This window comes from Pseudochelatococcus sp. (assembly GCF_050946405.1).
In the GTDB taxonomy this organism is placed as follows: domain Bacteria; phylum Pseudomonadota; class Alphaproteobacteria; order Rhizobiales; family Beijerinckiaceae; genus Pseudochelatococcus.
The window spans coordinates 1-57,316 of the sequence record NZ_JBMNUS010000014.1; the positions used below are offsets into that span (position 1 = coordinate 1).

Genomic DNA, 57,316 nt, shown 5'->3' on the forward strand with positions numbered 1-57,316 from the left:
CGGAACGTGTCGACGCCGGCGAGGAACAGCTCCCTCAGCATCTCCGGCGAGGCGCTGGCCGGCCCCACGGTGGCGACGATCTTGGCGCGGCGTTGACGGTGCATGATGCGGGCGACCCCTGCTGGACTGGTTCAGAAGATGAAGCGGGTGGAGATGAAGTTCGACTGGTGGCCCTGCACGATGGCGTCGAGAAGTTTCTCGCTCGCCGGAGTATGCTTTGCCGCTACCATGGAGCGGATGGAGAAGGAGCGCAACGCGTCGCTCACCGACAGCGTGCCCTCGGCCGAATCCTTGCGCCCCGTGAAGGGGAACACGTCCGGCCCGCGCTGGCACTGGCAGTTGATGTTGACGCGGCACACCTGATTGACCAGCGGATCGACGAGCCGGCCGATCTCCGCCGGATCGTTGCCGAAGACCGATACCTGCTGGCCGTGATCGGAGGTGATGACATAATCGAGCGCGGTCTCGATGTCGTCGTAGGCCATCACCGGCACCACCGGCCCGAACTGCTCCTCGCGGTAGAGGCGCATGCCCTCCGCCACCGGATAGACCAGCGCCGGACGGAACAGCGTGCCGCCGAGGTCCGCCGTGTGGGCGCCGCCGCCGGCGTTGACCACGCGCGCGCCCTTCGCCACCGCATCCGCGACATAGGCCGCCATTTCCCGCACCTTGTCGACGTTCGGCAGCGGCGTGACGGCGACGTCCGGCTCCCACGGCATGCCGACCTTGAGCCTGTCGAGTTCCGCGCTGAAGCGGTCGAGGAACGGCGCGGCGATCGAGCGGTGGACGATCAGCATCTTGAGCGCCGTGCAGCGCTGGCCGTTGAACGAGAGCGCCCCGGCGAGGCATTCCTTCACGGCGAGGTCGAGGTCGGCGTCGGGCAGCACGATGGCGGCGTTCTTGGCGTCGAGCCCCAGGATGGCGCGCAGGCGGTTGACCTTGGGATGCAGTTTCTTGAGGTGATCGGCGACCTTGCTGGAGCCGATCAGCGTCAGCACGTTGATGCGGCCGGTATCGAGCAGGTGCGGCACGACTTCGGCGCCGGCGCCGTAGACGGTGTTGATGACGCCCTTCGGAAAGGCGTCGCGGAAGGCTTCGAGCAGCGGCGCGAACAGCAGCAGCCCGAACGTCGGCGGCTTGAACACCACGGTGTTGCCCATGATGAGGGCGGGGATGAGCGTGGCGAAGGTCTCGTTCAGGGGGTAGTTGTAGGGCCCCATGCAGAGCACCACGCCGAGCGGCGTGCGGCGGACCTGGCCGATGGTGCCCTCGACGATCTGGAAGCGGGAGCTGGCGTTGTCGAGGTCGCGCAGGGCGTCGACGGTGGCCTTGATATAGGCGACCGTGCGGTCGAACTCCTTGCGGGAATCGCTGATGCTCTTGCCGATCTCCCACATGATGAGGCGCACGATCTCGTCGCGGCGCGCCACCATCCGGCGGGTGAAGTCCCGCATGCAGGCGATGCGGGCGGCGACCGTCATGGTGGGCCATTCGCCGCGCCCGTCATCCCACGCCGCCACGGCGGCCGCGAGCGCCCGCCCGGCCTCCGCCACGCCGGCGCGCGGATAACTGCCGATCACCGCCGGCGCCACTCCGCCCTGCGCGTCGCGGATGCAGATCGCCGACAGCACCTCCCGTACCGGCCCCTCCCAGGGCTCCAGCACGCCGTCGATCAGGATCACGCGCTGATCGACCGGCCCGGGCAGGCGGTGCTCGGCGGGAATATCCGCAGGAGATGGAAACGCATGCGATAGTGTTTCTCTCATCGTCGGCATCACCCGGCTTCCCTCCGTCACGCTCGCGGGAACATGTCCCGAGCACACACGTTATATTACGAATCGCGCAGATATCATATTACGATTTTCATATGACGCGCATCTGTCACCATACGCTTTCCGCCCCTGAAATAGCGCTCCCGAGGCAAGCGGATGAACCGGTTCGTGTTTGCGCGCTTGTATGGACGGATCATGCTCTTCATATAAGTATGACAAGTTGTCGGTTCATTGTTCCTGCCAGATGAGTTGGCGCCAGATCCGGGCGTAGGCGCATAAAGCTTCGTGGTTTCCGGTCTTGCGCATCGGCGGCGGAGCGGCGGGCGAGGGAATGTTCGCCCCGCTCACGGCCAGAAGCGCCGCGCCGAGCGCCGTGCCGGTGGAGCCGTGCGCGGCCGCCTCGACCGCGCGGCCGGTCGCGGCGTGCAGCATGTCGATGTATTCCGGGTTGGAGGCGAACGGCCCCTCGACGATGGTCGGCCCGTCCGCGCCGATCATGAACAGGCATTCCGCCGTCATCAGCGCGAGATAGAACGAGAGCGCGGCCGCCTCCCGCCGTGCGTCGGCGGGCGGGCCGACCCAGCGCGCGGTCATGCCGCGAAACGGTCCCGACGCGGATTCCACCGCCGGAAGCAGCATGATGCGCCGGTTCAGCACATCCTCGATTGCGGCCGCATCGGTGGCAAGCGTCCGGCCCCGGCGAATGCGTTCGTATTCCCGCCCGCCCATGAACCGGGCGGATGGAACGGGATGGCCGAATGCGTCGACGTTGATCAGCACGTCGCGCGCCGGGTCGAGCGCGGCGGGCCGCGCGCCGGCGGCCATGCAGACGACCCAGGTGCCCGTCGAAACGACGGTGAAGGGCGAGGGGCGTGTCGCCAGATAGGGATAGAGCGAGGCGTTGCTGTCGTGGATGCCGCAGGTCACGGGCGTGCCGGGAGGGAGCCCGAGTTGCGCGGCGATCTCCGGCAGGACCGGGCCGAGCCTGTCGGCGGCGTGGCGCACGGGCGGCATGAGGCGCCGCCAGCCCATGCGGTCGACGAGCGCGGAAAAATCGCCGGTTGCGGGCCGCCAGAGGTCCGTGTGGCAGCCGAGCGACGTCGGCTCCGCGGCCCGGATGCCGGTAAGCCGCATCGCCCAGTATTGCGGATAGGTGAGGATGTGCGCGACGCGCGCCGCTTCGGGGAAGGTGCGGAACTGCCAGTACAATTGCGCGCCGAGGTTCAGCCCCATGCCGAGCCGCGGCGATCCGGTCTCCGCGAACGCCGGCCGGTGCGTATCGTAGTCGCCCGGATCGAAGGCGTGTTCGTAGTCGAGGATCGGCAGCACCGGATCGCCGGCCGCGTCCACCAGCGCCGCCGTTGCGCCGTGCGTCGTGATCGACAGGGCGTCGATGGTATGGGTGAGGGCGAGTTCGGCGAGGGCGCCGGTGATGAAATCCCAATGCTCGCCGGTGCGGTAATGTGGATAAGGCCCCGAGGGATCGACCGCGTTCGCGATCCGATGGACGGCGATTTCGGCCATGGACGGGATGTCGACCAGCGCGACTTTCACATTGGTCTTGCCGAAATCGATGACGGCGACATGCTGCATGATGCTCAGACCAGATGAAAGACGGTTTCGAGCGGGACGGATACCGGCGAACGGTCGGCGTTCGTCTCCATGATGTCGGCCATGTGGTTCCACCAGCGTTTCATGACGGGGTGGGAGGGCAGCGCATCCATGCCGTGGCAGTTAGTGCGCCAGAGAACGGCGAACAGCGCGCCGGTCTCGCGGTCGAGATGGATCGAATAATCCGCCACGCCCGCCTGGCGGAGCAGGGCCGACAATTCCGGCCAGATCTCGTCGTGGCGGCGGCGGTATTCGGCTTCGAAACCGGGCTTGAGCCGCATCCTGAAGGCGATCTTCTCCATCAGCGCCTCGCCTTCGCGATCATCCTCGGGACGGCGATGACCGCGATCAGCAGCAGCCCGACGAACACCGACATGACCACGCCCGGCACATTCAGCAGCCCGAGGCCGAAGGTGACGAGGCCCATGATCAGCGCCGCCAGCACGACGCCCGGAATGGTGCCCGCGCCGCCGGTGATCGCGACCCCGCCCAGCACGACCATCGTCACCACCTCGAGTTCCATTCCCGTGCCGATGGAGGGGCGGGTGGAGCCGAGCCGCGAGGTCAGGCATACCGAGGCAATCCCGGCCATCAGCCCGGTGAGCAGGAAGAGCGTCATGCGGATGCGCTCCACGCGGATGCCGGAAAAGGCGGCCGCGGTGGCGTTGTTGCCCACGGCATAGATCCGGCGGCCGAAGACCGTGCAGTGCAGCGCCACGCCGTAGATCAGGGCGAGCGCCGCGAACAATGCCAGCTCGAAGGTGAACACCCACCAGACATAGCCCTGCCCGAACCAGGCGAAGGACGGCGGATAGCCGTTGAAGGCCGTGTCGCCCAGCACGATGTAGGCGATGCCCCGGAAAAGGCTCATCGTGCCGATCGTCACGACGATGGACGGCAGGCCGAACCGTGTGACGAGCAGCCCGTTGAACGCCCCGCAGGCGAGCCCCGCGCCGATGCCGATGGCGACGAGCCCCGGCGTATCCACGCCGAATTGCAGCGCGTAGCCCATGGCGGTGGAGGAAAGCGCGATGATCGCGCCGACGGAAAGATCGATCTCGCCGGCGATGATCAGCAGCGCCATGGCGAGCGCGATCATCGCCTTCTCCGTGAAGTTGAAACTGGCGTCCGACAGGTTCCACGGATCGAGAAAATAGGGCGAGGCGAAGGAGTTGAAGGTGAAGATCGCCACCGCCACCACGACGAGCAGCGCCTCCCAACTGCGCAGCAGGCGCGCGGCGGGCGTGGTCAGCCGGTCGGGAATGTGCCGGGAAGCGGTATCGACTGCGGTCATGCCTGTGCTCCCGCCGGGGCGGTGTGTTCCGCCGATTTCAGGATGATGCGGCCCTGGCGGCGTTCGGACCGCGCGTTGAAGGCGACGGCGAGCAGAATGGCGGCGCCGGAAATCGCCATCTGCCAGAAGGGCGATACGCCGGCGACCGGCAAGGCGTTCTTGATCACGCCGAGGAATAGCGCGCCGAGGATGGCCCCGCCCACAGTGCCGATGCCGCCGGCGATGGAGATGCCGCCGATCACGCAGGCCGCGATCACGTCGAGTTCGAAGCCCTGCGCAACCTCGGTATAGGCGACGGCGTAGCGGCTTACCCACAGATAACCGCACAGCCCCGCGAGCGCGCCGTTCAGCGTGAAAGCCAGAAACCGCGTGCGGCCCGCCGAAATCCCGGTGTAGACGGCGGCGTGTTCGTTGCCGCCCACGGCGTAGAAGGCACGCCCGAGCGCCGTGCGCCCGATCAGGATGACGAAGGCCGCGATCACGGCCAGCGCGATCCACGACAGGACCGGCAGGCCGAACAACACCGCGCGCGGCAACGCCTTGAATGCGTCGCTCATCTGATGGGCGTTGATCCACGCGCCGCCCGAGAGCAGGAAGATCGCGCCGCGATAGATGGTCATCGTCCCCAGCGTCACGACGATGGGCGGCAGGTCGAGCCGCCAGACCAGGAGCCCGTTAACGGCGCCGAGAAGCGCCCCGAGGGTGATCGCGACGAGGATGAGCGCCGCCACCGGCACGTCCGGCGCGGCGGCGTTCAGCATCGCGACGATCATGCCGGTCAAGGCGAGGTTCGCGGCCACCGACAGATCGATGCAGCGGGTCAGGATCACCGTCATCTGGCCCAATGCCAGAATGATCAGGATCGCGCTGTCGTTGAAGATCGCGGCGAGATTGTCCGGGCGAACGAAGCCGGAAAACCGCGTCTGCACCAGCGCGATCAGGGCCAGAACGGCCAACGCCAGCAGGGCCTCGCGGCGTTTGAGACAATGCGCGATCATTCCTGTTCCTCTCCGATTCCCGCCGCCGCGCGCACCAGCATTTCGGGCGTCAGCCCGTCGCGCGCGTATTCGCCGGCGATCCGTCCTTCCCGCATCACGATCACCCTGTCGGACATGCCCAGAATTTCCGGGATTTCGGATGAGACCATGATGACCGCGAGCCCTTCTGCCGCGAGTTCGGCCATGAAGGTGTGCACGGCCGCCTTCGATCCCACGTCGATGCCCTTGGTGGGCTCGTCGAGGATGATGATCCTCGGTTGCATGGCGAGCCACTTGCCGATGACGACTTTTTGCTGGTTGCCGCCCGACAGGAGGCCGAGCCGCTGGTCGAGGCTCGCCGCGCGCAGGTCGAGCCGCTCGGCGTAGCGGCGCGCCAGCGCGAATTCCTCGGCCGCGCGCAGGAAGCCGGCGCGCGACGTGCGGTGCAGCGAGGGCAGGGAGATGTTCTGGAAGATCGGCATCGCCCGTATCGCCCCTTGCAGGCCGCGGTCCTCCGGGACGTAGACGATGCCCGCCCTGACCGCATCGGCCGGCGAGCGGATGATGGACAACTCGCCATCGATCCGGCAGACGCCTTTGGAAGGGCGCGTCACGCCGAACAGCGCCTGCATGAACTCCGACCTGCCGGCGCCGACGAGGCCGTAGAAACCGAGAATTTCGCCGCGCCGCAGGCTGAAGCCGATGCCGTCGAACTCCGTCGGGTGGCTGTAGCCCGCAACCCGCAGGATCTCCTCGCCGATGCGAGGGGTGCGGGCGGGAAAGATGGCGTCCATGGCGCGGCCGACCATCATCTCGACAAGCCGCCTTTCCGTCACCTGCGCCATCAGTCCCGCATCGACGAGCCGGCCGTCGCGGAACACCGTGTATCGGTCCGCGATGCGGAAAATCTCGTCGAACTTGTGGCTGATGAAGAGGATTGCCTTGCCGTCGGCCTTCAGGCGGTCGACCAGCGCGTATAGCTCCTCGATCTCCTTCTGGGAGAGCGCGGCGGTCGGCTCGTCCATGATCACCACGCGCGCATCGATGGACAGCGCGCGGGCGATCGCCACGAGATGCTTGTTCGCGATGCCGAGGTCGCGCAGCACCGTATTCGGGTCGATGTCCGCATCGAGCCGGGCGAGGAGCGCCGCCGCGTCGCGCCGCATCCGGCCCCGGTCGATCAGCCCGAGGCGCGTGTGCGGAGCGTGGCCGAGGAAGATGTTTTCGGCCACGGTGAGGTCGTCGAACAGCACGGTTTCCTGATGGATCGCGGTCACGCCGGCGTCCGCCGCGTCCGCGGCGGCCGAAAAGCGGACCGGCTCTCCATCGATGGTGATCGTGCCGGCATCCGGCTGATAGATGCCGGTCAGCACTTTCACGATGGTGGATTTTCCGGCGCCGTTCTCGCCGATCAGGGCGGTGACCTGTCCGGCGTAAAGGTCGAGGTCGACGCCTTGCAGCGCCTTCACGCCCGGAAAGGACTTGGCGATGCCGCGAAGCGACAGAACGGGCCCGGACATGACGGGTCCGGGTGTGGAACGGGTGGCCACTGCCGCGGCAGTGACAGGAGCGGCGCGGAGCATGGGAACACCGGAAACGGGGGTCGGGCGGCCCGCCGGGACAAGCCGGCGGGCGTCGGCGTCAGAACACGGACTTGAATTCGGCGATGTTCGACTTGTCGTACTTGAACGGTGTCGACATCGCCGCCTCGTTGTTCTCGTCGAGCTTCGCCGCGCCCATGCGGCCCATCGAAATCTCCGCGCCGGGCTTTGCCTGCGCCTTGCCGGTCGCGAGCTGGTGGGCGAGGTAGGTCGCCGAATAGCCGAGATCGACCGGGTTCCAGATCGCGAAGGACTTCGACGCGCCGCTCTCCACGGCGCCCGCCATCTCCGACGGCAGGCCGAGGCCGGTGACGTTCACCTGGCCGATCTTGCCCGCATCGGCCACCGCCTGCGCGGCCGCGACGATCCCGACGGAGGTCGGCGCGATGATCGCGTCGAGGCCGGGGTAGGTTTGCAGCAGCCCTTGCGTCTCGCGGTAGGACTTGTCGGCAAGGTCGTCGCCGTAGACGGTCGCGACGACCTTGATGGTCGGATACTTGTCGAGAACCTTGTTCATTTCGGCGATCCAGACGTTCTGGTTCGTCGATGTCGACGTCGCGGACAGCACGGCGACCTCGCCGCCGTCAGGCAGCTCATCCGCCGCGAGCTTGATGATCGTCTGCCCGATCAGTGCGCTGGACGAGGGCGACAGATGCAGTTCCCTGCCTTCCCGCGCGACGCCCGAATCCCAAGAAAGGACCGTGATGCCGCGCTGCCTCGCCCGCTTCAGGGCGGGGACCACGGCGTCGGGGTCGTTGGCGGAGATGGCGATCGCATCCACCTTTTGCGCGATCAGCGTGTTGATGACCTCGATCTGGCCTTCCGCCGTGGTCGCGGTCGGGCCGGTGTAGATGATCTCGACATTGCCGAGTTCCTTCGCCGCTTCCTGCGCGCCGCGATGCGCGGCCTCGAAAAAGCCGTTGCCGAGCGATTTCGCCACCAGCGCGATGCGCACCGGGCCGTCCGCCCATGCGGGCGATCCCGTCAGGCCGGCGGCGACAGCCGCGCCCGCAAGCAGTCTCTTCACTGTCCTCATTGTCATTTCCTCCCATAATATATTATATTTCAGCAGGTTATCCCTCGGCGGCGTCCACCTCCCCGGCCTCGTCGTCCTGCGCCGCGCTCGACGGCGCGACGATCAGCGTCACGCCCGCGTCGGCGAGCATGTTGGCGTGGCGATCCTCGATGCCTTCGTCGGTGATCACGGTGTGGATGCGCGTCAGGGGGCACAGGATGAGCGCCGAGCGCCGCGTGAACTTGGCGCTGTCCACCAGCACGACGAGCTCGTCGGCCTGTCCGATCAGCTTCTCCTCCGCCTGGATGATGAGCGGGTCCTGCTCCATCACGCCGAGCGGACCCACGCCCTGCGCGCCCATGAACATGCGCCGGGCGTAGAAATTGCGCGTCACATCGTTCTCGAAAGGCGACAGCACGATGTTCTGCTCGCGGTAGATCGTGCCGCCCGGCAGCATGACCGTGTTCTTCGAGTGATGCAGCAGGTGCTCCGCGATCGGAAACGAGTTCGTCAGGATCTGGAGGCGGCGCAGCGCCAGCGGATGAACCATCTGGAACGTGGTGGTGCCGCCGTTGATGATGATCGTATCCCCGTCCTCGCAGAGATCCGCGGCGGCTTTGGCGATCGCGCGTTTTTGAGCGATGTTGATTGAAGCATTGACCGAGAAGGGGCGGCCGTTCAGCACGGTGACATAGGCCGGAGTCACGGCCTCGGCGCCGCCGCGCACGCGGCGCAGCTTCTTCTGCAAGTGAAGCTGGGCGATATCGCGCCGGATGGTGGCTTCCGAACTTTCGGTCAACTCCACCAGTTCAGCCACCGAAGCGAAGGGCTTGGCCTGGACGGCAGACAGAATGACCCGATGGCGCTCAGTCTCGTGCATGGATTTCCTCCCGTGTGTCAGAATTGCGAAGTTTCACGCCCGTGTCAATCATATTCAATCATTAAATGACTGTTCGCAGGTGCAATATGATGGATAGTGACTGTTTTTGATTGACTTGCTCTCCCCGATGGTGAAGTCTCCTGCGCGAAGACAGGCCCGCCGTCCGGGAAAAAGGGAGGATATCCGATGTCGCAAACCACGCCGTCAAACCGGCTCGAAAACCTGTGGGACGATGCCGTAGCCGCCGGCATGTCCGAGGCGGAGAAGCTGCTTTACCGTTCCAATCTTCTGGGATCGGACAAGCGCGTGACCAATTACGGCGGCGGCAACACCTCGGCCAAGGCGACGGAAACCGATCCGCTGACCGGCGAGCCGGTCGAGGTGCTCTGGGTCAAGGGGTCGGGCGGCGACATCGGCTCGATGAAGATGGACGGCTTCGCCACGCTTTACATGGACAAGCTGCGGGCGCTCAAGGAAAAATACCGCGGCGTCGCGTTCGAGGACGAGATGGTGGGCTATCTGCCCCATTGCACCTTCAATCTCAATCCGCGCGCGGCATCCATCGACACGCCGCTGCATGCCTATGTGCCGGGGAAGCATGTCGACCACGTTCACTCGGATGCGATCATCGCCATCGCGGCTTCGATCAATTCCCGGGAACTGACGGCGGAAATCTTCGGAGACGCGATCGGCTGGCTGCCGTGGAAGAAGCCGGGCTACGAACTCGGCCTGTGGCTTGAGAAATTCGCGACCGAAAACCCGCATGCGCGCGGCTGCGTGCTTGAATCGCACGGCCTGTTCACCTGGGCCGACGACGCGAAAGACTGTTATCTCACCACGCTCGACATCATCAACCGGGCCTATGCGTGGCTGGAGAGCCGCACGGCCGGCGTGGCGCCTTTCGGCGGCGCGAAGACGCCGGCGCTTCCGGCCGATGAGCGCCGGCGCATCGCGGCGAAACTCATGCCGGTGATCCGCGGCCTGATCTCGAAGGAACGCCACAAGGTCGGCCATTTCGACGATCAGGAAGCGGTGCTGCAATTCGTCGGCTCGCACAGGTTCGAGGAACTCGCCTCCCTCGGCACATCCTGCCCCGACCACTTCCTGCGCACCAAGATCCGGCCGCTCGTGGTGGATTTCGACCCCGCCGCGCCCGATCTCGACAGGACCGTCGCCGGGCTCGAAGCGGCCGTGGCCTCCTACCGCGACGACTACGCCGCCTATTACGCGCGTTGCCGCAAACCCGATTCGCCGGCGATCCGCGACCCGAACGCCGTGGTCTATCTGGTGCCCGGAGTGGGCATGATCACCTTCGCGCTCGACAAGGCGACCGCGCGCATCTCGGGCGAGTTTTATGTCAATGCCATCAACGTGATGCGTGAAAGCTCGGCCGTCAGCGCCTATCGGGGCCTGCCGGAGCAGGAGGCGTTCGACATCGAATACTGGCTGCTGGAGGAGGCGAAGCTCCAGCGTCTGCCGAAGCCGAAATCGCTTGCCGGCCGCGTGGCGCTGATCACCGGCGGCGCGGGCGGCATCGGCGCGGCGACCGCGCAGCGCTATCTGGCGGAGGGCGCCTGCGTCGCGCTCGCGGATATCGACGAAGCCGCGCTGGACGAGGTGCGGGAGGGCTTCGCGACCCGCTTCGGCAAGGATGTGGTGCGCAGCGTGCGGATGGACGTGACCGACGAGGCCGCGGTCGCCGCCGCCTACGACGAGATCGCTGTCGCCTTCGGCGGCGTGGACATCGTCGTTTCCAACGCGGGCATCGCGTCTTCCGCGCCGGTCGAGGAAACCTCGCTCGACCTGTGGAACAGGAACATGTCGATCCTCTCGACGGGTTATTTCCTCGTCAGCCGCGAGGCGTTCAAGCTCCTGAAACGGCAGAAGATCGGCGGTTCCATTATCTTCGTCGCGTCGAAGAACGGGCTTGCGGCCTCGCCCGGCGCCTCGGCCTATTGCACGGCGAAGGCGTCGGAAATCCATCTGGCCCGCTGCCTCGCGCTGGAGGGCGCGCCCGAGGGCATCCGCGTCAATGTCGTCAACCCCGACGCGGTGCTGCGCGGATCGAAGATCTGGTCCGGCGACTGGCTCGCCGAGCGCGCCGCCACCTATGGCAAGGACAAGGAAGGGCTGGAGGAGCATTATCGCCAGCGCAGCCTGCTGAAGCGTTCCGTCCTGCCGGAAGACATCGCCGAGGCGAATTATTTCTTCGCCGCCGATGTCAGCGCCAAGTCGACCGGCAACATCATCAACGTGGATGCCGGCAACGTGCAGTCGTTCACCCGCTGACATCCGGCCGGGCGTGAACGCGCCCGGCCGCCGTGCCACGGCCGCGCGTCGGAGCGCGTTCCGTTCAAACGCAATCGTTTGAGCGATCGGAATGCGCTCCGAACAGGACATATTCCGGGAAGCCGGCGAGGGAGGAAAAAACATGATCGAACCATCCGTCATCGGGGAAGAGAACGCGCGCCGCGAGGCAGCCCTGCGCGCGGATTACGAGGCGCTCGGAACCCGGCTTGCCCGCGACGGCATCGATATCGAGGCGGTAAAGGCGAAAGTCGCCGCTTTCGGCATCGCCGTTCCCAGTTGGGCGGCGGGCACGGGCGGCACCCGCTTCGCGCGGTTTCCGGGGCCGGGAGAGCCGCGCGACGTGTTCGACAAGATCGACGATTGCGGCGTGGTGCACCAGCTCACGGGCGCGACGCCCGCCATCTCGCTGCATATCCCGTGGGACAGGGCCGCCCCGGAAGACCTGCTGGCGAAGGCGAAGGAAAACGACCTCGTTTTCGACGCGGTGAATTCCAACACGTTTCAGGATCACGCGGACCTGCCGCTGAGCTTCAGATACGGCTCGCTGTCGCATACCGACAAGGCCGTGCGCGATCAGGCGGTGGCGCATAACATCGAATGCATCGAGCTTGGCCGCAGGATCGGCTCGAAGGCGCTGTCGATCTGGGTCGGCGACGGCTCGAACTTTCCCGGACAGGCTAACTTCACCCGCCAGCTCGACCGCTATCTGGACAGCGCGCGGGAAATCTATGCCGCCCTGCCGGACGACTGGCGCGTGTTCATCGAACACAAGATGTATGAACCGGCCTTCTACTCCACCGTCGTTCAGGATTGGGGCACGAGCTACCTCATCGCCCGCGAACTCGGCGACAAGGCCCAGTGCCTTGTCGATCTCGGCCATCACGCGCCGAATGTGAACATCGAGATGATCGTGGCGCGGCTGATCCGCTTCGGCAAGCTCGCCGGCTTCCACTTCAACGACAGCAAATACGGCGACGACGACCTCGACGCCGGCGTGATCGATCCCTACAGGCTGTTCCTCGTCTTCAACGAACTGATCGAGGCGGAAGGCGCGCCCGGCTTCGACCCCGCCTGCATGCTGGACGAAAGCCACAACGTGACCGATCCGCTGGAAAGCATGATGGCGTCGGCGACGGAAGTGGTGCGGGCCTATGCGCAGGCGCTGCTGGTCGACCGCACGGCGCTGCTGGCTCATCAGGAGGCGAACGACGCCCTGATGGCCTCGGAAACCCTCAAGCGCGGCTTCCGCACCGATGTGGAGCCCATCCTCGCGCAGGCGCGGCTGGAGAAGGGCGCGGCGATAGACCCGCTCGCGACCTTCCGCGCCTGCGGCTATCGCGCGCGCATCGGCCGGGAGCGCCCCGCCGTTTCCGGCGCGGGCGGCGGCATCGTCTGAGCGGGGAGCGTGGTCAGACGGGGCGGTCGGGAGACGCGCGGTGAATGCCGCGCGGCACGAATGGCAGCGCGGTTTCGGCCTCGATCAGGCGGGCGGCGTAGTGCAACGTGGCCAGCCACATCTCCGTTCCCTGCAATCCCGGCTCCTGACCGGCGGCGAAGGCGAAACCCGCGCCCGGCCGCCACGTTTCCGTCGCGCGCAGGATGACGTCGCGCGCGACGGACCGGGCTTCCTCGCGGCGGTGATCCGTCCAATGCAAGCAGAACCATAGCGGGTGGATCACGTCCAGCACGTTGCAGGCCGTCCGGTTCGCCTGACGGAAGCCGTCGTTCTCCTGCCAATGGGTGAGAATGGTGTCGATGGCGGCCTCGGGACGGGGCGGCGCCAGCCCGAACTGCGCATAGGTGCCGCGAACGAGCCGGTAGAAGCCGTTGACGGGCTGAAGCCAGCCTTCCGCGCCGGGCGGGCTCCACAGGCCGCTGTCGCTGTTTGCGTTCAGCGCCAGCCAGCCGAACAGCGTTTCCGGATTGCGCGTGCGCAGGCCGTGATGGCGCATGTCGAAAGCAAGGGCCGTGCCGATGGTGTCGACCACGGCGCCCGCATGCCAGCCGCGCTCGCGCCACGGCAGCGCCTCCAGCCAGCCGCACAGCGCGCCGGGCTGAAGGCCGGTGACGGCGGTGACGGGATGGCGCGGGGCCGCGCCGAGCAGTTCCAGCGCATAGCCGGCCGCCTCGACATTGTAGAGCGCGATGCCGTCCGCCCTTTCCGCGCCCGGCGCGGGGCGCGGCCGATGGGGATCGGGAAACAACCCGGAAACCGGGTCTTGCGCCGCCTGAAGCGTGGTAATGGCTGCCGCCGGGTCGAATGCCTCGGGAAGCGTGCCGAAGCCCGCCGCGATTTCGATGGCGTCGCAAAGGTGGCGCAGCGCCGGCCGCGCGCTGCCGCCGGCGTCCCGCGACAGGTAGTCTCCGTCCGTCCGCGCCGCCGCCAGCACGTCGGGCCATTCGGCTTGCGCCCGCTGGCCGAGCCGTTCGAGGGCGGCTTCCGGCGACAGTTGGCAGGGCGAGACGAGGGGCGTCGCTTCCTGCGCGGCCGGATCCTTCCCGGCTGGGTTCCTGCGCAGCTTCAGCACCCGCGCGGGCGCGCCGCCGACGATGGCCCAGTCCGGCACGTCGCGGGTGACGATCGCGCCCGCCGCCACGACCGCGCCCGATCCGATGGTCACGCCGTCGAGGATCACCGCGTTCGCGCCGATCCAGACATCGTCGCCGATGACGATGCCGCGCGTTTCGAGCGGCTGGGCGTGGATCGGGATATCGGTGCGCGCCATGCCGTGATTGAAGCCGACGATGGAAGCGTGCGAGGCGATGCGCACGAAGCTGCCGAAGCGGACTTTTCCCGAGATGCAGGCATAGGGATTGACGGAGCACTCGGCGCCGAACACCACATCGCCGCGCACGATGGCGTGGCCCGCGATCCATGACTTGTCGCCGAGCGCGAGACGTTCCGTCAGGACGAAGGCATCGCTGGCGACATAGGCGGTCGGTGCGATCTGCGCGCCCGCCTCGGCGGTCAGACGCGCCACGCGGGCGCGGTGCGCGGGCGCTTCGATATCGGCCGCCGTCCGCTCCCAGGTGAGGATGTTGAGGCGCTCTTCGCGGCGGCTGTGGGAATCTTGCATGGGCGGGTTTCCGGATATCAGTCGGATGGACCGCAGGATGCGGCGATCAAGTCGATGACGGTTTGCGTGGCGCGCGATTCCTCCAGCGGAAAGGGAAAGGGCGCGCCGTCGAGCACTGACGCCGCGAATGCCTCCGCCTGCGCGAGATAGGGATCGAGACGCGGAAAACGCTCGATGACCCGCCGCTCGCGGCCGGTGCAGAGTTCGAGCGTGCCTTCCGCATAAGCGCCGGGGTTGAACGGCGCCGTCATCGCGAGCCAGCCTTCGGTGCCGAGAAACGTCATCCGCTGATAGAGCGCCATGCGCATGGAGACGAGGAAATCGAGCGCGAAGCCGGGGAAGCGCAGGCAAGCGCGGGTCGTGGTGTCGACGCCGCCCTCCATGTCCATGCGGGCGACGGCGGAAGACGGTTCCTCGCCCGAGACGAGGCGCGCGCCGAGGCAGGGATAGGCGGCGAGGTCGCGGAGCGCGCCGCCGCCCAGCGCCGCGCTGTTGCGGATGTCGTCGGCCGGCCCCTGAAAGGTGAAGCCGCCGCTCACCTGCCGGAGTTCGCCGATGCCGCCTTCCGCGACGATCTCGCGCGCCCGCTGCCATTGGCGGTCGTGGGGCATCTTGTGGGCCTCGGCGACGACGAGGCCCGAGGCGTCGCGGGCGGCGATGAGGCGGTCGATCCCGGCCGCCGACAAGGCGACCGGCTTTTCGCACAGCACATGCTTGCCGGCCGCGACGGCGGCAAGCGTCCAGCGGACATGCGCGCTGTTGGGAAGCGCGACGTAAACGGCGTCCACCTCCCGATCGGACAGAAGCGCCTCATAGCTGTCGTGGAGGCGCACGCCCTCCATGCCGCGCACCACGCCCGCCGCCTTGCCGGGGGTGCGGCTGGCGATGGCCGTGACGCGGCCGCGCCGGCTGGCGTGGATGGCCGGCGCCATCCATTCGCGCGCGATCCGCGCCGCGCCGAGAATGCCCCAGCGCAGCATCAGCCGCGCCGGGTCACGAAGCGGGTCTCCAGATAGGGTTCCACCGCTGCGGAGCCGCCCTCCGTGCCGTAGCCCGAATCCTTGATGCCGCCGAACGGCACTTCAGGCAGGGCGAGGCCCAGGTGGTTGATGGTCAGCATGCCCGCTTCCACTTCGGCCGACAGCCGGTCCGCGACGGCCGACGTGCGCGTCCAGGCAAAGGCGGCGAGGCCGTAGGGCAGGCGGTTCGCCTCCGCGATCGCCTCGTCGAGCGATGCCACGCGGTTGACGACGGCGACGGGGCCGAAGGGTTCCTCGTTCATGATGCGCGCGTCGACAGGCACGTCGGCGAGCACGGTGGGCTCGAAGAACCAGCCCCTGTTGCCGATCCGGCTGCCGCCGGCGACGAGCCGCGCGCCGCGATCCACGGCGTCGGACACCAGCGCCTCCAGGGCGGCGATGCGGCGGGGGTTGGACAGCGGCCCCATGTCGATTCCGTCCTCAAGCCCGTTGCCCACCTTGACGGCCTTCGCCGCGGCGGCGAAACCGTCGAGGAACGGCCCGAACACCGGTTCCTCGATCAGGAAGCGGGTGGGAGAGGCGCAGACCTGCCCCGCATTGCGGAATTTCTGCATGGCCATCGTGGGCACCGCTTCGCCGATATCCGCGTCCCGCGCCACGATGACGGGCGCGTGGCCGCCCAGCTCCATGGTGGCGCGCTTCATGTGCTGGCCGGCGAGCGCGGCGAGCTGCTTGCCGACGACGGTGGAGCCGGTGAAGGAAATCTTGCGGATGACCGGATGCGGGATCAGATATTCCGAAATCTCCGCCGGCAATCCGTAGACGAGGTTCACGACGCCATCCGGTAGGCCGGCGTCGACGAAGGCGCGGATCAGCTCGGCCGGCGAGGCAGGCGTTTCTTCAGGCGCCTTGACGATGATCGAGCAGCCGGCGGCGAGCGCGGCCGAAAGCTTGCGCACCACCTGGTTGATGGGGAAATTCCACGGCGTGAAGGCGGCGACCGGCCCGACCGGCAGCTTCACCGTGAGTTGCGTCACGCCCGGCTGGCGGGCGGGAATCACCTGGCCGTACTGGCGGCGGGCTTCCTCCGCGAACCAGTCGATGACATCGGCGCCAGCCAGCACTTCGGCCTTCGCCTGCGCCAGCGGCTTGCCGTTCTCGCGCGTGAGGAGCCGGGCGATGCGCTCCGCCCGCTCGCGCAGCAGCTCGGCCGCCTTGCGCAGAAGCTTCGAGCGATCGAAGGCCCCGACGTTCTTCCATATGTCGAATCCCTTCGCGGCAGCGGCGAGGGCGCTGTCCAGCGCGGCGGTGTCGGCGCGGGCCACGCGGCCGATTTCCTCTTCCGTGGCCGGGTCCACGACCGGAATCCAGCCGGCCCCGTCGCGCCACCGGCCATCGATGAGAAGCTGGACGTCGGGATAATCTTGAACCGTGTGAGACATGTGGGTCATCCTTATGCCGATGGACGGCGCCCCGGAGAGAAGCCGGCGCCCTCGTCCGGGCGGGAGGCCGGCGCCGGCGGGTCGTCAGGCGTATTTGCGAAGCGGCGTCGCGCCGCGCTTCCACGGTTCGATGAGGGCGGCCAGCAGCCCTTCTTCCTCGGCGGTGAGATCGTCGAGCGGCGGGCGGACGCGGCCGGCCTCGAAACCTTGCTGGCGGACGCCCGCCTTGATCGCGGCGACGGCATAACCCTTGCGGCGGGCGCGGATCGCCATGAAGGGGTAGAAGAACTCCCTCAGGATACGCTCGCATTCGGCGCGCTCGCCGGCGCGCAGGGCGCGGTAGAACGCCACGGCGAGTTCGGGAACGAAGTTGAACACCGCCGAGGAATAGGTGGTGAAGCCGGCGCCCAGATAGGCTTCCGCGAAAAGCTCGGCCGTCGGCATGCCGCCGAGGTAGGTCAGGCGGTCGCCGAGGCCGGCGGTGATCTGGCGGATGAGGCCGATGTCGCCGGTGCCGTCCTTGAACCCGACGAGATTCGGACAGTCATCACACAGGCGGGCCAGTGTATCGTATGTCAGGATCGAATTGTCGCGATTGTAGACCATGACGCCGATGCCGACGGAATCGCAGATCCGCTTCACATGAGCGTAGAGCCCTTCCTGCGGGGCATCGATGAGATAATGGGGCAGGAGCAGCAGGCCGTCGGCGCCCGCCTTTTCGGCCGCCTGCGCGATGTCCACGCCGACGACGGTGCCGAAGCCGCAGCCCGATACGATGGCGGTCTTGCCGTCCGCCGCTTCCTTGGCCGCCCTGACGATATCCGGGATCTCCCGCGGCGCGAGCGAGAAGAACTCACCCGTGCCGCCGGCGGCGAAGAGGACGGGGGCATCGTAGCCGCACAGCCAGGCGATGTGGCGCTGATAGCTCTCCGGCGCGAAGGCGCCGTTCTCGTCGAAATGCGTCACGGGGAAAGACAACAGTCCCGCGCCGAGTGCTGTCTTGATGTCCTGCGGGGTCATTAATCCGGTCTCCGGCTGATTGATAAGACAACTTTAGGCCGCGCAGGTAATTTGTGTCAATCACTTATATTATGAATTTTCCTCACGTCCCGTAGCAGGCTGCGATACCGCGCCTGGCTTCCCTTGAGGTGGCGGCGCATGGCCTCGCGCGCCTCGGCCTCGTCTCCGTTGGAGATGGCGGTGACGATCTGGCCGTGTTCCTCGTCGATCTGCCGGATATAGCGTTCGTGTCCGGGCGTTCTCGTCTCGGTCATCAGGGCCGCACGGGGGATGAGGCCGGGGCCCAGCATTTCGAGGAATTCGCGGAAGCGCGTATTGTTGGTGGCATCGGCAATGGCGAGATGAAGCGCGAAATCCGCCTCGCTCGTCGGCTCTCCCGCCAGCAGCCTGGCGCGCACGTCGTAATGGCGCTCGAAGATGGCTTCTTCCTGGGCGGGAGAGCGGCGCAGCGCGGCGAGGGCGGCGGCCTCCACTTCCACCGCCGTCCGCAGCTCCAGGATTTCCAGCATCGAGGACACCTTGGCCTGCTCGATCGCGTGGGGCGAGAAGATCGGCGGCGGCGCGCTTTCCAGCACGAAAACGCCTGCGCCCTGACGGGGTTCGACAAGGCCGTCGGCGCGCAGCGCGGCGATGGCCTCGCGCACGACGGTGCGGCTGACGCCGTGCGCCTCGGTCAGTTGCGCCTCCGAGGGCAGTCTGGCGCCCGGCTGGAACTCGCCGGCATGGATCGACTGCCGCAGCGCCTCGCTGACCTGCGAAACCAGCGTGCCGGCGGCGCCTCTCGCCCGCCCGCCCGCCCGGGATCTGACGCTTGCCTGTGTCGCCACGACTTCCTCCTTCGACATGCCGCGGCGAAACGTGGGCCGCATCAACTTCTCACAAGACCCCCATCAAATTCATAAGTCAAGTTGGGTCGCGAATCGTCTTTACATCAGATATGTTGACAGAAACATGCTGCCGCAAGCGGCTGGACAAGGGAGGTCCCATGAAACGCCTGTTGATCACCGGAGCTGCGGGGGGCCTGGGATCGGTCATGCGCCGCCGGCTGGCGCCTCTGGCGCAGGTGCTGCGCCTGTCCGATATCGCGGATATGGGCCCCGCGGCCGCGAACGAGGAGATCGTGCCCTGCGACCTTGCGGACGGGGCCGCCGTGGCGCGGCTGGTGGAAGGCTGTGACGGGATCGTGCATCTGGGCGGGATCTCGGTCGAGCGGAGTTACGGGCTGATCCGCGCCGGCAACATCGACGGCGTGTTCAATCTTTACGAGGCGGCGCGGGCGCACGGCAGGCCGCGAATCGTCTTCGCCAGTTCCAACCATACCGTCGGCTTCTACCGGCAGGAGGAGCGCCTGACCGCCGACATGCCGACCCGGCCCGACGGGCTTTACGGCGTTTCCAAGGTATTCGGCGAAGCGCTCGCCCATATGTATCACGATAAATTCGGTCAGGAATCCGCGCTCGTGCGCATCGGCAGTTGCACCGAGAAGCCGTTGAATCATCGAATGCTGTCGACCTGGATTTCGCCGCGCGACTTCGCCTCGCTGATCGAGCGGGTCTTTTCGGTGCCGCGCCTCGGCTGCCCGGTGATCTGGGGCATTTCGGCGAATGCGGCCGGCTGGTGGGACAATTCCCACATCGGCTATCTGGGATGGCGGCCGCAGGATAATGCGGAGGATTGGCGATCCGAACTCGACGCGACCGTTCCCCGTCCCGCGCCCGACGATCCGGTCGCCGAATTTCAGGGCGGCGTCTTCACCCGGGACCCGATCTACGCGGAAAACGGGTAGGGCGCACGCATATGAACCCATAAGACAAGTCGAGGGAGGAAGCCGTGGATGTTTTCGATGACCGGCGTTGCGAGCTGGGAGAAGGGGCTTTCTGGCATCCCCTGCGCGGGCAGTTCTTCTGGTTCGACATCACCGGGTTTCGCCTGCTGACGCGCGAGGATGGCGCGGCGCGGGAATGGGGCCTCGGCGAGCATGTCTCCGCCGCCGGCTGGATCGACCGGGACCGGCTGCTCATCGCCTCGGAAACCGGTCTGTGGCGCTTCGATCTGCTCACCGGCGCGCAGGAGCTGCTGACCCCTCTCTCCGCCGATCTGGCGCATCTGCGCTCGAACGACGGGCGCGCCGACCCGTGGGGCGGGTTCTGGATCGGCACGATGGGCAAGCGGGCGGAAGAGCGGGCGGGCGCGATCTGGCGCTATTGGCGGGGAGAATTGCGCGAGCTTTTTCCCGGCCTGTCCATCCCGAACGCCATCTGCTTCGACGCCGCGCGGGAAATCGCCTTCTTCGCCGATACCCGGCCCGGCACGGTCTGGCAACAGAGGCTCGATCCCGCAACCGGGTGGCCGGTGGGCAGTCCTGACGTTTTCCTTGAAATGCGCCAGACGGAAGGCAACAGCCCCGACGGTGCGGTGATCGACGCGGAAGGCCGGTTCTGGACGGCGCAATGGGGCGCGGGGCGCGTGGCCTGCTATGACGGCCGGGACGGGCGCTTCCTCGGCGCCGAATCGTTCGGCGCCGTCCGCACATCCTGCCCGGCCTTCGGCGGGGAGGGGCTGTCCACGCTGTTCGTGACCACGGCGCAGCAAGGCATGGATGCGCTCGCGCGCGCGGCGGAGCCGCTGGCGGGCATGACCTTCGCCCGTGCGATCGCAGCGAAGGGAGTGGCGGAGCCGCAGGTGGTGCTCTGATCCCTGCGGCATTCGCCTCCGGCGCGCTGCGTCAGGCTTCCGTTCCCCGGAATTCGATCTGCGTCAGGGCCGGGAAGGGCGAGGGATCGTCGGCCTTGATCAGCGAATGCAGCCGTGCGCTGTCGATGACCCGTGGCGCGATGCGAAACCGCTGCGTGGCGCCGGTCTTGACGAAGTTCAGCGCCTCCTGCGATCCATCGGAGAAATCGAGCATCGCGCGTTCCCACCACGCATCATGGGGAAAATCGGCGCGCAGCCGCACCGCCACCTCGTCCACCCGCACGGGCCGGCCGAAGGCGATGGTCAGCGCCGCTTCCGGATCGCGGTTGATCCCCCAGCTCGTGTAGGGCCAGAAACCGTGGTCGTCGTTCGCGATCTCGCCGTCGATGGCGTTGCGCGCGGCGAAAACGGCCTCGCCCCGCGTCTCCACATTCGCCGAACCATGCGGAAAAAGCGTGGCGTTGGCATGATCGTCCCAAGGATTGAAGGCGAGGTTGCGGCGTGCCGCGATCTCTTCGGGATGCGCCGCGCGCACCGTCAACCGGTTGAGGCTTCCTGAGAAGGCGTTCGGCGGATAGGTCTTTTTCCGCTCGCCGAACGGCACCGGCAGCGCGAAAGGCCCGGTCAGATAGACCAGCGCCGGCGCCATGCCCCCATCGAGGGAGAGCACGATGTGGCGGGGGCCGTCCGCCTCGACCGTCAGCACGTCGCCGGGAGCGTATTCAGCGCGATGGACGAGGAAGGTTTCTTCCTCGCCCGAGCGGGCGGCGCGGACCGCTCCCGTGGCGTCGACGACCTTGAGGGTAAACTGCATGTCGGGTTCCTTTCAGGTGATGGCAAGGTCAAGGCGCGATCCGGCCACCGGAATCAGCGCCCGCCAGAGTGTCGCCGGCCAGGATTGGCGCAGCCGCGCATCCTCGACCGGTATCGCCTCGACGCGGATCGGCCCGCCGCCGGTCACGTCGATGCGGGCGAAGGACAGGACAAGGCCCTGCGGCGCGATGCGCGGCTCGTCAGCGAACATCAGGCTGAGGATCGCGGGCAGGTCGCCGTCCATCACGTCCGCGACCGCGACGCCATGCCCGCGATGCAGCGTGACGCCGCGCCGGAAGCTGCGCAGGCGCGCCTCGGGCGGCCACGCGCCGGCGAGTTCCATGACGATGCGGGGCGTGCCGGCGGTATCTGCCGTCACGTCGCGGGCGGCGAACGCGCCGCCGCTGCGCTGCATCACGCCGCCGAAGGTCGGGAGATTATGGAACGCCGACTGCATGGTCCAGATGTCGTAACGTGCCGGCGAGAAGGTGCGGGCGGTATAGGTTTCCACGCCCACATCGATGAGCAGGGGCCTGCCGTCCTTGTAGAGCGTGAGCGAGCCCGTGTCGTTGTGGTTGTGGCTCTCGCCGTTGTGGCCTGCCTTCACGGCGAGCGCGAAGCGCGTGTCGCGCGCGACGAAAAGGCCGGTGGACGGATAGAAGACGTTGGCGGGCGCGGCGGGCTGTGCGGTCCGGGCTGTCATTTCCGCCGCCATGTCCGCGCTGTGGAAGATGGCGAACAGGCGATGCCAGAGGTTCCATTCCTCCGGGACTTCCGGCGCAGGGTTGCGGCTTGCGTCTATCGCCGCGAAGGCGGTCAGAAGGTCCGAGCCCACTGCCTTGCCGAACAGCCATTCCCGCGCGGAGCAGGGCGCCAGCCGGGCGTCGCAGTCGGCGAAATTGACGTACAAGCCGCCGTCGACATGAAGGTGCGGCAGATATTCCGCCATCGCGCGGATCTTGGGGAGCCGCCACAGCGGGCCGAAGGCGCCGGGGGCGGCCCGGTCCAGAACATGGAGGGCGCCCCACAGGCAGAGGGCGGCGTGGCGCCAGTACATCGCGCCTTCCTCGCAGGCGCCGTCCTCGCCGTAATCCTTCAGGAACGCATCGAGGCTGCCGGCCGCCTTCTCCACGATCCGGCGGCGAAGGGCCGAATCGGCGGGGCGGGCGAAAGCGCAGAAAAGCACGTTCTGCGTGATCCAGGCCGTCCAGTTGTTCGTCGGCTGCGCACCGTCGCCCATCCACCAGAAATGTTCGGACAGATAGGGACGGATGACGCGCGCGTCGATCTCCCGGTCGATGCGCGCGGCGAGACCCGGAGCATGGTCGTCCAGTTCCGGCCCGAGCACCGCGGCCGCGGCGGCGAGCAGAGCCGCCGTCTCGGCGGCGAAGAGGTCGATGACAGGGCGCGACGTGTCGGGCAAGGGTGCGCGCGGGCCGCCCCTGACATAGGCGTTGTGGGCAGGCAGTTGCCACGCGCTTTCCTCGCATAGGGTCCAGATACCGTCGCGAATCGAATCGAGAAAGCGGCCTTCTCCTTCCGCTCCCTCCGCCAGAATCAGATCGTTGAGCGCGCGGCGGCGGCTGAAATAGGCGGCTTCGAAGCGCGCGCGGTTGCCCGTGCGGCTGTAGTCGAGCCAGAGGCGCGCGGTGATCGGGGGCCAGCCGTCGCGCGTCAGTTCCGCCGCGGCCTCGCCCGCGGCGACGAGCCGGCGGCGCAGAGGGGCCGCGAGGGCATCCCAGGCGCGCCGGTCGGACAGGAGCGGGGCGGGCGCGATCTCGCGGAAACGACCGGGCAGGGCGGCGAGCCGGCGGGCGACGGGGCCGGGCGGGCCGTCCTCTTCATGTGTGGTGTGAATCAACGCTGACGCTTCCCTTTTCCGCCGGTTTCGATCCGTAGCCCCCGGCCTCTCTGATGACAAGGTAGGAGATAATATAACTTGCAAAAGATATACGACATATGAATAATGAACCCACTTGTTTTACGACTTTCTTGCTTGTATGGTCAAACGATCGGGTCGCTGGCGGAGTGCGGGGAGCAGCCGTTGGTCCGGCCGGGGCGGCTGCCGGGCGGACGGTTTCCTCCGGCCGGAGACGGCGCTTTCAGAAAAGATCGCGGGGCGTGACGCGCCGGTGCCGTCCGGCCGCGAATGTTCCGGGAAAATAAAGTCAGGGAGGACAAGTTCATGTCCAGCGCGATAGCTGCCGACACGGACGTCGACGCCGATACGCTGCGCGAGAGGATCGCTTTATCCAGGCGCCGCCGCAACTGGCGGCAGATGCTCGTCGCCTATTCCTTCATCGCCCCCAACTTCCTCGGCTTCGCCGTCTTCACGCTGGGGCCGATCCTGTTCGCCTTCGCGCTGGCGTTCATGCATTGGGACGGGTCGAATCCGATCCGCTTCGCGGGGCTCGATAATTTCTGGCGGCTGTTCGGTGATCGCGCCTTCATCGCCGCGCTCTGGAACACGATCGTCTACACGGCCTTTTCGGTGCCGCTGACGCTGGCCTGCGCGCTCGCGCTGGCGGTGCTGCTCAACCAGAAGGTCCTCGGCCGCGACTTCTTCCGGGCGGCCATGTTCTTCCCCTACGTGGCGTCCCTGGTCGCCGTGGCGGTGGTCTGGAACATGATCTTCAATCCCGAGATGGGGCCTGTGAACATGATCCTCTACACGCTCGGCGTGGACGAGGGGGATCTTCCGGGCTGGGCGGCCGACAGCAACTGGGCGATGGTCACGGTCATTCTCTTCGGCGTGTGGAAGAGCATGGGCTATTACATGGTCATCTATCTCGCCGGCTTGCAGGGCATCAGCGCCGAACTCTACGAGGCCGCCGATCTCGACGGCGCGAACGCCTGGCAGAAGTTCCGCTACGTGACCGTGCCGCAGCTTGCGCCGACCACGTTCTTCGTTTCCGTCATGCTGACGATCCAGTCCTTCAAGGTGTTCGATCAGATCTACATGATCACGCAGGCCGGCCCCGGCACCTCGACCCTCGTGCTCGTCTACCACATCTACAACGAGGCGTTCATCGCCTGGGATCTCGGCTATTCCTCCATGGTGGCGCTCGTTCTCTTCATCCTCGTGCTGGCCGTGACGATCGTCCAGTTCCGTTACCAGAGGGAGGACTGAACCATGGCGATCCGTATCGGCGGCCGGAAAATCACCGGCAGGACGGTGGCCCTCTATGCCTTGCTCATCGTCATCACCGCCGTCATGCTCCTGCCTTTCGTCTGGATGCTGTCGGCGTCGCTGAAGCTCAACCGTGACGTCTTCGTCTTCCCGATCGAGTGGATTCCAGCGCAGCCCCAGTGGCAGAACTACGTCGATATCTGGACGAAGATTCCGCTTGCGCTCTTCATCTGGAACACGTCGAAGCTGACGGTCATCGTCACGCTGTTGCAGTTGCTCACCTCGTCATTCGCCGCCTATGCCTTCGCGAAGCTGCGTTTCCCCTACAGGAACCTGCTGTTTCTCGGCTACCTCGCCACCATCGCCATGCCGTGGCAGGTCTACATGGTGCCGCAGTTCCTTTTGATGCGGGAATTCGGGCTGAACAACACGCATCTCGCGCTCATCTGCCTACAGGCGTTCACGGCCTTCGGGGTGTTCCTGATGCGCCAGTTCTACATGTCGATTCCCGACGAATTGTGCGAGGCGGCGCGGATCGACGGCATGAACGAGTATCAGATCTGGGCGCGGATCATGCTGCCGCTGTCGAAGCCGGCGCTTTCCACGCTCACCATCTTCACCTTCGTCACCACCTGGAACGACTTTCTGGGGCCGATGATCTACCTCACCAAGACCGAGTTGAAGACGATCCAGATCGGCCTGCGCATGTTCATTTCGCAATATTCGGCCGAATACGGGCTCATCATGGCCGCTTCCGTCGTGGCGCTGATCCCGGTGCTGATCGTCTTCCTGGCCCTGCAACGGTTTTTCGTCGAGGGCGTGGCGTCCACCGGCCTGAAGGGATAATGCCGTGACCATCGTATCGGAATTGACCGTGCCTCCGATCTCCGACGGCGAGGTCGCGGCGGCGCTCGAAGTGGCGGTGGCGCAGGTGCGCCGCAACCTGCCGGCCTTCACCTATGCCAGCCAGAACCATTCTTCCGTGGGCAACTTCTATCCGGCCGTGGCCAACGACCAGTGGACGGCGGGCTTCTGGCCCGGCGAAATCTGGCTTGCCTTCGAGCACACCGGCGACAAGGTTCTCCGCCACGCCGGCCAGATCCAGGTGCAGTCGATGCTTCACCGCATCGAGAACCGGATCGAGACCGACCATCACGACATGGGCTTTCTCTATTCGCCCTCATGCGTCGCCGCCTGGAAACTGGTCGGGGACGAGGATGCGCGGCGCGCGGCCATTCTCGCCGCCGACCGGTTGCTGGAGCGTTTCCGCCCCGCCGGCGGGTTCTTTCAGGCGTGGGGACGGGCGGGCGAGGCGGATGAATACCGCTTCATCATCGACTGCCTGCTGAACCTGCCGCTGCTTTACTGGGCGACGCGCGAAACGGGCGATCCGAAATACCGCGACCACGCGCTCGTGCATGCGCGCACCACGCTCGCCAACTCCGTGCGGGCGGACGATTCCACCTTCCATACTTTCTATATGGACCCGGTAACGGGCGCGCCCGTGCGCGGCGTGACGAAGCAGGGATACGCGGACGACAGTTTCTGGGCGCGCGGGCAGGCGTGGGGCGTCGCCGGAATGGCGATTTCATACCGCTACGAGCGCCTGCCGGAATACAGATCCGCGTTCGAGCGGCTGCTGGCGGCGTATCTGCGCCGGCTGCCGGCCGATCTGATCCCCTGTTGGGATCTCGTTTTCAAGGAGAGCGACAACGAGCCGCGCGACAGCTCCGCCGCGTCGATCGTCGCCTGCGGGCTCCTTGAGATGGCCGACATCGTCGGCGGTGCGGAGGCGGAGACTTACCGCACGCTCGCCCGCCGGATGGTGAAGTCGCTCGCCGACGATTACGCCGTCAAGGACCCCGGCGTCTCGAACGGCCTCGTCCTGCACGGCACCTATTCCAGGAAGTCGCCTTACAACACCTGCCGCGGCGAGGGCGTCGACGAATGCGTCTCCTGGGGAGACTACTACTATCTGGAGGCGCTGACGCGGCTTCACCGCAACTGGTCGTCCTACTGGTAAGGGAAAATGAATGGCCGGAATTTCGCTCAAGAAGCTGAACAAATCCTACGGTTCGCATACCGTCGTCCATGATATCGATCTCGAGATCGCGGACAAGGAGTTCATCATCCTCGTCGGCCCCTCGGGCTGCGGCAAATCCACCACGCTGCGCATGATCGCGGGCCTTGAGGAAATCACGGGCGGCGAACTGCGCATCGGCTCGCAGGTCGTCAACGATGTGCCGTCCAAGGACCGGGACATCGCGATGGTGTTCCAGAACTATGCGCTCTATCCGCATATGACGGTCTACAAGAACATGGCTTTCGGGCTGGAACTGCGCAAGCGTCCGCGGGCGGAAATCGAGACCCAGGTGCAGGAGGCCGCGCGGATACTCGATATCACGCATCTGCTGAACCGCAAGCCCAAGGCGCTTTCCGGCGGCCAGCGCCAGCGCGTGGCGCTGGGGCGGGCGATGGTGCGGCACCCGGAAGTGTTCCTGCTGGACGAGCCGCTTTCCAACCTCGACGCCAAGCTGCGCGGCACCATGCGGGCGGAGATCACCAAGCTGCACAAGCGGCTCGACGCCACCTTCATCTATGTCACCCACGATCAGGTGGAGGCCATGACCATGGCCGACCGCATCGTGGTGATGAAGGATGGCCGCATCCAGCAGGTGGATACGCCGCAGGCGCTCTATGACCGGCCGGTGAACATCTTCGTCGCGGGTTTCATCGGCGCGCCGCAGATGAACTTCCTGCCGGTGACGCTCGTGCGCCGGGACGGGCGCTTCGCCGCCGTGTTCGCGGGGCGGGAACTGCCGCTGCCGGAGACGATTCCGGGCGAGAAGCTGGCCGGATGGGAGGGGCGCGAGCTGATCCTCGGCCTGCGGCCGGAAAACCTGCACGACGTGGCGCCTGCCGATATCGACCCCGCCAACACGGTGCCTCTGCCGGCGGTGGTGGATCTGGCCGAGCCCATGGGCGCGGAAATCCACCTCAACGTCACGGCGGGCGGCAAGGCGATGATCGCGCGGGTGTCGCCCCGCTGCAAGACGCGCGACGGCGAGAGCCTGACGCTCGTGGCGGATCTGGCGCATGCGCATCTTTTCGACCCCGAAAGCGAAGCCTCGATCCTCCACGGAGTGGCATGAGCGAGGATTGAGGGGAAGCGATCAGGTTGAATCGCACCCCGCTCCAAATTCCATGTTTTACCGCAACTTGCGTTCAATTCGACGGATCGGCTTGAACGCGAACTGCTCCAGGGGAAGCGATGCAGTGGCTGACGGACCGGTTCACGCGGGAAGGCCCCGGTATTTCCAAGGATGCGCCGAAGAAGACGGGGCTTGCCCTCTTCGCGGAGATTCTGGGCCGGGAATGGTGGGAACTGCTGAAGCTCAATCTGCTCATCATCCTCTTCTCGCTGCCGGTGCTGACGGCGCCGGCGGCGCAGGTGGCGGCCTTCCGCGTCACCGTCCAGATGGTGGAGGACCGCAACACCTATCTGTTGCGCGACTTCTGGGACACCTTCCGCAGCCGGTTCCGGATGGCGACGGTTGCCGGTTGGGGGTTCGCGGCGCTGATCGCGCTCGGGTGCCATGCGGTCTCCTTCTACGCAAGGGCGGCGCTCTCGCACCTGCTCTTCGCCGTGCCGCTTGCGGTCAGCCTCGCGGCTCTCGTTTTTCTGCTCATCCTCGGCGCGCATTTCCTCGTGCTGATGGCGATGCGCAACGCCCCGGCGGGCGCGCTGCTGCGCGCAGCCTTCGTCGCGACCCTTGCGCGCCCGTTGCCGGTGTTGGCCGCGATCCTGTTCGCCGGGCTGCTGTGGCTGGCGCATGTGGTGTTCTACCCGATCTCGGTTTTCATGCCGGCCGTGGTCAATTTCGCGCTCCAGACTTTCACCCTCGCCTTCGCCGCGCACCGCGCCGCGGTGCTGGCGCTGCCGCCCCCCGGAGAACGGGGAGCCTCCGATCGATAACGCAATGAATGTGCAAGCCGAACTTGCACGCAACAGGGAGAGAAACATGTTCGTCGACAAGATGCGCCGGAATATGCTGAAGATGGGCCTTGGCCTTGCGGCATCCGTCCTCGCTGCCGCCGTCGGGACGGCCGGCGCGGCGCAGGCGCAGGCGCAGGAGAAGGTGACGCTGCGCTGGGTGCTGTGGGATTGGGACGCGATGCCCTACTACAAGCCGCTCGCCGATGCCTATCAGGAAAAGCATCCGCACGTGAAGATCGAGTATGTCGATCTCGGCTCGTCCGACTACAAGCAGATGGTCGCCACGCAATTGACCGGCGGCGCGAAAGACCTCGATATCGTCACCGTCCGGGATGTGCCGAACTATGCCAATCTGGTGCGCGCCGGCTCCCTCGTCGATCTCACATCCTGGTTCGCGGAGCAAAAGATCGATGCGGCATCCTACGGCGGGCTGATCGAGCACATGACCGTGGACGGAAAGATCCACGCCGTTCCCTTCCGTTCCGATTTCTGGGTCGTCTACTACAACAAGCGTCTTTTCGACGAGAAGGGCATCGCCTATCCGACCAACGACATGACCTTTTCCCAGCATGACGAGCTGGCGAAGTCGCTGACGTCCGGCATCGGCGCCAACAAGATTTACGGCACGCACTTTCACATCTGGCGGTCCGCCGTCCAGTTTCCCGCCATTCTCGACGGCGAGAACACGCTGGCCGGCCCCAACTACGATTTCCTGAAGCCGTGGTACGAGCGGGCGCTGAAGTTGCAGGAGGATCGCGTCGTGGCGCCCTATGCCGCGCTCAAGGCGTCCTCGACGCACTATTCCGCGCCGTTCTTCAACGAGAAGCTCGCCATGCTGCCGATGGGAAGCTGGTTCATCGGCACCCAGATCGCCAAGGCGCAGTCCGGCGAATCCCGCGCCACGGAATGGGGCATCGCAGCCCTTCCGCACCCGGAAGGCGTGCCGGCGGGCACGAATACGGCGCAGATCACGGCGCTCGGGGTCAATGCCAATTCAGCCCACAAGGATATCGCGCTCGACTTCGTGAAGTTCGTTTCCGGCCCGGAAGGCGCGAAGATCGTCGCCTCCACCGGCACGATTCCGGCAATCGTGGACGATACCGTGGTGGAAACCATCGCCTCCCTTCCCGGCTTCCCGACCGATCCCGGCAGCCGCGAGGCGCTGAAGGCGAACATGGCCCGGCTCGAAATGCCGGTGGCCCTCAATGCGGCCAGAATCGACGTGCTCCTGGCGCGCATCCACGACGCCATCATGACCAACACCGTGTCCGTCGATGACGGCATCGCGCGGATGAACAACGAGATCGGGGCTTTGAACTGAGGTCCTCCATACGTCGGCGCGGGCAGGGCTTCATCCGTTCCGTGCCGACGCAACAATCACGCCGACCGGGCTTGTCCGGGGCAGGGAGAGAAACATGATCATGAACGCGTTGCGCAGGACAATCCTGAAGTCGGGGCTTGCCCTGGCGGTTTCCGCCCTTGTTTCGGCAACGGGCAACGTCGGGCCTGCTCTGGCGCAGGAGAAGGTGACGCTGCGGTGGGTGCTGTGGGACTGGGACGCCATTCCCTACTACAAGCCGCTGATCGACGCCTATCAGGCCAAAAATCCTCACGTGACCATCGAGCATGTCGATCTGGGGTCGAGCGATTACCAGCAACTCGTCGCCACGCAACTGACCGGCGGCGCGCGGGATCTGGACATCATCGCCATCAAGGACGTGCCGAACTACGCCAATCTGGTGCGGGCGGGCTCGCTGCTCGATCTCACGTCGTGGTTCGGCGAGCAGAAGATCGACGCCGCATCCTACGGCGGGCTCATCGAGGAACTGACCGTGGACGAAAAGCTCCACGCCATTCCTTTCCGTTCGGATTTCTGGATCGTCTACTACAACAAGCGCCTTTTCGACGCGAAGGGCGCCGCCTATCCGACCAACGACATGACCTTCGCCCGGCATGACGAACTGGCGCGGTCGCTCACGTCCGGCATCGGCGCCAACAAGGTCTACGGCACGCATTTCCATATCTGGCGCGCGACGGTCCAGTTGCCCGGCATTCTCGACGGAAAACACACGCTGGCCGGCCCCGACTACGACTTCCTCAAGCCGTGGTACGAGCGGGCGCTGAAATTGCAGGACGATCGCATCGTGGCGTCCTATGCCACGCTCAAGACATCCTCGACCCATTACTCGGCGCCGTTCTTCAACGAGACGATCGCCATGCTGCCGATGGGCACCTGGTTCATCGCCACGCAGATCGCCAAGGTGAAGTCGGGCGAATCGAAGGCGTCGGAATGGGGCATCGCCGCCTTGCCGCACCCGGAAGGCGTCGCCGCCGGCACCACGGCCGCGCAGCTTTCCGGCCTTGGCGTGAACGCCAATTCCACCCACAAAGAAGCCGCGCTGGATTTCGTCAGGTTCGCGACCGGGCCGGAGGGCGCGAAGATCATCGCCGCGACGGGCACCATTCCCGCGCTGCGCGACGACGCGGTGGTGGAGACCATCGCCGCGCTCCCCGGCTTCCCGGCCGATCCCGGCAGCCGCGAGGCGCTGAAAACGGTGAAATCCTACCTGGAACTGCCGGTGAACCGTAATGCCGCCCGGATCGAGGTGCTGCTGAACCGCATCCACGACGCCGTCATGACCAAGAATGTGTCCATCGACGACGGCATCGCCCAGATGAACCGGGAAGTCGGGGCCCTGAACTGACGGCTTGCCCGGGCGGTCGAACGGCCGCCCGCGCTCTTCACCTTGCGACCCTGCGCCATCGGGCTCGCCCGCGCGGTGGCCTCTCCCTCTTGCCAAGGCTGTTTGCTCCGTGACCTACGATCCTGCCTCCGCCAATCCGCTTGCGGGCAATCCCTTTCTCAGCCGCGACGATGTCGCTCGCGCCGTGCATGACCTGTTCGCGCCGTTGCTGCCGTTCTTTTCGGAGGGCGGCGCGCGGGTGCGCCTCTCGGCCACGGCGGCGCATTTCGACCGTGCGGCCGCCGATCTCGAAGGCTTCGCGCGGCCGCTCTGGGGGGTGGCCTCGCTTGCTGCTGGCGGCGGCGCGTTCGCGCATTGGGATCTCTACCGGCGCGGCCTCGTCAACGGCGTCGATCCCGCCCATCCCGAGTATTGGGGCGATATTTCGGACCGCGACCAGCGGCAGGTCGAGCTTGCCGCCATCGGCTTCGCCCTGCTGCTCGCGCCGGGCGAGGTGTGGGAGCCGCTCGACGCGGCGGACCGGGAGAAACTCGTCGCCTATCTGCTGAAGGCGCGCGACCGGGATTACGTCGACAACAACTGGAAGTTCTTCCGTATTCTTGTCGATCTCGCGCTTGTCCGCTGCGGCATGGCGTTCGACCGCTCGAAGACGGAAGCCTATCTCGACGAGATCGAGGGTTTTGTTCTGGATGACGGCTGGTATCGCGACGGGCCGGTGCGGCGCGCCGACCATTACGTTCCCTTCGCCATGCATTATTATGGCCTCGTCTATGCCGTCCTTTCCGGAGACGAGGAACGGGCCGCCCGCTATCGCGCCCGCGCCCGCCGCTTTGCCGCCGACATCCGCCACTGGTACGGGCCGGACGGCGCGGCGCTTCCCTTCGGGCGCAGCCAGACCTACCGCTTCGCCGCCGCCGGCTTCTGGGGCGCGCTGGCCTATGCGGGCGAGGAGGCGTTGCCATGGGGCGAGATCAAGGGCTATTATCTGCGCCACCTGCGCTGGTGGGCGAACCGGCCCATTGGGGATCGGGACGGAGTACTCTCCATCGGCTACGGCTATCCGAACCTTCTGATGAGCGAGAGCTACAATTCCGCCGGCTCTCCCTATTGGGCGATGAAGGCGTTCCTGCCGCTCGCGCTGCCCGCCGACCATCCGTTCTGGACGGCGGAGGAGGTGGCGCCGCCGGCTTTTCCCGATCCCGTGCCATTGCCCCAGCCGGGCATGGTCGCGATGCATACGCCCGGCAATGTGGTCGTGCTCTCCAGCGGCCAGCAGCACGGCCGGATGCGCGGCGCGGCGGAGAAATACGCCAAGTTCGTCTATTCCACCCGCTACGGCTTCTCCGTCGAGGCGGACGAGCGCAACTATGATGCGGCGGCTTTTGACGGCATGATCGGCTTCTCGGATGACGGCACGCATTTCCGCGCCCGCGAGACGCTGGAGGACGCCCGGATCGCGGGCGACGCGCTATGGTCGCGCTGGCGGCCGTTTCCCGATGTCGAGGTCGAAACCTGGCTCCTGCCCGCAGCGCCGTGGCATCTGCGCATCCACCGCATCACGACGCCCCGGCCGCTGCATGCCACCGAAGGGGGCTTCGCCATCGAGCGGGCGGATTTCAACGCCGATCGCCTCGTCTCCGCTCCCGGCCGGGCCGAATGCCACGGGCGCGACGATGTGAGCGTCATCGTCGATCTCTCCGCGACGCGACGCGAGGGCAGGGCGATCAGTCTCGTAGTCAACAGCCATCTGATCTGGGCGAAGACGATCTTGCCGCAGCTTCGCGGCGTGGTGCCGGCGGGAACCACGACCCTCGTCACCGCCGCCATGGCCCTGCCCGGCGGCGCGGCGGACGTGCCGCTGCCGGAGGTTCCCGCGCCGGAATCGTTGCGGCAACGCCTTGCGGCGGCAAGCGTGGTGCCCGTCTTCCGGCTCGCCGGCGACGGGGCGGGAGAGCGGCGGTCATGACGGCAACCCACGACGATCCCGCACTCATCGCGCTTGACTGGGGCACGAGTTCGCTGCGGGCCTGGCTCCTCGACGGAGCGGGGCGGCCCATCGAGGCGACCCGCGCGCCGCTCGGCCTCATGCAGATCGCGGACCGGAACTTCGCGGCCGCCTTCGATGCCGTGGCGGGGGCATGGCGCGTCCGCTGGCCGCATCTGCCCGCGTTGGCCGCCGGCATGGTGGGCGCGGCGCAGGGCTGGGTGGAAGCGCCCTATCTGCCGTGCCCCGCCGGGCCGGACGAACTGGCGGGGGCGCTCGCCGCGGTGCCGGAACGCCATCTCTTCATCGTGCCCGGCGTGATCCGGCGCGTGCCGGCCAACGTCATGCGGGGCGAGGAAACGCAGGTCGCCGGCGCGCTGGCGCTGCGGCCGGATCTCGCCGCGCGCTCCCGGCTCGTTTTGCCGGGCACGCACTCCAAATGGGTGCGGGTGGAGGAAGGGCGCATCGTCGGCTTCGACAGCTGGATGACCGGCGAACTGTTCGCGGTGCTCAAGGACCATTCCATTCTCGGCCGTTTCTCGCGCGACGGGGCGGCGGCTCCCGGCGCGGACGAGGCGGAGGCCGCCTTTCTGGAGGGTGTGGACGCGGCGCGCGCGGCGGGGCGGGCGAGCGGCCTCTACTTTTCCGCCCGGGCGCGGGTGCTGGCGGGCGAACTCGCGCCGGGCGCGGCGCTCGACTACTTGTCCGGCCTGCTGATCGGCGAGGAAATCGCCGCCGCATGGGCGCCGGGCGAAACGCCGTTGCTGATCGGCGATGCGGCGCTGTGCCGCCGCTATCGTCTGGCCCTCGCGCGCTTCGGCGCTGCCGGGGCCGAGGAAGTTCCCGATGCCGCTCTCGCAGGGCTCTGGCGTGTCGCCAATGCTGCGGGGCTTGCAACACCGGAGAGATCATGACCCAGCCACTGACCCTGCAACCCTGGTTCGACCGCCTGCCCCTGATCGCCATCCTGCGCGGCGTTACGCCGGATGAAGTGCTGCCCATCGCCCGCGCGCTGGCGGAGGAAGGTTTCGCCATCATCGAAGTGCCGCTCAATTCCCCGGAGCCGCTGGAAAGCATCCGCCGGCTGGCGGCGGCCTTCGGTGACGACGTTCTCGTCGGCGCCGGCACGGTGATCGATCCGGCGAAGGTGGCGGAAATCGCGGCGGCGGGCGGACGCATCATCGTGACGCCGCACGGCGATCCCGCCGTCATCCGGGCGGCGAAACAGCATGGGCTGATCGCCACTCCCGGCATCGCCACGCCCACGGAAGGCTTCGCGGCGCTCGCCGCCGGCGCGGATGCGCTGAAACTCTTCCCCGCCGAGGCGTTCTCGCCCGCCGTGCTGAAGGCGCTGCGCTCCGTCTTTCCGAAGGGCACGTCGATCCTGCCGGTCGGCGGCGTCAAGCCGGACACCATGGCCCCGTGGTTTGATGCGGGCGCCGCCGGTTTCGGCCTGGGCTCGGCGCTCTACAAGCCGGGGGCGGACGCCGACACGGTGCGCGCCAACGCGAGGGCCTTCGTCGATGCCTACAGGGCGCTTGGTTGAGCGTCGAAAAAACCGCACGAAAGATTGGGACAAAAAGACATGAAGATCACCGCCATCACCACCTTCATCGTGCCGCCGCGCTGGTGCTTCGTGAAGATCGAGACGGACGAGGGCGTCACGGGCTGGGGCGAGCCGGTCGTCGAGGGGCGCGCCCATACCGTCGCCGCGTTGGTGGAAGAGCTGTCCGACTACCTGATCGGCAAGGATCCGCGCCTGATCGAGGATCACTGGACGGTGATGTATCGCGGCGGCTTCTACCGGGGCGGGGCGGTGCATCTCTCCGCCATCGCCGGCATCGATCAGGCGCTGTGGGACATCAAGGGCAAGGCGCTCGGCGTGCCGGTGCATGCGCTGCTCGGCGGGCAGGTGCGCGAGCGCATCCGCGTCTATTCCTGGATCGGCGGCGACCGGCCCGGCGACACGGCGCGCATGGCGCGGGAATGCGCCGACAAGGGCTTCACCGCCGTCAAGATGAACGGCACCGAGGAAATGCAGATCGTCGACACCTGGGACAAGGTGGATGCCGTGCTCGAACGGGTGCAGGCCATCCGCGACGCGATGGGGCCGGATTTCGGTATCGGCGTCGACTTTCACGGCCGGGTGCACCGCCCCATGGCCAAGGTGCTGGCGAAGGAACTCGACCCCTTCCGGCTGATGTTCATCGAGGAGCCGGTGCTCTCCGAGCATGCCGAGGCGCTGCGGGAGATCGCGAACCAGACATCGACGCCCATAGCGCTCGGCGAGCGGCTCTTTTCCCGCTGGGATTTCAAGGCCGTCCTGGCCGGCGGCTTCGTGGACATTCTCCAGCCCGACCCGTCGCATGCCGGCGGGATCACCGAGACGAAGAAGATCGCCAACATGGCCGAAGCCTTCGACGTGGCGGTCGCGTTCCATTGCCCGCTCGGCCCCATCGCGCTGGCCGCGAATCTGCAACTCGACGCCGTGTGCTACAACGCCTTCATTCAGGAGCAGTCGCTCGGCATCCACTACAACACCACCAACGACCTGCTGGATTATCTCGTGGACCCTTCCGTCTTCCGTTACGAGGACGGCCACGTCGCCATTCCGCAGGGGCCGGGCCTCGGCATCGAAGTGAACGAGGATGTCGTGCGCGAGGCCGCCGCGAAGGGCCACCGCTGGCGCAACCCGGTCTGGCGTCACAAGGACGGGAGCTTTGCCGAATGGTAGGCCCGCTGCCCGCCGCATCCGCCGGCGCGATGAAACCGGAGTGCTGAAAGCCATGGCGATCAACGGAAACGTCCTCATCGGCGCGCGCGGCGTCGCGGGACGGGAGCGGCCGTTCACAGGCCGGAGACGGGCCGGCGTGGCCGCCCGGCATCGGCCCTTTCCCGACGGCGCGCCGGAAGCGGGAGGCCGGCCATGAGCCCGATCCGTCTCGCCATCGCGGGTTTCGGCAAGATCGCCCGCGATCAGCATCTCCCCGCCATCGCGGCGACGGACAGCATCGAACTCGTCGCCGTCGCCAGCCGCAACGCCGCGCCTGACGGCATGCCCCGCTTCGAAACGCTGGCGGAGCTGCTGGCGCATGGGCCGCAGATCGATGCGGTGGCGCTGTGCACGCCGCCGCAGGTGCGCCGCGAACAGGCGGCCACGGCGCTTGCGGCGGGCAAGCATGTGCTGCTGGAGAAGCCGCCCGGAGCGACGGTGAGCGAAATCGCTCCGCTCGCGGCCGCCGCGCAGCGCAACGGCAAGACTCTGTTCGCCGCATGGCATTCGCGCTTCGCGCCGGCGGTGGAGCCGGCGCGCGAGTTGCTCTCCGGGCGCGAGATCCGCTCGGTCAGGGTGGAATGGAAGGAGGATGTGCGCGTCTGGCATCCGGGGCAGGACTGGATTTTCGAACCCGGCGGGCTCGGCGTCTTCGATCCGGGTATCAATGCCTTGTCGATTCTGACGCATATCCTGCCGCGTCCGTTCTTTCTCCGCGAAGCGACGCTTGCGTTTCCCGCCAATCGCGGCACCCCCGTCGCCGCTTCGCTCGCCTTTTCCGATGCGGGCGGATCGCCGATCCTCGCGGATTTCGATTTCCTCCAGGCGGGACCGCAGACATGGGATATCGCCGTCGAGACCGACATCGGGCCGCTGACGCTTTCCGCCGGCGGCGCGCGGCTCGCGCAGGACGGGCGCCTTCTGGCGACGGAAGGAAAGCGCGAATACGACGGCATCTACGCCCGTTTCGCCGATCTCATCGCGCGCGGCGTGTCGGACGTCGATGTCGCGCCGCTGGCCCATGTGGCGGATGCCTTCATGCTGGGGCGGCGCACGGTCGCGGCACCGTTCGACTGGTGAGCGCCGCCGCCGAATCCCCATGCGCGCGGGATGTTCGGAGCGCTGCGCCGGCCTGAGAGCAACGTGTCGGGCGGAAATATTCTTTCATGTGACTGCGACGGGCATTCGCGACGAAATCGTGCTTCCCGACGGCTCGCGGATGATCCTGAACACGGCCTCCGCCGTCTCGCTTCATTTCGAGGGGGGAACCCGCTCGGTGCAACTGCTTCAGGGAGAAGCCTATTTCGACGTGGCGCCCGATCCGGCCCGGCTGTTCACCGTTGTGGCGGCGTTCTCCGAGGTCGAGGTCAAGGGAACGGCGTTTTCCGTGCGGACCGAAAACGAGGCGGATACCGTCGTGGTGCCCGAGGTGACGCTGGTCGACGTGGCAATCAGCTATACCAGGGACGACTGGCGCGTGGCGCTCAACGCCAGCAATCTTTTCGACCGGACTTACGTCGCATCGTGCACCTATGGTTGCTTCTACGGGGAGCCGCTGAAGGTGGGCCTTTCGGTCAGCAAGCGCTGGTAGGGGGCGACATGCAGGAGCGACTTTTTTACAGGGCTGAAGTCGTGTCCCGCTCGGCCCTCAACCGGGGAATGGTGAGGATCGTCATCGGCGGCGACGGGTTGTACGATTATGCGTCGACCGGAATTGCGGATGAGTTCGCACGCCTGTATTTCCCGGACCCGGAGACGGGATCGGTCGGGCATCCCGACCTGCCGGCATCGATCTCGCCCGCGACGGCAACCGGCCGGTACCACAGCGAAGTCTACACCATCCGCGCATTCTGCCCGGTGAAGAGCGAGATCGTCATCGACTTCGTCGTTCATGAGGGCGGCAAGGCGAGCGAATGGGCGCAGAACGCGCAATCGGGCGGCTCCCTCGTCCTGACCAGCCCGCATGGCCTGTATCTGCCGCCGTCTCCGGGCGGCCGGCAACTGGCCCTGTGCGACGCGACGGGGCTGCCGGCGCTGGCGCGGATATTGGAAACGCTTCCCGAGGACGCGCATTGTCTCGCCATCGTGGAAATTGCCGACCCTTCCCATCGTTACGATCTGCGATCGCCGGGCAGGCTCGAAACGATCTGGCTGGAGGGCGGCAACGGCGTTTCTCCCAGCCGTCTCGCGGCCGCCTTGCGGGCGCTGCCGCAGGATACGCTCCCGTACTACGTCTGGATGGCCGGAGAGCAGAAGGCGGCCCGCGCCGTCCGCCGCCATCTTCGCCAGCACTGGCGCTTGCCGGCGGAAAAATATGCCGTCGTCGGCTACTGGATCGAGAACCGCGAAAAGTGGATGGCCGCCTGGGACGGTATCGAGCCGGCCCTGAAGCAGCGCATCGACGCCGCATGGGCGTCGGGCCGCGACCGCGACGGCCGGGGCGGCGACATATCCGTTGCGGGTGAGCCATGCGTTCGGAACGACCGTGATCGGCGGGCCTCCCTTACGGGTGGCGTCGCAGGGATTTCTGGAGCACGACACGCTTCTGGCGCTCGGCACGGTGCCCGTCGGCATCAAGGGCTGGTTCAGGCAATTGCCGCATGCGACGGGCCCCTGGGCGGCGCACCTTCTGGACGGTCACGATCCGGCCTCGCTCGCCGGGAGCGAACTGCCCTATGAGACGCTGCTCGGCCTCGCACCCGATCTGATCGTGGCGATTTACACCAATCTCTCGCAGGAGGAATACGACCGGTTGGCGACGATCGCCCCGACCATCGCATGGAAGCGCGAGGCCGGCCCATGGGGAACGCATTGGGAAGACAATGCCCGGCTTCTCGGCCGGGTTCTCGATCGGCGGCAGGCCGCCGAAACGCTCATCGCGCGTGTCCACGATTCATTCCGATCGATCCGTGAGCGCTATCCGCGATTCAACGGCGCTCATGGCATCGCCGGCAACTCCGCCGGCGGCACCTTCGTCATCCGTGGCTCGCGCTATGACACCGGATCGTTGCTGACCGGCCTCGGCATCACCTACCCGCCGGACATCCTGCGCCGGCCGGGGGCATCCCCCATGATGCACTTCAGTTGGGAGCAGGCCCATCTCATCAGCCGCGACCTCGATGTCATTCTCTGGGATGTGCACGGCGGTCAGGATATTCCGGCGATGGCGCGGCGGATGGAGATGCTCGGGGTTTATCCGGGAGAGGGCCGGATCGTCTTCAACGACGCCACCAGCCTCGTCTCCATGGCCATGGCGTCGCAATCTGTGCTCAGCTTTCCCTACGCCGCGGCGTTGATCGCGCCGCGTTTGGCCGCGGCGCTCGCCGGCAATGCACCCGTTCCGGCGGATTGAAAGCGCATGGCCATGGACCTCGGGCGAGGGGGCGCGCCGCCTCCGGGAATTGATCGCATTGCCGGATCGAGAACGGTTGTCGGCGCGTCCCGCAAGCTGTGGCTGTTGCCCGGACTTGCGGCGTTGACGCTGATCGTTTTTCTGAGTCTGGCACTGGGCGCACGTCCGCTTTCTCCGGCAACCGTATGGAATGTCCTGCTCGGCGGCGGGGCAGCCGATGAACGGGCGGTCGTTCTCGTTCTCCGGTTGCCGCGAACGGTTCTCGGCGTGCTGGTCGGCGCGTCCCTCGGCATGGCGGGAGCGATGATGCAAGTGCTGACGCGTAATCCGCTGGCCGATCCCGGCCTGCTCGGCGTCAATGCCGGCGCCGCCTTCTGCATCGCGGTCGGCGGCGCGGTGCTCGGGGGCGCGGCTGCGGGCGGCTACATCTGGCTCGCCTTCGCGGGCGCATGTGCGGGGGCGTGCGTCGTTCATTGCCTTGACGGCGGCGACCACGGCCATCGTCGGGCCTGTTGCTTTCGTCGCCCTGGCCGCGCCGCAACTGGCGTATCGATCGGTCGGATCGGCCGGCATCCGGCTCGCGCCGTCGGCGGCGATGGGCGCGCTGCTTCTCGTATCCGGCGACTGGGCCGCGCAACACCTTTTCGCTCCCGCGCAGTTACCCGTCGGCGTCGTCACCGTCTGCACCGGCGGAGCCTATCTCATCTGGCTCCTCGCGAGAGAACAGGGGGGGAGCGCGGCATTGACGGTTCGTCCCGCCATGGCTTCCGGCAAGTCGTCGACCGGCGATGCCAGCCTTTCGCCGCGCTTGCAGGCTCGCGACGTCACGCTGGCCTATGACCGGCGCGTGATCGTCGACCGTCTGTCGGTCGATATTCCCGACCGGTCCTTCACGGTCATCATCGGCGCCAACGCTTCCGGCAAGTCGACGTTTCTGTCGGCCCTTTCCCGGCTGCTTCGCCCGGTGGGCGGCCACGTTTATCTCGACGGCAGGCAAATCTGGAAAGCGCCGGCGCGGGAGGTGGCGCGGAAACTCGGTCTGCTCCCGCAATCGTCGATGACGCCGGATGCCGTCACGGTGTTCGATCTCGTCGGCCGGGGGCGTTATCCGCATCGGGGTTTCTTCCGCCAGTGGTCGGAAGAGGACGAGGCCGCCGTGCTATCGGCGCTCGAAGCCACGCGAACCGTCGATCTCGCCGGCCGCTCCGTCGACGAACTGTCCGGCGGGCAGCGGCAGCGCGTCCTGCTTGCCATGGTCCTGGCCCAGAACACACCGATCCTGCTGCTCGACGAGCCGACGACCTATCTGGACATCGCGCACCAGATCGACCTGCTCGACCTGCTCGCGGAACTGAACGCGCGGGGACGCACGATCGTCGCCGTCCTGCACGATCTCAATCAGGCCTGCCGTTACGCCTCGCATCTGGTCGCGATGAAGGAGGGAGCCGTCGCCGCTCACGGCAGGCCAGGCGAAATCATTACGGAGCGGCTCGTTGCCGACGTCTTCGGCCTCGCCTGCATCATCATTCCCGATCCGGTGTCCGGCACGCCGTTGATCGTCCCGAAGGGGCGGCAAAAGACGCTGGCGGAGGTTTCGGTCAGGTCGCCGGAACGGCCTTCCTGGATTCATTCTAATTCATTATAGTTGCACCGAAATTTTGAGCTGCTAATGAACGCCTGACCGTGATCGGGCGAGGGCAATGCGGCAGTTTCCATATTCTGGTGCGTTCGGGGAGAAGCTCCTGTGAGCACCCGGTCTTCGGTGACGGTCGTGCAGCCCGTGTCGATGTCCGCCGCGGAGGATTATCGTCGGCGCAATGCGCGGCGGCTCGCGCTGGTCGTGGCGGGTGTGCTCGTCCTTGCCTTTTCGGTGGCGCTCGATGTGTCGATCGGGCCGGGAAACCTGACGCTCGCCGATGTGCTGAACACGCTGATCGATCCGCAATCCGCGTCGCCGCAACTTTCCGTCATCGTCTGGAGCTTGCGTCTTCCGATCGCGCTGATGGCGCTCACGGTCGGTGCGATGCTGGGGTTGAGCGGGGCGGGCATGCAGACCATCCTCGCCAATCCGCTGGCCGATCCCTTCACGCTCGGCATCTCGGCGGCCGCCACCATCGGCGCTTCGGTCGCGATCGTCTTCGGCTGGAGCGTCCTGCCGGGCGCGGGGCCGTTCATCGTCACGGCGAATGCCTTCGTCTTCGCGCTGGGCGCTTCGCTCGTGCTGTTTTTCATGACCAGGCTGCGCGGGGTCAGCGCCGAGACCATGATCCTGGTCGGTATCGCGCTGCTCTTCACCTGCAACGCCATTACCGCGCTGCTGCAATATCACTCCAGCGAGGTGCAACTCACCCAGATCGTGTTCTGGACGCTGGGCAGCCTCGCCCGCGCGAGCTGGATCAAGGTCGCAATCGCCGCCGGGCTGGTCGGCCTCGCGCTGCCGTACTTCCTGATGCGCGGCTGGGCGCTGACGGCGCTGCGGCTCGGAGACGAGCGCGCCGAGAGCCTCGGGGTTCGGGTCGACCGGCTGAGGCTGGAGATCCTGGTCGCGACCTCGCTGCTTGCCGCCGTCTCGGTGTCCTTCGTCGGCAGCATCGGCTTCATCGGCTTGGTGGGGCCTCACATCGCGCGGCTTCTCGTGGGCGAGGACCAGCGCTTCTTCCTGCCGGTCGCGGCCATCACCAGCGCGACGCTGCTGTCGCTCGCCTCCAGCCTCTCGAAAGCGATCAATCCGGGCGTGATCTATCCGATCGGCATCATCACCGCGCTGATCGGCGTGCCGTTCTTCTTCAGCCTCGTCATGTCCATCCGCAGCCGGGCGGTCTGAACGATGGCGCTGTCGATCCGCGATCTCTCCTTCCGCTACGGCGCGACGCCGGTGCTGCAAGGGCTCTCGACGGGCGAGGTGCCGCGCGGCGCGCTCGCGGCGCTGGTGGGGCCGAACGGATCGGGCAAATCGACGCTGTTCCGATGCATTGCCGGATTGCTGAAGCCGCAGGCCGGCGACGTCAGGCTTGACGAAACGGATCTGGCGTCCCTGTCCGCGCGCGAGCGGGCGCGCAAGGTCTTCTACCTTTCGCAGGATACCGAGGCCCGCGTCGCCCTGTCGGTATTCGACATCATCCTGCTCGCCCGCAAGAGTCTGCATCAGGGCTTCGCGCTCGCGGCCTCGGGCGACGACATGCGCGCCGTCGAGGACGTCATCGCGGAACTCGGGCTCGCAGCCTTTGCGTCGCGCGATGTCGCCACCCTCTCGGGCGGCCAGCGCCAGCTCGCCGCGATCGGTCAGGCGCTGGTGCGGGAGCCGGACGTCCTGCTGCTCGACGAGCCGACCAGCGCGCTCGACGTCCGCCGGCAGCTCGACGTGATGACGGCCATCCGCGAGGCGACGCGGCGGCGGCGCATCGTCACGATCACGGCGATTCACGACCTGTCGCTGGCGGCACGCTTCGCCGATCGCATCCTCCTGATGAACGGCGGGCGCATCGCGCAGTCGGGGGCGCCCGCCGACGTGCTCGCCCATCCCGCCGTTTCGGAGACATACGCCGTCGGCGTGCATCTCGAGCGCTCGGCCCGCGGCACGCTTCTGGTAGAGCCTTACATTCGCAGCGATTGAGGCTGTCCGCTTCCCTGCGTTACGGCGGAGATCGGTCGCCCTGACCCAGCTCCGCCCAATATCCCGGCTGATAGGGGACAGGCAGGAAGCGCTCATGAAATGCGCGAAACCTCGCCTCCGCATCGAGGTCGGCGAAGAGTTCGGGATGGATCCAGCGCGCGATCTGCTGGATTGCCGCGAACTGATAGGGGCTGTTGTAGAACTGGTGCCAGATGCCGTAGAAGCGGCCGTTCCTGACGGCCTTCGAGCCTTGAAAGGCCGGGCGCCGCGACAGCAGCCGCAACTTGCGCCGCGCCTCCGCCGGATCGGCGCCGGGGCCGAGGCCCACCCAGCCGCCGCCCGGCGCCAGTGCACTCCAACTGCCGCCGGTGACGATCACGACGTCCGGGTCGTAAGCGATGATCGCTTCCGGGTTGAGCTTTCCGAAGGTGCCCGGCAGCAGCTCACTGCCGAGATTGCGGCCTCCCGCCATCTCGACCATGCGGCCGAAGTTCTCCGCGCCGAACGTCAGGCAGCAATCGTCCGAATAGCCGGGAATCCGGTCGATCATCACCAGCGGCCGGTCGCTGAGACCGGCTTCGGCGAGGCGGTCGGTCACGCGCGCGATTTCGGCGTTGCGCCAGGCGACGAGACGCTCGGCCGTCTCCGATTTCCCGAAAAGTTTCCCCAGCGCGCGGATCGAGGGGTCGGTGTTGACGAAGGGCCTGAAACGGAAATCGATGAAGACAACGGCGATGCCCACGGCGGCGAGCTTTTCGATCAGGCCGGTCTCGCTGGCGAATTGCTGCTGTTCGTCGTTCAGGATGAGGAGATCCGGCCGAAGCGCGATCACGGTTTCGGCGTCGAGGCCGCCTCCCTCGCCGATACCCCCGACGATCGGCAGCCCGGCGATGGCCGGATCATGCCGCAGATAGGCGTTGTAGACGTCCGGGTCGCTCTTGATCAGGTCGTCGCGCCAGCCGACGACGCGCCCGAACGGCGCTTCACGGTCAAGCGCGGCGATGAGATAGATCTGCCGCCCTTCACCCAGGCCGAGCCGGGCGTAGTCGCCAAGGCAGGCGTTCATGCCGCTGCCCGCGATCGCCATGCCGCCGTGGGGGCTTTCCACCCACCAGCGCGCATCCTGCGCCATGCCCACCTTCGACCAGAACCGCTCCGACATGTAGTCGACGAGGTTCATGCCGGTCGCGCCCTCCATCACCGCGCCGACCAGATAGGACTCGCCGGTGTTGTAGACCCATCTCCGGCCCGGCGGGGCGGCCGCCGGCAGATCCTGCATGAAGCCGGTAATGCCTCCCTTCTTCCATTCGGTCTGGATATGCAGCAGCCGGCGGCGCTCGGAGGCCGGATCGCCGTAATCTTCGTTCCAGCGCACGCCCGAGGTCATCCGCAACAACTGGCGCACCGTGACCTCGCGATAGCGGCCTCCCAGGTCGGCATATGCCGTCACCGGATCGTCGAGCGAGGCGATGGCGCCTTCCTTCACCGCGATCCCCACCATGGTCGAGGCGAAGGACTTGGCGAGCGAGCAGGAATGCCAGAGCGTCTCCGGCGTCAGGCCGTGCTGGTAGGTCTCGAACGCGACCTGACCGTCTTTGAGGACGATCAGACCTTCGACGCAATTGGTCGTGATGAAGTCGTAGAGATCGAAGACGCCGCCCCGGTCGCGGATCTCCAGCTTGGGGAGGCCGCCGGGGCGGGGAGTGAAGGCGCGCACCTGCGGGCCGCGCTTCAGCATGCGATGCGGGAACCAGTTCCGGTCGCGGGTCATGACGTCGAACATCTCGTCGGGCAGAAGCCGCCCTTCATAGAAGCGCATGAGTTGCGTCTTGCTTTCCGAAGTCATGGCCATGTTTTATGCATCGTTCCTTCGGATGATGTTCAGGCCGTTCACTTGCACCGTCCGGCCGGGGTTAGTCGATTTCAATAATGTTCCGGCTGGTGCGAAAAACCAAAACTCATGGGACACGGTCGAAAATTTATGCTGAAAAGGCGGCATGCGTAAGGATTTTATCATCATCGGCGGTGGCGTCGCCGGCGCGGCGGCAGGCTACTTCCTTTCCTCGGCCGGTGACGTAGTGCTCCTGGAGCAGGAGGACCAGTTCGGCTTCCATAGCTCGGGCCGCACCGCGGGGCAGTATACGGTAGGGATTTCGGCGGATCAGATGCGGGCGCTGGCGGCGGCGAGCCGGGCCTTCCTCCGCTTCCCGCCCGAAGGATTCTGCGAGTCGCCCCTGTTCGAACCGCGCGGCAGCCTGACGGTCGCCCGCAACGACCAGCGCCCGCTGCTGGAGCGGCTGCACTCCCGCATCGTCGGGGCGGGGGGCAGCGCCGCGTCATTGGACCGCAAGGCCGCGCATGCGCTCTTCCCGGCCTTGCGCCCCGAGATGTTCGATATCGGCGTGCATGAATCGGACGCGGCCGACATCGACGTGCACGCGCTTCTCCACTCCTACCTGCGCGGCGCGCGGAGGAACGGCGCTGAAACGGTGCGCGACGCCCGCGTGACCGCTATCCGGCGTGAAGGCGGACTTTGGTATGTGACCGCCGGCGCCGGCATTTATGTGGCCCCGGCCGTGATCAACGCCGCCGGCGGCTGGTCGGACCTCATCGCCGCCATGGCCGGGGTTCCGCCAGTGGGGCTGATACCTTACAAGCGCACCGCCTTCACCTTCGCGCTGCCGCCCGGAGGCGTGGGCCCGGACTGGCCGCATGTCTGCAACGCCGATTACAGGTGGTATGTGAAGCCGGAGCGGGGCCGCTTCGTGGGCTCGCCCGCCGATGCGATGCCGGTCGACCCGGCCGATGTCCATCCCGACGATCTCGATGTCGCTCGGGGCATCTTCAACATCGAGCAGGATACCTTGCTGCGGATCGGACGGCCTCTCGCCGCCTGGGCGGGCATGCGCAGCTACGTGCGCGATCGCGAACCGGTCTGCGGCGCCCCGGCGGGCGCGCCCGGATTCATCTGGATGGCGGGGCAGGGCGGATGCGGCGTGCTGACTTCGCCCGCCATGGGACGGGCGGCGGCGGCTCTCGCGCAGGGGCTTCCCTTGCCGGAAGATCTGCGCGCGGCCGGCGTCGTTCCCGAGAAGATCTCCCCGGAGCGCGCAAGTCTCATGGGTGGCTGATCTCATGGGTGGCTGATCTCATGGGTGGCTGATCTTATGGGCGGCTGAACGACCCGCCGTCTCCACAACATGCGAGTGCCCGACAAGGCGCAAAGCTGCCCGCTCTCTTGGCTGTGGCCGCTTATCGTGTCAAAATACCCAATCACGTGAATGTAACAATTCTAAATTTAGAATATAACAACTCTAAAAATATGAATAACGACTTGCGATATCTTGAAACCATGCGGTTGGCGCCCGGCCTGTGCCGTGCGCGCGTGCCTCGTGTCATACCGGGAGAACCGCCATGCAGCGCCGCCTGCCGTCGCTGAACGCTCTTCGCTGTTTCGAAGTCGTTGCGGCTTACGGTAGCGTCAAGGGGGCCGCATCGGTGTTGAATATCAGCGAAAGCGCGATCAGCAGGCAGGTGCGCATTCTCGAGGGGCAACTGGGGCTGGCGCTGTTCGCCCGCACTCACCGGGGGCTGGAGATCACCGAGGAGGGCAAGCAGATCGCCGCCGTCGCCAAGACCGCGTTCGACCATATCGCGGAGGCGATCGATCCCCTGAGGGGTGACAATGACGTGGTGACGCTGCGGGTGATCCCGACCTTCGCCCTGCGTTGGCTGCTTCCGCGCCTGCGACGCTTTCACGAGGCCAATCCGACGATCAGGATCATCGTGCAGACGCGGCTGAACGACCTGATGCAGGCAGACACGGGCGCCGACCTCGGCATCCGCTACGGGCTTGGCGACTTTTCCCACGATCATGCGATCGCGCTTTATCAGGAATGGATCGTCCCGGTTTGCGCGCCCGGCCACATGCGGGCCGACGACCCCGAGGCCGGGCTGAAGCGCGCCACGCTCCTGCATCCGTTGCCCGATCGTCAGGATTGGGTGACATGGGCGGAAAAAACGGGTGTCGACCTTCGCGCGCGCGAGGGGCTGGATTTCGACGCGCTCGACATGGCGCTCAATGCCGCCGCCGCCGGGTTGGGCGTCGCCATTGCCGATGTCGTTCTGGCGGAGCAGGCCATCCGCGACGGACATCTGATCATCCCGATTCGCCGGGCCGTGCCCACCGGTGTTTCCTATTTTCTCGTTCGCAGGCCCGTGCTGAAGCGCCGGCGGCAGGTGCGCATCGTCGAGGAGTGGCTGATGGACGAGATCGGTCAGGCGAGATCCGTCGTCGCCGGCTTCGCCAACGAGAAACGGCCGGAGCTGCGCAGCGCGACAACACCCGCCGCGCTCGGCATCGGATTATGATCCACCATTCCGCCCGAAGCGATGCCGGCGTTCGCACGAGAATGGCAGCAATTTCGGCAGCATCCGTTCCATATAGAGCGAACGGGCGTTTGTCCGCTTCAGCATCGATTTCCATCATCGCGGCCGGTCGGAGCGCTTTCCGGGTCAATGGAATCTCTTAATCGACAAGCGTTCGCGCAAGATCAAAAACATGAATGCTTTTTGCGTTTCAGCGAAATGCGGAAAGTCTCCGGAGGTTGTCGCGGCTGACCGACGCGAACGGCAGCTTCAGAGTGTCCGACAGTCTGTTGCGGCATGGCAACATAAACGACAGATCGCGACCTGAAAGCTTATGGATGGCGCAGAAAGTACAAGCGCGCGGGTAAACTGCTAAAAGCGGATAGTCGATCGGAAACAGGATGTTCCGATGCAGTTTTTATCAATTTGAAGAATATTTTTTGGAGTACATCTAAACAGATGGGGATATTCCCTTCACCGATCTGCTGATCGATACGGGCACGGGCCCCTTCGGGGGCGGCGGAGATATTTCCTATCCTCTCGATATCGCGGCGGCGCTCAGTGATACCGGCGGCTCGGAAACCCTGTCGGATATCATGATCGACATGTCGGGCGTGCCGGAGGGCACCACGTTCAGCGCCGGCACGTTGGTCGACTGCCACTGGATCGTTTCCGCCGACGCGGCGCGGGACCTGAGCATGACGGTGCCGGCCGGCGCGCCGGCGTTCACGCTGACCGTCAGCGCGACCTCGGCGGAGGCGTCCGGCGGCGATTCGCGCACCACGCCTGTTTCGCTCGAGGTGGACGCGGCGAGACAGGCGCCGATCACGGTATCGGCCGGTGGGGAGGTTGCGACGGGCGACGATATTCCGGCGGCGGAAGTTGGAGGCGAAACGGGCGGCGGGTCGAATCCCGAAGAGCAGGAGCCAGCGGCGTGGAATCCGGCCGACTCCGGCAAGACGGATCAGGGCGAGGCTTCGACCGTCGATCCCGTGCAGCTCTATCAGGAATTCGTCGCCGGTTTTCAGGGGCCGGAGGCCGATGCCGACGATTATCTGACGCTGGTTCAGACGCAGGTGGATGACGCAGCGCCGGCGGCGTTGCCGGGCGACGCTGCGGCGCAGGAGATCGGGAGCCCGGTCGATACCGATTACACCCAGTTTGCGGCGGGCTCCGCGGCGGTGTTGCCCGATCAGGTCGAGGTGGCGGCAGGAGAGCCCCTCGCTGATGATCTGCCCGCTTTCGAGCCGTTGCAGGAGGATGCGCCGGTCTCCATCGACCTGCCCGATCTGCCGCTCACGCTGGGCGAGGACGACCAGAATGCTTGAGGTGATCCATGGCCGCCTCGCCCCGCCTCGACCGTTGCACAGGCGGCAGCCTGGCGATGCGGGGCGTCGTTGACGCGGGAAGATCGCGGCGGGTCTGGCGAGGCCCTGAAATTGGCGGGCCATTTGTCCCGGTGCCTGGCTACCCGCGGAACCGTTCGGGCTTGCGGCGTCTCACACCCGTTCCAGTGCGACGGCGATGCCTTGCCCGACGCCGACGCACATGGTGGACAGCGAACGCCGGCCGCCGGTGAGCGACAGTTGCAGCGCCGCCGTGCCGGCGATGCGCGCGCCCGACATGCCGAGCGGATGACCGAGCGCGATCGCCCCGCCGTTCGGGTTCACGCGCGGATCGTCGTCCGCGATGCCGAGGTCGCGCAGGGTGGCGAGGCCCTGGCTCGCGAAAGCCTCGTTCAGTTCGATCACGTCGAAATCGTCCATGCCGAGACCGAGACGCGCGATGAGCTTCCTCGACGCCGGCACCGGGCCGATGCCCATGATGCGCGGCGGCACGCCCGCCGTGGCGCCGCCCAGCACGCGGGCCACGGGCGTGAGGCCGTGCTTCGCAGCCGCCGCCGCCGAGGCGATGATCAGCGCCGCCGCGCCGTCGTTGACGCCGGAGGCGTTGCCCGCCGTCACCGAGCCGCCCTTGCGGAACGGCGTCGGCAGCTTCGCCAGCGCCTCCGGCGTGGTGGCGCGCGGATGCTCGTCCCGCGACACCACGACCGGGTCGCCCTTGCGTTGCGGGATGATCACCGGCGCGATCTCCCGCGCCAGCCGGCCGTTCTCCTGCGCCGCTGCCGCTTTCGCCTGCGAGCGCGCGGCGAACAGGTCCTGATCCTCGCGGCTCACCGAAAAATCCTCGGCCACGTTCTCGCCGGTCTCCGGCATGGATTCGATGCCGTATTGCGCTTTCATCAGCGGGTTGACGAAACGCCAGCCGATGGTGGTGTCGTGGATTTCCGCGTGCCGCGAGAAGGCGGCCTCCGCCTTGGGCAGCACGAAGGGCGCGCGCGACATGCTCTCCACGCCGCCGGCGATCAGCAACTCCGCCTCGCCCGCCTTGATGGCGCGGGCGGCGGCGATGACGGCATCCATGCCGGAGCCGCAGAGGCGGTTGATGGTGGCGCCGGGCACGCCGACCGGCAGGCCCGCCAGCAGCAGCGACATGCGGGCGACGTTGCGGTTGTCCTCGCCGGCCTGGTTGGCGCAGCCGAAGATGACGTCGTCGACGGCTTCCCAATCGAGCTTGGGGTTGCGCTCGATCAGCGCCTTGAGCGGCGCCGCGCCGAGATCGTCGGTCCGCACCGGCGCCAGCGCCCCGCCGAAACGGCCGATCGGCGTGCGGATGTAGTCACAGATAAAGGCTTCGGTCATCGTGTCAGGCCTCCTTCGGGGCCAGTGCCAGCACGCGCAAGGGGCTGCCGGAACCGCGCCGGATCTTCAGCGGAGCGGCGACGATCACGCTGCCGCGTGCGGGCAGGCGGTCGAGGTTGGTCAGGCATTGCAGGCCGTATCTGCCGTGGCCGTGCAGGAAGTGATGGGCGGGGTAGGGGGGATCGAGATGGCCGCCCTGGCCGGCGTCCGTGCCGATGGTTTCCGTGCCGAACCCGAGGATATCGCGCTCCGTGACCAGCCATCGGATGGCGGCGGCGCCGGGCCCCGGCGTATGCGCGCCGTCGTCGCCGAGGTTGGCGTAGGCGCGCCAGTCCTTCTTCGACCAGTCCGTGCGCATCAGCGCCCAGGAGCCCGCCGGGATGCGCCCGTGCGATGCCTCCCATGCTTCGAGGAAGGGAACGGTGAGCAGAAAATCGGCATCGGCGGCCGCCTCGCGCGTGCAGTCGATGACGACGGCCGGTGCGATCATATGGCGCGTCGGCAACGTATCGACGCTGTTGTCCGGCAGGTCCCGGCCCGTATACCAATGGACCGGCGCATCGAAATGGGTGCCGGTATGCTCGCCGAAACTCAGGTTGTTCCAGTACCAGGCGGGGCCGGCGGCGTCGTAACGGGAAATTTCCTCGATGCGGACGGGGGCCGACTGGCCGATCTCCGGCGGCATGACGATGACGGGAAAGTCGGGCGACAGGGTGAAGGTCAGGTCGACGACGTCGATGTCGCCGGAGGCGATCGCCGCGGCGAAGTCCGACAGGTCATGGATTGGCATGCGTTTCCTCCGGCATTTCCGGTTTCAGCCCGCGAGTTCCCGCTCCAGCGCCTTGGGATCGGCGAGGAAGCGTGCGTGGATGTCCTGCGCGACATCGCCGACGAAGACATCCTCCAGCCCGCGTTGCAGCGCATCTGTGATGGAGCGGGCCAGCGCGGCGGGGGATACCTTGGGTTGCGGCTCGGTCTGAAACCATTCGGTGTCGAGCGGGCCGGTGAACGCGTTCACGACCTTGAGGCCGCCCGGCCGGAAGGCGGCGCGCAGCGACTGGGCCAGCGACAGGCCGGCGGCCTGCGACGCCGAGAACGCGCCCCAGGCGGGGAGGTTCGCCAGCGCATGGACGGACAGGATGTTCACCCAGGCGGCGGCGCCCGTGACCCCGTCGGCGCCGCGGGCGCGCATGACGGGGCCGAAGGCCTGCGCAAGCCGCGCCAGTCCGAAGTAGTTGGTTTCAAGCTCCTCGCGCGCGACGCCCAGGCCGTTGCATTCGAGCACGCCGCCGGGGCGGATGTGGGCGGCCGTGTTGACGAGGATGTCGACCTTGGCGCCGATGTCGGCGGCAAGGTCGCGCACCGACTGGTCGTCACGCACGTCGAGCGGCACGAGGCTCACGCCCTCCAGCGCGTTGAGCTCCGCCTCGGCCGGGAACGGTTTCCACCGTTCCGACACGCCCGCGAACACCGTGCCGGCGCCCGCCGCCTTGAGGGCCTTGACGAGGGCAAGCCCGACGGGGCCGCGCACGTCCGTCACCAGCACGCGGCGGAATTTGGGATCGGCGGTCAGTTCGCGCCATTGCCTGTCGTCGGCCATGTTCGGCGTCCTCGTCGCGGGATGGGCGAAGGCGACCGCCTGCCCGCTGCGGTCGAGTTGCAGCGACAGCGTCACGCGCTCCCCGAGCGTGCAGTCGCCGTGCAGATGCGCGATCACCGCCGGCCCGCAGTCGAGCGTGACGATGCCGATGCGCCACGGCGCGCGTTCGCGGAAATAGACCTCGCTCGGCACCCTGACGGTGGTCTCGCTCGCCAGAACGCCTCCCGAAGGGGCGTCCGCGAGCTTCACGTCGAAGGACAGGCATGCCGGGCACGCCTCCCGCGGGGGATAGTGGAAGGCGCCGCATGCCTCGCATCGCGGCAGCATGAAGCGTCCTTCCGCCGCCGGGCGGATCAGGCCGTGCGCCTCGCGGCTGCGCCCGGCCGGGGGAAGGGTGGGCCGGCGCGTGCGCCCGAGCGGATCTTTCCGGCGCGGCGGCGTAAGGGGATCGGTCATGCGTTCTCTCCGCCCGGGTTCTCTCCGCCCGGGTTTTCTCCGCCGAGGATGACCGCGCCGGAGGAGAGGCCGCGATCATAGTTGATCATGCCGAATCCCGACGCGAGACCGACGCGCGCGCCCGCGACCTGGGTGGGGCCGGCGGCGCCGAGGACCTGGCGCGCCGCCTCGACGATGCCGAGATGCCCGCCCGCCGCGCCCGCCTGGCCGATGGAAAGCTGCCCGCCGCCGGTGTTGTGCGGAAAGCTGCCGTCGATGGTGAAGCCGTGCCGGCGCACGAAGTCGGGCCCTTCGCCCTTCCCGCAGAAGCCGAGATCCTCGAACTGCATCATGACGATGACCGGATAATCGTCATAGGTCTCCACGACGTCGAGACCATCCGGGCCGACACCGGCCATGGCATAGAGTTCGTCGATATCCCGCGCCCAGCCGCCGCGCACCTGCACGGCATCGTCCGCGAAGGCGTTGTGGCGCTCGATGGTGGCGAGAATGCGCGCGCCCGCAAGGCCGAGCGCCGCCGCCGTCTCCCGCCGCATCACCAGGAAGGCTTCCGCGCCCGCGCAGGGCATGACGCAGTCGAACAGGTGGATGGGGTCGCTGATGGGGCGCGCGTTCATGTAGTCGTCGAGGGAGAGCGGCGTCTTCATCAGCGCGTTGGGATTGCGCAAGGCATTGTTGCGCTGGGCGACGGCGATCTTGCCGAAATCCTCGCGCGTCGCGCCGAACTTGTCCATGTAGTGGCGGGCGATCAGGGCGAAGCTCGCGTTCGCGCCGCCGGAGCCGTAGGGATAGACGGCATCCTGCGCGAAGCGCGAAAAATTCGCGAGCGTGCGCCGGAAACTGTCGGGGTGGTTGGTGTCGGCGCCGACGCAGGCGACGATGTCGGCATCCCGCGCCTGCACGGCGCGCGCCGCGCGCCGCAACGAGATGATGCCGCTGACGCCGCCCATCGCCACATGATCGAGCCAGCGCACGCAGAGGCCGAAGTGCTGGGTGATGCCGATCGCCGTATCCGGCCCCACGGAGAAGCTCGCGAGGCACAGGCCGTCGATGGCGGAGGGCGCGATGCCGGCCTCCCGCGTGAGCGCCTGGAGGGCGCGGCCGATCCACCAATGGGCGCTTTCGATGGAATAGCGCACATAGGGAACGGTGACGGGGGCGACCAGCACCACGTCCTCGTAGGACGCGCGGGTCGCCTTCGGTTCCGGGCGTGTCACGGACATTCCCTTCAAACGACCGTCAGGGCGACGTCGACATTGCCCCGCGTCGCGTTCGAATAGGGGCAGCGTTCATGCGCCGCCGCGACGATCTCCCGCGCGAGGTCGCCTTCCACGCCCGGCAGCGACGCCTGAAGCTCGACCTGAAGCGCGTAGCCGGCCGCCACCGGTCCGATGCCGACCACGGCCGTGATCGCGGCATCGTCGCCGAGCGGGATTTTCCGCGTGCGCGCGACGAGCTTCACCGCGCCGAGGAAGCAGGCGGCATAGCCGGCCGCGAAAAGCTGTTCGGGATTGGTGCCCGGGCCGTCGTCGCCGCCAAGCCCCGCGGGAACCGAAAGCCGCACGGACAGCCGTCCGTCGGAACTTGCCGCCTCGCCCTGCCGGCCGCCGGTGGCGGTCGCCTGCGCCGTGTACAGAATCTTGTCCGGTTTCATGACGGTTGCTCCAGTGCCGATTGTTCCTGTTGCGATATCAGACGGGTCGCGGACCGGCGCGCCCGTGCGCGACGAGAGCGCGGAAATCCGCCTTCGCCCGTTCCGGCGTCCGCGCAAAACCCGGTCCCCGGCTGGGCTCGATGCCGTTCAGCCGGTGTAGCTGCACCCACATCTCGGCGCTCTTCAGCGCGACCGCCGCGCTGTTGAGCACCGGAGCGCGTCCCACCGTGAAGCCGTGCTCGCGGCTGATCAGCAGGCCGGGCAATATGCCGGCCGGGATGACCACATCCGCGCCCGCGTCGACCAGCGGACGGGCGCAGGCGACGAACGCCTCGCGCATGCGGGCATAGGCCGTTTCGTCGCCGGCCAGGGCGTCGCTGAAATCGCCGGGCATGCAGTCGAGCCCGCGCACGCCGGCAATCCGCCCCTCCAGTCCGTACAGCGCGGCCTGCTCCAGATGCCAGGTCTCGAAAACGCCGTCGAGCGTGACGAGGCCGAGCCGGCGGCCGAGCTGCGCGCCGGCGTGCAGGGAAGCCTCGCCCGCGCCGACCACCGGGATGCGCAGCGAGGCGCGCAACTCGTAAAGGCCCGGGTCCTGGAAATGGCCGATGACGACGGCGTCGTAACCCGCTTCTTCCGCCGCAAGCCCGTTGTCGATGGCCAGAATCGCGCAACGCAACTCGCTGAGGCGGCCGAAATCGCGATCCGGCGGCGATATCCCCGCCACGTCCACCACCGCCCCGGGGGCGGCGATGCCGTTCAGATACTCCTGCAGGCGCGCCATATAGGGCGCGCTCGCGGACGCATCCACAAAGCTCTGCCAGAAAATGCGCATGTCCCCTCCGCCCGTTCTTGCCGGCTTTTTACCGGATTCATCATGTCCGGTCGTTCGTTGCCGGAGGTGTTTCTAGCGGTTGAAAATTTAAAGCATAAACTAATTAGGCCGTCAACCGAGGCCGACGGATGCCGCAAAGAACCATGCAACCGCATGCGACAGGTGGGCGATGTCCGGGCCGGGCGGTCCGCTCGGAACGAGGCGGACGCGGATTAAATTTTTGGCAAAAAAGGGAATCTTTGATTACTCGATAGCCTGTGTGCGGAAAGAATCTCCCGCCCTGAAATATGCCGTTGACTTGCGTCATGAAGTTCTTCTAAGCTTAAAATAATAAACGCGAACCAATCGCAAAAAGGGGAATTGGAAGAGCCGTACTGCGTCCCTCGCCGGACGGCGGGCGGCATCGTCCAGTGGGAGCGCTTCCCATGTCTGTTTGAACTACGTCTGCTTGAAGCAGTTGACGCAAAAGTCAGCACCGTCACCCGTTTCCAGGGGTGGTCGCGGCGCCCGTTGCCGGCAGTCTGCCGGCCCGGCTCCTGTCGTGACGGCGGTCCGGCCGCGTTGCCGGCCGTCTGGAGCGTTTTCAAGCAAAGCGGATACCGTTTTGCATGAAGAAAACGCATCAATTCAATAAGATAGAGCATTTCTACGTTTCAACGAAACGCTGAAACGCTCCAGAACTACAAGACCAGGACAATAGAGGGGGAGTATAATGAACAAGTGGCTATCCATCGCGCCGCTTCTCGCCGGCATCCTGTCCGCGCAGGCGGCGCTGGCCGACATCAAGGTCGGGTTCGTGACCGCGCTCAGCGGCAACGGTTCCTCGATCGGCATTCCGTATGCCAAGGGCATCGCCGCCGGCCATGAATACCGCGGCACGGTCGACGGCGAGAAGATCACGCTCATCCAGCTCGACGACGGTTCCGATCCCTCCGCCGCCACGCGCGCGGCGCGCAAGCTCATCGAGGAAGAAAAGGTCGATATCCTCATCGGCACCGCGACCGCTCCCGCGACCATCGCCATCGCCTCCGTGGCGGGCGAGCTGAAGGTGCCTTACATCGCGATCTCGCCGATCAACCTCAACGAGAGGGAGGGCGCGGAAAAGTGGACGGTGGCCGTTCCGCAGCCGCCGGCGCTGATGGTCAAGGTCGTGACCGACCGCATGCACCGCGACGGCGTCAAGAGCGCGGGCTACATCGGCTTTTCCGATGCATGGGGCGATTTCGTCTATGCGGGCGCGAAGGCCGCCGAGGCGGCCGGCCAGTTCAAGGTGATCTCGAACGAGCGCTATTCGCGCACGGATACTTCCGTGACGGGCCAGATCCTGAAGATATTGGCCGGCCGTCCCGATTCCGTGCTGGTGGGCGGTTCGGGAACGCAGGGGGCGCTGCCGCTGCTCACCCTGGCCGATCGCAATTTCAAGGGGCGGATCTACGGCACTCCCGCGCTCGTCAACGCGGATTTCATCCGTGTCGCCGGCAAGTCGGCCGAGGGCATTCTGGTGTCGGCGGGGCCGGTGATCGTGGCGGAGCAATTGCCTGACGATCACTTCGCCAGGAAGATCTCGCTGGATTTCCGCGCCGCCTACGAAAAAGTCAACAAGAGCGAGACCAGGGACGGCTTCTCGGCCTATTCCTTCGACGCCTGGCTGATCTTTACGGAAGCCGCCGCGCGCGCGAAGGCGAAGGCGACGCCGGGTACGCAGGAGTTCCGTCAGGCGCTCAAGGACGAGATCTTCTCGACCAGGGAACTCGCCGGCGTTCACGCCATCTACAACTACACGCCCGTCTCCAACTATGGCGTCGACGAGCGCGGCCTCGTGCTGGTGCGCCTCGTGGACGGCGCCTGGAAATACGAGCCCTGAGCCGCGCAACAACGACAGGAAGGCGTGACGCAGAATGACGCTTGAAATCGCCGCGATCCTTGGAATAGACGGCATCGCCAACGGCGCCATATATATTCTGGTCGCCATCGGCCTCGTACTCATCTTCACGGTGACGCGAGTCATCTTCGTGCCGTTCGGCGATATCGCCGCCTTCACCGCCCTGACGCTGGCGGCGCTGGAGAACCGGCAGGTTCCGGGCACCATCAGCCTCGTCATCGCGCTGGCGGTCGTCGCCACCCTGATAGAGGTCGTGTCGCTTGCGCGGGCAGGGGGGCTCCACGCCGTTCCCCGCGCCGTCCTCTTCTATCTCGGCCTGCCCCTGCTGGTGGTCGGGCTGGTGCGCTTCGGCATCGGCTTCGAACTGCCGATGGCGGCGCGGATCGCGCTCGCCATCCTGCTCGTGCTGCCGGTCGCGCCGCTGCTGGACCGCATCATCTTCCGCCCCATCGCCGATGCGTCGGTGCTGCTCCTGCTCATCGTCTCGGTGTCGCTGCACTTCGCGCTGTCGGGGCTCGGCCTGCTGTTCTTCGGGCCGGAGGGCGTGCGCACCCAGCCGCTGACGGAGACCGCGCTCGACGTCGCCGGCATCCTGATCTCCGGCCAGACGATCCTGATCGTCGCCACCTCGGTGATCTTCAGCCTCGGCCTTTACCTGTTCTTCGACTACACGCTGACCGGCAAGGCCCTGCACGCCACCGCCGTCAACCGCGTAGGCGCGCGGCTGATGGGCATCCGGCCGGCCCGTTCGGGCGCCATCGCCTACATCCTCGGCTCGC

The 57,316-nt window shown here is 66.8% G+C and carries 48 protein-coding genes and 3 pseudogenes (1 of these 51 cut by a window edge); 29 read left to right on the forward strand and 22 right to left on the reverse strand.

Annotated elements, in window-relative coordinates:
• Positions 1-131 precede the first annotated feature (131 nt).
• From ACOYJQ_RS17135 to ACOYJQ_RS17170, 8 genes are all read right to left on the reverse strand, one after another.
• A complete protein-coding gene (locus ACOYJQ_RS17135) occupies positions 132-1,766 on the reverse strand; it encodes an NADP-dependent glyceraldehyde-3-phosphate dehydrogenase (protein ID WP_433460202.1) in 1,635 nt (544 codons plus the stop codon).
• 234 nt (positions 1,767-2,000) lie between these two features.
• Positions 2,001-3,365, reverse strand: a complete 1,365-nt coding sequence (locus ACOYJQ_RS17140) for an FGGY-family carbohydrate kinase (RefSeq protein WP_433460203.1) — start codon at positions 3,363-3,365, stop codon at positions 2,001-2,003.
• A 5-nt stretch (positions 3,366-3,370) separates the two neighbouring features.
• Complete coding sequence (rhaM, locus tag ACOYJQ_RS17145; protein ID WP_433460205.1) at positions 3,371-3,685, reverse strand: L-rhamnose mutarotase; 315 nt, start codon at positions 3,683-3,685, stop codon at positions 3,371-3,373.
• The gene (locus ACOYJQ_RS17150) at positions 3,685-4,677 is read right to left on the reverse strand and encodes an ABC transporter permease (RefSeq protein WP_433460206.1); all 993 of its coding nucleotides are present in this window, start codon (positions 4,675-4,677) and stop codon (positions 3,685-3,687) included. Before ACOYJQ_RS17150 ends, rhaM begins: the two co-directional genes overlap by 1 nt.
• Positions 4,674-5,675, reverse strand: a complete 1,002-nt coding sequence (locus ACOYJQ_RS17155) for an ABC transporter permease (protein WP_433460207.1) — start codon at positions 5,673-5,675, stop codon at positions 4,674-4,676. Before ACOYJQ_RS17155 ends, ACOYJQ_RS17150 begins: the two co-directional genes overlap by 4 nt.
• Entirely contained in the window at positions 5,672-7,174 is a 1,503-nt protein-coding gene (locus tag ACOYJQ_RS17160) for a sugar ABC transporter ATP-binding protein (RefSeq protein ID WP_433460209.1), read from the reverse strand. Before ACOYJQ_RS17160 ends, ACOYJQ_RS17155 begins: the two co-directional genes overlap by 4 nt.
• 121 nt (positions 7,175-7,295) lie before the next feature.
• A complete protein-coding gene (gene rhaS, locus ACOYJQ_RS17165; RefSeq protein ID WP_433460211.1) occupies positions 7,296-8,291 on the reverse strand; it encodes a rhamnose ABC transporter substrate-binding protein in 996 nt (331 codons plus the stop codon).
• 37 nt (positions 8,292-8,328) lie between these two features.
• On the reverse strand, positions 8,329-9,150 hold the full coding sequence (locus tag ACOYJQ_RS17170) for a DeoR/GlpR family DNA-binding transcription regulator (protein WP_433460212.1): 822 nt from the start codon (positions 9,148-9,150) through the stop codon (positions 8,329-8,331).
• Between the two features lie 186 nt (positions 9,151-9,336).
• Between ACOYJQ_RS17170 and ACOYJQ_RS17175 the strand changes: the two genes are divergently transcribed.
• Positions 9,337-11,439, forward strand: coding sequence for a bifunctional rhamnulose-1-phosphate aldolase/short-chain dehydrogenase (locus ACOYJQ_RS17175; RefSeq protein WP_433460214.1), 2,103 nt, complete (start codon positions 9,337-9,339; stop codon positions 11,437-11,439).
• A gap of 142 nt (positions 11,440-11,581) precedes the next feature.
• Positions 11,582-12,856, forward strand: coding sequence for an L-rhamnose catabolism isomerase (gene rhaI / locus ACOYJQ_RS17180; RefSeq protein ID WP_433460215.1), 1,275 nt, complete (start codon positions 11,582-11,584; stop codon positions 12,854-12,856).
• A gap of 1,117 nt (positions 12,857-13,973) precedes the next feature.
• Here the strand turns inward: rhaI and ACOYJQ_RS17185 are convergent.
• The 5 genes and pseudogenes from ACOYJQ_RS17185 to ACOYJQ_RS17205 form a co-directional block, all read right to left on the reverse strand.
• A pseudogene (locus ACOYJQ_RS17185) lies at positions 13,974-14,132 on the reverse strand (DapH/DapD/GlmU-related protein); the annotation flags it as partial.
• Positions 14,133-14,554: 422 nt separating this feature from the next.
• Positions 14,555-15,517 (reverse strand): Gfo/Idh/MocA family protein, encoded by a 963-nt coding sequence (locus ACOYJQ_RS17190; RefSeq protein WP_433460217.1) that lies wholly within the window; start codon positions 15,515-15,517, stop codon positions 14,555-14,557.
• Positions 15,517-16,959: an NAD-dependent succinate-semialdehyde dehydrogenase gene (locus tag ACOYJQ_RS17195; protein WP_433460218.1), complete on the reverse strand. Its 1,443-nt coding sequence runs from the start codon at positions 16,957-16,959 to the stop codon at positions 15,517-15,519. Before ACOYJQ_RS17195 ends, ACOYJQ_RS17190 begins: the two co-directional genes overlap by 1 nt.
• 84 nt (positions 16,960-17,043) lie before the next feature.
• The gene (kdgD, locus tag ACOYJQ_RS17200) at positions 17,044-17,979 is read right to left on the reverse strand and encodes a 5-dehydro-4-deoxyglucarate dehydratase (RefSeq protein WP_433460219.1); all 936 of its coding nucleotides are present in this window, start codon (positions 17,977-17,979) and stop codon (positions 17,044-17,046) included.
• 56 nt (positions 17,980-18,035) lie between these two features.
• Entirely contained in the window at positions 18,036-18,806 is a 771-nt protein-coding gene (locus ACOYJQ_RS17205) for a FadR/GntR family transcriptional regulator (RefSeq protein WP_433460220.1), read from the reverse strand.
• Between the two features lie 158 nt (positions 18,807-18,964).
• On the opposite strand from ACOYJQ_RS17205, the gene ACOYJQ_RS17210 reads away from it, so the two are divergent.
• Both ACOYJQ_RS17210 and ACOYJQ_RS17215 read left to right on the forward strand, forming a co-directional pair.
• On the forward strand, positions 18,965-19,765 hold the full coding sequence (locus tag ACOYJQ_RS17210) for an NAD-dependent epimerase/dehydratase family protein (RefSeq protein ID WP_433460221.1): 801 nt from the start codon (positions 18,965-18,967) through the stop codon (positions 19,763-19,765).
• Between the two features lie 44 nt (positions 19,766-19,809).
• Positions 19,810-20,673, forward strand: coding sequence for an SMP-30/gluconolactonase/LRE family protein (locus tag ACOYJQ_RS17215; RefSeq protein ID WP_433460223.1), 864 nt, complete (start codon positions 19,810-19,812; stop codon positions 20,671-20,673).
• Positions 20,674-20,704: 31 nt separating this feature from the next.
• Here the strand turns inward: ACOYJQ_RS17215 and ACOYJQ_RS17220 are convergent, their stop codons facing one another.
• Together ACOYJQ_RS17220 and ACOYJQ_RS17225 are read right to left on the reverse strand one after the other, a co-directional pair.
• Positions 20,705-21,487 (reverse strand): carbohydrate-binding protein, encoded by a 783-nt coding sequence (locus tag ACOYJQ_RS17220; protein ID WP_433460225.1) that lies wholly within the window; start codon positions 21,485-21,487, stop codon positions 20,705-20,707.
• 12 nt (positions 21,488-21,499) lie between these two features.
• Positions 21,500-23,344 carry a heparinase II/III domain-containing protein gene (locus ACOYJQ_RS17225; RefSeq protein WP_433460279.1) on the reverse strand — a complete coding sequence of 615 codons (1,845 nt, stop codon included), beginning with the start codon at positions 23,342-23,344 and terminating at the stop codon, positions 21,500-21,502.
• 327 nt (positions 23,345-23,671) lie between these two features.
• Here ACOYJQ_RS17225 and ACOYJQ_RS17230 point away from each other — a divergent pair, with 327 nt between their 5' ends.
• The 20 genes and pseudogenes from ACOYJQ_RS17230 to ACOYJQ_RS17325 all read left to right on the forward strand — a co-directional run bounded on the left by ACOYJQ_RS17230 (position 23,672) and on the right by ACOYJQ_RS17325 (position 43,040).
• A complete protein-coding gene (locus ACOYJQ_RS17230) occupies positions 23,672-24,616 on the forward strand; it encodes a carbohydrate ABC transporter permease (protein WP_433460227.1) in 945 nt (314 codons plus the stop codon).
• A gap of 9 nt (positions 24,617-24,625) precedes the next feature.
• Complete coding sequence (locus tag ACOYJQ_RS17235) at positions 24,626-25,462, forward strand: carbohydrate ABC transporter permease (RefSeq protein WP_433460281.1); 837 nt, start codon at positions 24,626-24,628, stop codon at positions 25,460-25,462.
• A 4-nt stretch (positions 25,463-25,466) separates the two neighbouring features.
• A complete protein-coding gene (locus ACOYJQ_RS17240; protein WP_433460229.1) occupies positions 25,467-26,639 on the forward strand; it encodes a glycoside hydrolase family 88 protein in 1,173 nt (390 codons plus the stop codon).
• Between the two features lie 10 nt (positions 26,640-26,649).
• Positions 26,650-27,768 (forward strand): ABC transporter ATP-binding protein, encoded by a 1,119-nt coding sequence (locus ACOYJQ_RS17245; RefSeq protein WP_433460231.1) that lies wholly within the window; start codon positions 26,650-26,652, stop codon positions 27,766-27,768.
• 119 nt (positions 27,769-27,887) lie between these two features.
• Complete coding sequence (locus tag ACOYJQ_RS17250) at positions 27,888-28,592, forward strand: DUF624 domain-containing protein (protein ID WP_433460233.1); 705 nt, start codon at positions 27,888-27,890, stop codon at positions 28,590-28,592.
• A gap of 46 nt (positions 28,593-28,638) precedes the next feature.
• A complete protein-coding gene (locus ACOYJQ_RS17255; RefSeq protein WP_433460234.1) occupies positions 28,639-29,934 on the forward strand; it encodes an ABC transporter substrate-binding protein in 1,296 nt (431 codons plus the stop codon).
• Positions 29,935-30,028: 94 nt separating this feature from the next.
• On the forward strand, positions 30,029-31,318 hold the full coding sequence (locus ACOYJQ_RS17260; RefSeq protein WP_433460236.1) for an extracellular solute-binding protein: 1,290 nt from the start codon (positions 30,029-30,031) through the stop codon (positions 31,316-31,318).
• A gap of 109 nt (positions 31,319-31,427) precedes the next feature.
• A complete protein-coding gene (locus ACOYJQ_RS17265) occupies positions 31,428-33,284 on the forward strand; it encodes a DUF2264 domain-containing protein (protein WP_433460238.1) in 1,857 nt (618 codons plus the stop codon).
• The gene (locus tag ACOYJQ_RS17270) at positions 33,281-34,216 is read left to right on the forward strand and encodes a 2-dehydro-3-deoxygalactonokinase (RefSeq protein WP_433460239.1); all 936 of its coding nucleotides are present in this window, start codon (positions 33,281-33,283) and stop codon (positions 34,214-34,216) included. The genes ACOYJQ_RS17265 and ACOYJQ_RS17270 overlap by 4 nt, the downstream gene beginning before the upstream one ends.
• The gene (locus tag ACOYJQ_RS17275; protein ID WP_433460240.1) at positions 34,213-34,848 is read left to right on the forward strand and encodes a 2-dehydro-3-deoxy-6-phosphogalactonate aldolase; all 636 of its coding nucleotides are present in this window, start codon (positions 34,213-34,215) and stop codon (positions 34,846-34,848) included. The genes ACOYJQ_RS17270 and ACOYJQ_RS17275 overlap by 4 nt, the downstream gene beginning before the upstream one ends.
• A 39-nt stretch (positions 34,849-34,887) precedes the next feature.
• Complete coding sequence (gene dgoD, locus ACOYJQ_RS17280) at positions 34,888-36,036, forward strand: galactonate dehydratase (RefSeq protein ID WP_433460242.1); 1,149 nt, start codon at positions 34,888-34,890, stop codon at positions 36,034-36,036.
• A 192-nt stretch (positions 36,037-36,228) separates the two neighbouring features.
• Positions 36,229-37,155, forward strand: a complete 927-nt coding sequence (locus tag ACOYJQ_RS17285; RefSeq protein ID WP_433460243.1) for a Gfo/Idh/MocA family protein — start codon at positions 36,229-36,231, stop codon at positions 37,153-37,155.
• 88 nt (positions 37,156-37,243) lie between these two features.
• Positions 37,244-37,666 (forward strand): FecR domain-containing protein, encoded by a 423-nt coding sequence (locus tag ACOYJQ_RS17290; protein ID WP_433460244.1) that lies wholly within the window; start codon positions 37,244-37,246, stop codon positions 37,664-37,666.
• A 41-nt stretch (positions 37,667-37,707) separates the two neighbouring features.
• Positions 37,708-38,754: a siderophore-interacting protein gene (locus ACOYJQ_RS17295; protein WP_433460246.1), complete on the forward strand. Its 1,047-nt coding sequence runs from the start codon at positions 37,708-37,710 to the stop codon at positions 38,752-38,754.
• Complete coding sequence (locus tag ACOYJQ_RS17300) at positions 38,669-39,427, forward strand: ABC transporter substrate-binding protein (RefSeq protein ID WP_433460247.1); 759 nt, start codon at positions 38,669-38,671, stop codon at positions 39,425-39,427. Before ACOYJQ_RS17295 ends, ACOYJQ_RS17300 begins: the two co-directional genes overlap by 86 nt.
• 12 nt (positions 39,428-39,439) lie before the next feature.
• Positions 39,440-39,884 (forward strand): annotated as a pseudogene (locus ACOYJQ_RS17305) (iron chelate uptake ABC transporter family permease subunit); the annotation flags it as partial.
• Positions 39,786-40,136 (forward strand): annotated as a pseudogene (locus ACOYJQ_RS17310) (iron chelate uptake ABC transporter family permease subunit); the annotation flags it as partial. The pseudogenes ACOYJQ_RS17305 and ACOYJQ_RS17310, both read left to right, overlap by 99 nt.
• A gap of 51 nt (positions 40,137-40,187) precedes the next feature.
• Positions 40,188-41,072, forward strand: a complete 885-nt coding sequence (locus ACOYJQ_RS17315; protein ID WP_433460282.1) for an ABC transporter ATP-binding protein — start codon at positions 40,188-40,190, stop codon at positions 41,070-41,072.
• Positions 41,073-41,213: 141 nt separating this feature from the next.
• The gene (locus tag ACOYJQ_RS17320; RefSeq protein WP_433460284.1) at positions 41,214-42,251 is read left to right on the forward strand and encodes a FecCD family ABC transporter permease; all 1,038 of its coding nucleotides are present in this window, start codon (positions 41,214-41,216) and stop codon (positions 42,249-42,251) included.
• 3 nt (positions 42,252-42,254) lie between these two features.
• Positions 42,255-43,040, forward strand: a complete 786-nt coding sequence (locus tag ACOYJQ_RS17325; protein WP_433460248.1) for an ABC transporter ATP-binding protein — start codon at positions 42,255-42,257, stop codon at positions 43,038-43,040.
• Positions 43,041-43,059: 19 nt separating this feature from the next.
• Here the strand turns inward: ACOYJQ_RS17325 and ACOYJQ_RS17330 are convergent, their stop codons facing one another.
• Entirely contained in the window at positions 43,060-44,892 is a 1,833-nt protein-coding gene (locus tag ACOYJQ_RS17330) for a serine hydrolase (RefSeq protein ID WP_433460250.1), read from the reverse strand.
• Positions 44,893-45,037: 145 nt separating this feature from the next.
• Here ACOYJQ_RS17330 and ACOYJQ_RS17335 point away from each other — a divergent pair, with 145 nt between their 5' ends.
• The 3 genes from ACOYJQ_RS17335 (at position 45,038) to ACOYJQ_RS17345 (ending at position 48,736) form a co-directional block, all read left to right on the forward strand.
• Positions 45,038-46,171 (forward strand): NAD(P)/FAD-dependent oxidoreductase, encoded by a 1,134-nt coding sequence (locus ACOYJQ_RS17335; protein WP_433460251.1) that lies wholly within the window; start codon positions 45,038-45,040, stop codon positions 46,169-46,171.
• Between the two features lie 283 nt (positions 46,172-46,454).
• The gene (locus tag ACOYJQ_RS17340; RefSeq protein WP_433460252.1) at positions 46,455-47,411 is read left to right on the forward strand and encodes a LysR substrate-binding domain-containing protein; all 957 of its coding nucleotides are present in this window, start codon (positions 46,455-46,457) and stop codon (positions 47,409-47,411) included.
• Positions 47,412-48,004: 593 nt separating this feature from the next.
• The gene (locus tag ACOYJQ_RS17345; RefSeq protein WP_433460253.1) at positions 48,005-48,736 is read left to right on the forward strand and encodes a hypothetical protein; all 732 of its coding nucleotides are present in this window, start codon (positions 48,005-48,007) and stop codon (positions 48,734-48,736) included.
• Between the two features lie 171 nt (positions 48,737-48,907).
• Here the strand turns inward: ACOYJQ_RS17345 and pcaF are convergent, their stop codons facing one another.
• The 6 genes from pcaF to ACOYJQ_RS17375 are packed head-to-tail and all read right to left on the reverse strand — an operon-like array spanning position 48,908 to position 54,655.
• Positions 48,908-50,110 carry a 3-oxoadipyl-CoA thiolase gene (pcaF, locus tag ACOYJQ_RS17350; RefSeq protein WP_433460255.1) on the reverse strand — a complete coding sequence of 401 codons (1,203 nt, stop codon included), beginning with the start codon at positions 50,108-50,110 and terminating at the stop codon, positions 48,908-48,910.
• 4 nt (positions 50,111-50,114) lie between these two features.
• A complete protein-coding gene (locus ACOYJQ_RS17355; RefSeq protein WP_433460256.1) occupies positions 50,115-50,900 on the reverse strand; it encodes a cyclase family protein in 786 nt (261 codons plus the stop codon).
• Between the two features lie 24 nt (positions 50,901-50,924).
• Positions 50,925-52,166 (reverse strand): SDR family NAD(P)-dependent oxidoreductase, encoded by a 1,242-nt coding sequence (locus ACOYJQ_RS17360; protein WP_433460258.1) that lies wholly within the window; start codon positions 52,164-52,166, stop codon positions 50,925-50,927.
• Positions 52,163-53,383, reverse strand: a complete 1,221-nt coding sequence (locus ACOYJQ_RS17365) for a thiolase family protein (RefSeq protein ID WP_433460260.1) — start codon at positions 53,381-53,383, stop codon at positions 52,163-52,165. Before ACOYJQ_RS17365 ends, ACOYJQ_RS17360 begins: the two co-directional genes overlap by 4 nt.
• Positions 53,384-53,394: 11 nt before the next feature.
• A complete protein-coding gene (locus tag ACOYJQ_RS17370; RefSeq protein ID WP_433460261.1) occupies positions 53,395-53,820 on the reverse strand; it encodes an organic hydroperoxide resistance protein in 426 nt (141 codons plus the stop codon).
• 37 nt (positions 53,821-53,857) lie between these two features.
• Positions 53,858-54,655, reverse strand: coding sequence for an aspartate/glutamate racemase family protein (locus tag ACOYJQ_RS17375; protein ID WP_433460262.1), 798 nt, complete (start codon positions 54,653-54,655; stop codon positions 53,858-53,860).
• Positions 54,656-55,367: 712 nt separating this feature from the next.
• Between ACOYJQ_RS17375 and ACOYJQ_RS17380 the strand changes: the two genes are divergently transcribed.
• On the forward strand, positions 55,368-56,519 hold the full coding sequence (locus tag ACOYJQ_RS17380) for an ABC transporter substrate-binding protein (RefSeq protein ID WP_433460263.1): 1,152 nt from the start codon (positions 55,368-55,370) through the stop codon (positions 56,517-56,519).
• Between the two features lie 34 nt (positions 56,520-56,553).
• A protein-coding gene (locus ACOYJQ_RS17385; RefSeq protein ID WP_433460265.1) for a branched-chain amino acid ABC transporter permease crosses the window boundary here: on the forward strand, positions 56,554-57,316 show its 5' portion. It continues 281 nt past the right edge of the window; the window shows 763 of its 1,044 coding nt (coding positions 1-763); its start codon is at positions 56,554-56,556; the stop codon falls past the right edge of the window.

Bases quoted from the DNA above. Each gene is read 5' to 3' on its own strand.
- ACOYJQ_RS17285 (WP_433460243.1), top strand. From the start codon at position 36,229: ATGAGCCCGATCCGTCTCGCCATCGCGGGTTTCGGCAAGATCGCCCGC.
- ACOYJQ_RS17260 (WP_433460236.1), top strand. From the start codon at position 30,029: ATGATCATGAACGCGTTGCGCAGGACAATCCTGAAGTCGGGGCTTGCC.
- ACOYJQ_RS17340 (WP_433460252.1), top strand. From the start codon at position 46,455: ATGCAGCGCCGCCTGCCGTCGCTGAACGCTCTTCGCTGTTTCGAAGTC.
- ACOYJQ_RS17325 (WP_433460248.1), top strand. From the start codon at position 42,255: ATGGCGCTGTCGATCCGCGATCTCTCCTTCCGCTACGGCGCGACGCCG.
- rhaI (WP_433460215.1), top strand. From the start codon at position 11,582: ATGATCGAACCATCCGTCATCGGGGAAGAGAACGCGCGCCGCGAGGCA.
- ACOYJQ_RS17155 (WP_433460207.1), bottom strand. From the start codon at position 5,675: ATGATCGCGCATTGTCTCAAACGCCGCGAGGCCCTGCTGGCGTTGGCC.
- kdgD (WP_433460219.1), bottom strand. From the start codon at position 17,979: ATGACCCCGCAGGACATCAAGACAGCACTCGGCGCGGGACTGTTGTCT.
- ACOYJQ_RS17375 (WP_433460262.1), bottom strand. From the start codon at position 54,655: ATGCGCATTTTCTGGCAGAGCTTTGTGGATGCGTCCGCGAGCGCGCCC.
- ACOYJQ_RS17380 (WP_433460263.1), top strand. From the start codon at position 55,368: ATGAACAAGTGGCTATCCATCGCGCCGCTTCTCGCCGGCATCCTGTCC.
- ACOYJQ_RS17150 (WP_433460206.1), bottom strand. From the start codon at position 4,677: ATGACCGCAGTCGATACCGCTTCCCGGCACATTCCCGACCGGCTGACC.
- ACOYJQ_RS17135 (WP_433460202.1), bottom strand. From the start codon at position 1,766: ATGAGAGAAACACTATCGCATGCGTTTCCATCTCCTGCGGATATTCCC.
- ACOYJQ_RS17140 (WP_433460203.1), bottom strand. From the start codon at position 3,365: ATGCAGCATGTCGCCGTCATCGATTTCGGCAAGACCAATGTGAAAGTC.
- ACOYJQ_RS17220 (WP_433460225.1), bottom strand. From the start codon at position 21,487: ATGCAGTTTACCCTCAAGGTCGTCGACGCCACGGGAGCGGTCCGCGCC.
- ACOYJQ_RS17275 (WP_433460240.1), top strand. From the start codon at position 34,213: ATGACCCAGCCACTGACCCTGCAACCCTGGTTCGACCGCCTGCCCCTG.
- ACOYJQ_RS17370 (WP_433460261.1), bottom strand. From the start codon at position 53,820: ATGAAACCGGACAAGATTCTGTACACGGCGCAGGCGACCGCCACCGGC.
- ACOYJQ_RS17190 (WP_433460217.1), bottom strand. From the start codon at position 15,517: ATGCTGCGCTGGGGCATTCTCGGCGCGGCGCGGATCGCGCGCGAATGG.
- pcaF (WP_433460255.1), bottom strand. From the start codon at position 50,110: ATGACCGAAGCCTTTATCTGTGACTACATCCGCACGCCGATCGGCCGT.
- ACOYJQ_RS17315 (WP_433460282.1), top strand. From the start codon at position 40,188: ATGGCTTCCGGCAAGTCGTCGACCGGCGATGCCAGCCTTTCGCCGCGC.
- ACOYJQ_RS17335 (WP_433460251.1), top strand. From the start codon at position 45,038: ATGCGTAAGGATTTTATCATCATCGGCGGTGGCGTCGCCGGCGCGGCG.
- ACOYJQ_RS17270 (WP_433460239.1), top strand. From the start codon at position 33,281: ATGACGGCAACCCACGACGATCCCGCACTCATCGCGCTTGACTGGGGC.
- rhaS (WP_433460211.1), bottom strand. From the start codon at position 8,291: ATGAGGACAGTGAAGAGACTGCTTGCGGGCGCGGCTGTCGCCGCCGGC.
- ACOYJQ_RS17210 (WP_433460221.1), top strand. From the start codon at position 18,965: ATGAAACGCCTGTTGATCACCGGAGCTGCGGGGGGCCTGGGATCGGTC.
- ACOYJQ_RS17245 (WP_433460231.1), top strand. From the start codon at position 26,650: ATGGCCGGAATTTCGCTCAAGAAGCTGAACAAATCCTACGGTTCGCAT.
- ACOYJQ_RS17255 (WP_433460234.1), top strand. From the start codon at position 28,639: ATGTTCGTCGACAAGATGCGCCGGAATATGCTGAAGATGGGCCTTGGC.
- ACOYJQ_RS17250 (WP_433460233.1), top strand. From the start codon at position 27,888: ATGCAGTGGCTGACGGACCGGTTCACGCGGGAAGGCCCCGGTATTTCC.
- ACOYJQ_RS17175 (WP_433460214.1), top strand. From the start codon at position 9,337: ATGTCGCAAACCACGCCGTCAAACCGGCTCGAAAACCTGTGGGACGAT.
- ACOYJQ_RS17170 (WP_433460212.1), bottom strand. From the start codon at position 9,150: ATGCACGAGACTGAGCGCCATCGGGTCATTCTGTCTGCCGTCCAGGCC.
- rhaM (WP_433460205.1), bottom strand. From the start codon at position 3,685: ATGGAGAAGATCGCCTTCAGGATGCGGCTCAAGCCCGGTTTCGAAGCC.
- ACOYJQ_RS17360 (WP_433460258.1), bottom strand. From the start codon at position 52,166: ATGACCGATCCCCTTACGCCGCCGCGCCGGAAAGATCCGCTCGGGCGC.
- ACOYJQ_RS17330 (WP_433460250.1), bottom strand. From the start codon at position 44,892: ATGGCCATGACTTCGGAAAGCAAGACGCAACTCATGCGCTTCTATGAA.
- dgoD (WP_433460242.1), top strand. From the start codon at position 34,888: ATGAAGATCACCGCCATCACCACCTTCATCGTGCCGCCGCGCTGGTGC.
- ACOYJQ_RS17230 (WP_433460227.1), top strand. From the start codon at position 23,672: ATGTCCAGCGCGATAGCTGCCGACACGGACGTCGACGCCGATACGCTG.
- ACOYJQ_RS17345 (WP_433460253.1), top strand. From the start codon at position 48,005: ATGATCGACATGTCGGGCGTGCCGGAGGGCACCACGTTCAGCGCCGGC.
- ACOYJQ_RS17195 (WP_433460218.1), bottom strand. From the start codon at position 16,959: ATGTCTCACACGGTTCAAGATTATCCCGACGTCCAGCTTCTCATCGAT.
- ACOYJQ_RS17320 (WP_433460284.1), top strand. From the start codon at position 41,214: ATGTCCGCCGCGGAGGATTATCGTCGGCGCAATGCGCGGCGGCTCGCG.
- ACOYJQ_RS17355 (WP_433460256.1), bottom strand. From the start codon at position 50,900: ATGCCAATCCATGACCTGTCGGACTTCGCCGCGGCGATCGCCTCCGGC.
- ACOYJQ_RS17160 (WP_433460209.1), bottom strand. From the start codon at position 7,174: ATGTCCGGGCCCGTTCTGTCGCTTCGCGGCATCGCCAAGTCCTTTCCG.